Genomic DNA, 55,410 nt, shown 5'->3' on the forward strand with positions numbered 1-55,410 from the left:
TGCGATTGCCGGAGTCATTACGCACATTCCCGCCGGGCTCGGCGTACTCGAAGCGGTGTTTGTTGCGCTGCTGCAGCACGAGGCATCCCGCGGCAGCCTGGTGGCAGGACTGCTGGCGTACCGGGCGATCTACTTTCTCCTGCCGCTGCTGATCACGCTGCTGATGTACCTGGTGGTGGAAGCCAAGGCCAAGGCGTTGCGCATCGAGAAAAAACCCACGTCCTGATCAGCGCGACTGGATGATGCTCAACCGCTCGCCCACCACCATCTCGGTGATCCAGTCGACGAGGATCGAGGTGTAGGCCTGCTGTGAGACGGGATCACTGAGGGCATGGTCGGCGCCGTCGATGATGCGGTGGGTCAGCGAATGCGTCTGCTGACACGCCGCGCGGTAGCTCATGATGGTCGCGTGGGGCACGAAGGCATCGGTTTCCGATTCCACCAGCAGCACATCGCCGGTGAATTGCGAGCAGGCGTGCAACGCGCGGTTGCTGTCGGCGCGCACCAGGGTGGCGCGGTAATCGCGCAGATCGGCCTTGTCCAGATCGCGCTTGGGCGTGTGCCATTGCTCGTCGCGGTACAGCGCCGGCACCCGCAGGGCCAGCCAGCGCACCGGCCGTAGCGAGGTGAGGATCGAGGCCAGATAGCCGCCGTAACTGGTGCCGACCACGGCGATCGCCGACGTGTCGAGCGCCGGGTGCGCCAGCAGGCGGTCGTACGCGGCGAGCAAGTCACGCAGGTTGTCTTCGCGGGTCACGCGGGTCAGGGGAATGCCGGTGCCGCCGGTGTGGCCGCGCAGGTCGAAGGTCAGGCATACGCAACCCAACCCGGCGATGCCCTTGGCCCGTTCCAGGTCACGTTCCTGGCTGCCGCCCCAGCCGTGCACGAACAGCACGCCGGGGACTTTCGATTTCGGACTGAGAAACGTCCCGCTCATCTGCTCGTCGTCAATGTCGATCTGAATGCTTTCGCTTCTAGCCGTCATAGGATTTGACCGTCACGTATTTGAGGAGGAAGTCGCTGTTCTCGGCCGGGCCGCGGTACACCTCGATGGCATCCGCCGGCAAGGCCTGATCGATGTAGGTTTCCACCGACGACACGCGAATCGCGCGCATCGAGGGATCGTTGACGAAACTCTGCAGCGCCGCCACTTCGGCGCTGCTGGCGCCACCCATACGCCAGGATTGCTCGAGCACGCCGCTGCGCGACTTGCCCTGGCTGTCGAGCCCCTGGGCGATGTCGTAATTGCGCCGCGAGGCGAAGAAGCGTGGATAGGCCTCATTGGCGGCGCGGTCGAAAATCTGCGCCTGCTCGATGGCCAGGCGTACCGCGTCGGGCAGCTCCAGCGCCAGCAGCGTGTCGTAGTCGCCCGGCACCACCAGCAGGTTCGAGCCACCGTAGACCTCTTCGCCATGGGCGTCCTTGGTCAAGTATTGATCACCGCAGTAACTCAGCACCTTGTCGCCGATGAATGACTGACCGACGCTGTGGGTGATCACCTGACTCAAGTCCTGCTCCAGCACCACACCATCGCTGAACAGCTTGCCGGCGTCGGGTCGAGCGAGGATTTCGTCGAACGCATCAAGGCTCTTGATCACTTCCTGACCACGTCCGGCACAGGCATGGATCGGCTTGATTCGGATCGGCCCGCTGTACAAAAGATGCTCGGCGGCGGGACGCGCATCCTCCAGGGCAAACACGCTGAACCCGTCGAGGACGACGTTGCGCACGCGTTCGGAAAACAGCGGCGACCAGCCCACCGGTGCCTGCGCCAGGTGACTGCGCAAGCCGTGGCTGATGGCTTTGGTGCAGATGAAATCGTGCTCGACGTAACCGCCCCAGAGGTCGTCCGGGCCTTGCACGCCGAGTTCACGGGCGACGGCTGCGCCGACCAGGGTCTGGGTCGGCAACAGGTAGAGATCACGACCGCGATGCTTCTGCGCGTCGTAACTGCCGGCGAACTTGAGCCCGAGAATCTGCGCCAGCCAGCGCGCCAGCGCTTTGTTGGTCTGCACCTCATGCTGTGGCGCGCCGGGGCGGAGCGAATGGGCGACGACCACTTTCCTACGGGATGTCGAGGTCATGCATCCTCCGTGCAGCAACTTGATACCTTTAGGGAAAAGCGGTGCAGAGATCGGGCCAACCGGAAGATCTTTGTGAATTTGTACCCAATCAGACGCTTGCCTGACACCCTGCGGCAACCAGCCTGCCTCAATCTGCATGAATGGCTATATTCGTCCGGCATTTTGCACGATGGTCACCACTGAAATGATTGCATCGCCGTCATCGGATACAACCCTATAGAGTTAGCTCGCACAGGTGTACAACTCCCCCACCGGCGGGTGAGCATCTGCTTGATTCAAGCGTCTTCGCAATCTGCAATAGCTCGCGCACAATCGAGGACTTGAACGGCTTTGGGAACGTCCGCGCCCCACAACTCGGCCCGCTCGAAAATTTTTTGGAAGAGCAGCCCCGGGTGCTTTCGCATCATTTGAGCTAACCACGACGGAACATCTGGATTATCTACATGAACTGAAAGAAGCTTTGCCAGCAAAAGTTCAATGTTATCTACATCCAGCTCACGCTCGATAATGACTTGAACAATCTGAGTACGCAGATACAGACCCTCGGTGGTCACGGCTTTACGGTCGGTTCCAGTGCAGGCATACACCATATATCTACGGGCGCGCTCATCTTCTGAAGCCATTACCTTTTCGGCCAGTTCAAACAGGCCTGGCCACTTTTGAGGATCGTAAACCGCGAAGCGAACATAACCTTCAATCAATGAACATACATAAAGCGTTGCCTCAGGCATTCGCTCAAAAATCTTTATTAGCAGCGGCTGCAATGCAAAAAAACGAGCAGGAGCATCAGTCCTTGTTCCCTGTCTCGCCTCAAAACCACTCAATGCTCGAGCATCGATCTCCTGCTGCATAACGCGTTCAAAGACTCGACTTGCAAACGTTTGAAATTGCTGGCCCGAATAGCTCATGCAGACAGCCACATCAACCGCAGTCAAGTTCGGTAAGTTGATCAACTCCAGCACTAATGCCGTGTCTCCGCCACGGCCCAGTATTCGCAGACAAATAACCCGAAGTTCAGGATCATGAGCATCCACTGACAAGGCCCTTATGGACTGCAGAATCAAAGGTGTAGGATTGTTTTCCTGTAGGCCGTTGGCCAGAGCAATCTTGTCTGTCAAGCTGAAAAGGCTTGAGTTCAGGACATCGCCCATCAACGAGGCCACTTGCTCACTATAATCTCTGGCTAACAACTCCAGCATTCGGACCGAGCTCTTGCTCGACGCCATCGCCAGTGCTTGCAAGGCCGGCCACATTTGCGCTTCGGCGCTGAGGAAGAATAAACCTTGAGCGAGGATACCCAGATCGGCCTCGTTGGAACCTTGCAATGCCTCTTTGGAGTCGAACCTCTCTATCAGGAAACGCCAGGATCCTACCTGCGCCTCCTGCAAAGCGATCAGCATCTGTACGCGCCATGGCGACACGTCAAATCCACTGACGCGCTTGTACTTCTCCCAATGTTTATTGCGCCAGTCACAATCCCACTCTCTTGTAGCAAGTGTCCAAAGCAACCGCACTCGCTGCTCGGCCGACCAGCGTCTAGATATCATCAATTCAAGCAACGATCGGCCCGACTCGAATAACAAACCGAGATTCGTGCCACGATAACTTTGGCCCATGGCCGCTACCAGAGGTTCCAGCAAACGCCAGTCAGGCAATGCCTGAGCAATTGAGCACGACAGACTCAAGGTAATGTCTATCGGGGAGTTTTGATGGCTCTCAACCAGTCTTCGCAGTAGATCAAGCGCCAGGTCTTCGTCCTGCTTCGCCAAATCAACCAGTGCGAAACGCAGTGCCCCCACTTTCAGCGGATAGACTCTTATCTGCTCTAGTTCGGCGATAACTTTGGGCGCATCCAGAAATCGTCCATGCAAACGTTCAGAGATTTTGTCCGGTTCCACACGCAGAACGCCTTGCGACTCGACAATAAAATTGACTCGCCTCAGTGCTTCATAAGCCGGCTTGTCGAAACCGGACATCTCAAGCACTTCATTTCGGATCAACACCCCTTGTTCAGACTTCGCCAACATTCGCGACAATCGCTCGATGAACAACGCCAGGTGTTCGTCAAGAATGTCGTATTCATTGATCACCTGGCTGATGCGACGCTCGATGAATAGATCGACGATTTGCGCCTCTTCCAGCGCAAAGTCTCCGTGTTCCTCAAGTTGCGCACAGAATGACATCATGCTGGGGTGGCGATAACGCGCCAGCCTGGCATCTCCCAAACGATTGGCGGCCGTACGAGCTTCCTCTTTGGTGAAGTCACTGACCTGAACTTGCCAGACGCGTTCTTGCGGACAATAGACCTGTGGAGAAAGCTCCAGCGAGGCCCTAAGACGCCCAATGGTTTCAGGGCGTCCGGTCAGTATTAGTTGCAGGCTCGATTGCGTCAGTTGTGCAAGGGTTGCATTCATCCATTGACTCAGGTGCCGGCTGAACGACGGCGTCCGATCCAGACCGTCAATGATGACCAGAAGCTTCGTTTGATGCAGCCACTGGGACAGCTCGACTGCTGGTAGCGGATATCCACCATGCTCCCGGATATAACGTTCGACAAGTCGAACCAGACTAGCACCGAGGCTGGCATCGCTGATTTCGAGATTTTCTGCTGCAATCAAAAGTATCGGTCGATCTGGCGGCGATTTTCCGAGCTGCGCGCACCAGCACGTTTTACCCTGTCCCGAACCACCACTGATCACCATCAGACTTTTCGACGAAGCAAAGAACTTCTCCAAGTGCAAATCCAGATCCGAACGCATTACGTAGAAATCGGGCACGAACTGCCCTAGCGCCATCAATTGATCAACTCGCTGCTCGGTCATGCCTCTTAATACATCTTCAAGTTGTACCTGCAGGCCTCCCACCGATAAACGACGATGAGACACCTCTATCTCGTGTCGTCTGAGAATGTTCCAGAATGCGGTACGATCAAGTGACTTCCTGAGAGTCGCAGCGTCGAGACAAGTTATATTAAACAGCTCCCACGCTTGCAGAGCCTGTTCGGGCTTAACGACTTGACGGAGTCTTTCTATCGATTGATGTTCATCTCGTCCCTCGATAGTGTCGAAGACGCTCAGATGAGTGCATCCCAGGAACTCACGAAAACCTTGCGTGATTTCCTTTGGCGTTTTATTCAGGCGTTTGGATTCTGCTTCGAAACGTTCCTTCAGTCTTTCAAACGCCCCTTTCGTTGACTGACTGTTGGCTGCGATGCTTAACGACGCATGGTGGGACAAGTCATGACAAATCATCAGCACATTCCTGACGTCAATACGTACTGTGCCGGAAGCCGATGAATCAGTTGCAATGACAAGTCGGTCATTGATGCAGGAAAAGCCAGGTGCCCAGAACTGAAGAATCAACTGAGCCAACGCCTTGTTGAACTCTGCGTTGAGCTTCAAACCATGTTTGATCTGAATGTACACAGTACCTTCGGGCAAAAGACGCAACACCAGGTCATCCACAATCGTCGAACTTTCACACGCCACTGACTCAATGCTGTGCCGGTCACTCAGCTTCCATTGAAGTGATGCTCCCTGCCCCATCAGCATTTGGGCCACGCAAAAGGCGCCGACAGAGCCGGCATAACGGGCACCTAGAGTGCTCGCGGCGCCCCCTGCTGAGCCCCGGGCGTTGGAATTGTCGTCGTGATCGTTCATGCACATCCTTGTTGACATTGAAATGACGAAGCGAAGGGGATTTCACGTGTTGATCAACACTAGACTGACACCTTATCGCGACAGGCTTTTTGCTGGCGACATGCTACCAAATCGCGCGCGGTAATCGCTCGGCGTCAGGCCGGTGATTTTCCTGAAGGTGGCACGAAACGCCCCCGGGTCCTGATAGCCGACCGTCCAGGCAATGTGATCGATGGTGCCATTGGTGAACTCGAGCAATTCGCGCGCCTTGCCGACCCGCAGATGCTGGCAGTATTCGGTCGGCTTCAAACCGGTCGCGGCGCGGAAACGCCGCAGCAGGGTGCGCTCCTCCAGCCCCGCCCGTTCGGCCATCGCCCCGAGCGAAACATCGGTCGCCCCGGTGCTTTGCAACCAGTGCTGGACCTTGAGAATCGCCGCGTCGCCATGGCTGAGGATCGGCGCAAAATTACTCCCGCAGGCACTCGCACTGTCGCTGTGCTCGACCACCAGGAAGCGCGCGGTCGCGCTGGCAATGCTGGGCCCGAGCAGGCGATCGACCAGGCGCAAGCCCAGTTCCGCCCAGGCCATCAAACCGGCCGTGGTGATCAGATCGCCATCATCGACAATCGGCGTGTCGGCCTTGAGCCTGATCTGCGGGTAGCGCTCGGCGAAGGCTTTGGCCGAGGTCCAGTGCGTCGTGGCACTGCGACCGTCGAGCAGACCGCTTTCGGCCAGCAGCAGCGAACCGACGCACACCCCGCCGAGGGTGGCACCGCGGGCGTGTTGCGCGCGCAACCAGTGAATCAGCCCGGCGGGCGCCTGGGCTGCCGAAAAACCGCCGATGGACGGCGGAATCACCACCGCCACCAGACCGGCTTCGGTACCCGGATCACTGGCATGCACCCGCACCGGCGGCTGATCGCCCTCAGCTTGCCAATGGCTGACCCGCAAGCGCGGCAACAGCGCACTCTGGTGCTCGGCAGCGACCCGGTCGGCCACCGCGAACAGGTCGGTCAACCCATGCACCGCCGCCATCTGCGCGCCGGAATAGATCAGCACACCCAGTTCGACGACCGCCGGTTTCGCGTCCATTGTCAGTTTTCCCCTGTGTATTGTCGGTGCGGCCAATCCTCGAAAACGTGGCCAGCGCCAATACTCAATCCACACCCAACCACACTTCGAGGACACACCCATGGCCAAGCAAGCGCTCATCGTAGTCGATATCCAGAACGACTACTTCCCCCAAGGCAAGTGGCCGCTGGCCGGTGCCGACGCCGCGGCCGACAACGCCGCCCGGCTGATCGCGGCATTCCGCGAGGCCGGTGATTCGGTGGTGCACATCCGCCACGAATTCACCTCGCCCGACGCACCGTTTTTCACCCCGGGCTCCGAAGGGGCGCAGCTGCATCCGAAAGTGCTCAACCGCGCCAACGAGCCGGTGGTGCTCAAGCACTTCGTCAATTCGTTCCGCGAAACCGAGCTGCAATCGATCCTCGACGAACAGGGCATCAGGGAACTGGTGGTGGTCGGCAGCATGAGCCACATGTGCGTCGACGGCATCACCCGGGCGGCGGCAGACCTGGGCTACAGCGTCACGGTGATCCACGATGCCTGCGCCAGCCGTGACCTGGAATTCAACGGCCTGACCGTGCCCGCCGCCCACGTGCATGCGGCGTTCATGTCGGCGCTGGGGTTTGCCTACGCCAGCGTGGTTGCCACCGACGAGTTCCTCGCCGCCAGCCGCTGAACACTGCTCGCCCCCCGGTGAAAACCTGCGCCCGCCTCGTTGCGGGCGTTTTTTCAGGTGTCATGAAAATCTCACGCGTGAGTCATTGATGGCGTTTTGGATTGGTTGTAGTGTGGCTCACGCGTGAGATGTTCATAACGGAGTCATCGCCATGAAAAGCCGCTCCCCCGCAACAAAAGCAGACGACCCGAAGGGAGTGCGCTCGACACCGTCCGCGAAAAAACCGTCGAGCTTCTACATGAAGCAGATGCGCGCGGGCCTGGCAGCCGCCGGTTATGTGAAACACGAAACTTGGGTGCTTCCCGAAAACCGAAGCTTGCTCAAGCAAATGGAGCAACAGCTACGCCAACCGATTCTGGCTGGCTCATTCATGTCGGAGAATTACATGAGCGCAGGCAACAACTGGAACATCGATAGTCTCTACAACGCATTCAAGGCGCTGGACGAGGTGGCTTCGCAAGAGATCACGCTGTCCCTGATCCAGAGCGCCGAACCCAGCCTCAAGCTGGAAATGAACGAATTCGGCGGCCTGCCGATTCACATCGCCATCGCCGGCCAGCAGATCATCGTCGACACCGTGCTGGTCGACGCCGATTCGATCAGCGACGTGAGCGCCTTCAACGACGCCGTGCTGCGCAGCCGGGAGATGTTCCCGCTGTCGTCGATCGGCATCGAGTCGATGCCCAACGGCCAGACCGTCTACAACATGTTCGGTGCACTGAGCGCCGACTCGAGCCTGACCAACGTCGTCACCGAGGTGAAAACCCTGGTCGACAACGTGCAGCGCGCCAGCGAAGCCTTCGAACACTTCTTCAAGTAATCAACAGGGAATATCCAATGACTCAGTCCATCTGGAGCAAGTTGTTCACCGCACTGCGCGGCGGCGCCAACGAAGTCGGCGAAGCGATCGCCGACCAGCAGGCCCTGCGCATTCTCGACCAGGAAATCCGTGAGGCCGACAGCGCGCTGTCCAACGCCCGCCGCGAACTGGTCACCATCATGGCCAAGCACAAGCTGTCCGCCGACCGGGTCAGCGAGTACGACGCGAAGATCAAGGATCTCGAAGCCAAGGCAGTCTCGGCACTCAACGCCGGTCGTGAAGACCTCGCGCTGGAAGTGGCCGAGGCGATCTCGACCCTGACCAACGACCTCGATGTCGAGAAAAAGCAGAGCGACGAATTCGGCGCCTACGCCGACAACATGCGCAAGGACATCAACAAGGCCGAAGCGCGGATCAAGAGCCTGCGCCAGCAGGTGGACATGGCCAAGGCCCGTGAAAGCGTGCAGAAGGCCCAGGTCAGCGCGTCCATTGCCAGCGGCGGCGCCAACGGCAAACTGGAAACCGCGGTCGGTACCCTCAATCGCCTGCAGGCCAAGCAGCAGCAACGTGCGGCCGAGCTGAACGCCCAGGACCAACTGGCCGAAGCCTCCAGCGGCAATGACCTGGAGCGCAAGCTGCGCGAAGCCGGCATCACGCCGAACGAAGGCAGCGCGAACGCGATCCTCGAGCGTCTGAAGCAGAAGTCCGCTCAGTAAGCCAATACGCAGCCATCCGTGGGAGCGAATCCGCTCGCGATGCGGCCGCCACATTCAACCGTAACGTTGACTGGCCGGCCGCTATCGCCGGCAGGCTCGCTCCCTCATGCTTTGCGCGCTGCAAATCCTTCTGCTCGTTCACCCCGCGGCCCGGTACACTAGCCGCGTTTTTTTTGCCGCCGCACACCTCCACCCGCCTCAAGGAACGTAACCATGGGATGGTTTAAAGATCTGCTGGGAACCACCGTCGCGCCGACGCCCGAGGCCGCCGCCGGCCCGCTCGGCCTGGCCCAGGGCAAGGCGCTGAGGTTCGATTCGACCCTGGGCCTGTTGCTCGATGGCAGCACTTCGGTACGGGTCCCCGACGCCCAGGCCATCTGGAGCGCCGGCTGGATCGACCTCGGCCAGTCGAACAAACTGTACCGCTACTACCTGGACAACGAAGATTTCTGGGTGCAGATCCACGTCACCGGGGCCGACCAGGTCGAGTCGGTGATCCTGTTCAACTACCTCAGTTATGTGACCGTCAACAGCGATGCCGAACTGCAGCGCCTGGCCGGCCCCGACAGCCAGATCGGCCTGCCGCAGTACCGCCATGACGGCGTGGCCTTCAGCCGCGAATGGGGCACCGAACAGGGCCAGACCGAACTCGTGCCGCTGACCGAACAGGTGGTCAACCCCGACGAGTCCTACACCATCGAGCACCACTCGATGCTCTACGCCCGCGACACCGGTCTGACCGACCGCCGCGAACTGCTGCTGTTCTCCGTCGAACAGGACGAGGAAGGCACCGTCAGCCTCAGCACTTCGCTGGGCATTTCCCTGTACACCACCGATCTGAGCACTGTTTAAAAAGGAAGTTAGTCATGCTGGAAGTGCTGTCCGTTTCCCTCAACAAAACCGCATTGGTCGGCTTCATCGTCTATCTGATCGGCGCCGTGCTGCTGTTCATGCTGTTTCAGTTCGTCTACACCCGCCTCACCCCGCACAAGGAATTCGAGCTGATCCGCTCCGGCAACAGCGCCGCCGCCATCGCCCTGGCCGGCGCGATCATCGGTTTCGCGATTCCGGCGAGTAACGTGATCGCCTACTCGATCAACGTCCTCGACTTCGTCCTCTGGGCAGTCATCGCCGCCGTCGTGCAACTGCTGGCATTCCTCGCCACCAGCCTGGTGCTCAAGGGCACGTCCGAGCGTATCGCCAACGGCGAAATCGCTTCCGGCATTTACGTGGCGGCCGTGGCGATCAGCGTCGGCATGCTCAATGCTGCGTGCATGACACCGTCCCACTGACCGGCAGGAAGCCTGTGATGAAACGAAGCAAGTACGTTCAACTGTCCCTGGCCGCCTCCGTGGCCCTGGCGATTTCCGGCGAAGCCAGCGCGCTGGAGCAACAACGTTTCCAGAGCGTGGAACAGTGCGTGGATGCCGACGTGGCGGCCGAAGCCTGCACCAATGCCTATGTCGCCGCGTTGACCGAGCACCGGCGCATCGCCCCGGCCTACGATGACAAAGCCGCCTGTGATGCGGATTTCGCCGTCGACTGGTGTCAGAAAAATTCCGCCGGCCGTTTCGTGCCGAAACTCGGCGGGTTCAAGGTGCCGCCGAACGGCGAGCAGCAGGACCTCAATGCGCTGGCCAATGCCCAACTGCCCGCCGGCGACGCCGCGGCCACGCAAACCTCTCACTCGGCGCCGAGCACTGTGCACTCGTCCGGCGGCTCCGGCAACGGCTGGCTCAGCGGCTGGCTGATCGGCAATTCCATGAGCAACAACAGCCGCTCCGACTACGACTCGAACGCGGTCTATCGTGAGCGCAACAGCCGCCAGAGCTACGACACTTCGACGCTCAACCGGCGCATCGAATCGGCGCCGACCAGCCGCAGCCAATCGGTTGACGTCGCGTCCTCGACCTCCCGTGGCGGCTTCGGCAGCCAGTCCAGCGCACGCAGCGGTTGGGGCGGCTGGGGCAGTTCGAGCAGCTGACCATGAAGAAGATCCACTGCGCCGAGCGCCCCGACTGGAAGCAGACCGCCGAACGCCTCGGCTTCATGTTCCACACCATCGACGACGAGCCGTACTGGGACGAGCGCGCCTACTATCAGTTCACGCTGGCGCAGATCGAAAACGATCTCGAGGACCCGACCACCGAGCTGCACGAGATGTGCATGGACCTGGTCGACCGCGTGGTGCACAGCGAAGCGTTGCTCGATCGTCTGAGCATTCCCCCGGCGTACTACGACCTGATCCGTACTTCCTGGCTGGAAGGTCATCCGCATCTGTACGGGCGCATGGACTTTTCCTACGACGGCAACGGTCCGGCGAAGCTGCTGGAGCTCAACTACGACACGCCGACCAGCCTCTACGAAGCGGCGGCGTTCCAGTGGGGCTGGCTGGAACAGTGCATCGAGCGCGGTACGCTGCCGGCCCATGCCGACCAGTTCAACAGCATCGACACCCGCCTGCACCAGGCCTTCGCCCAGTTGCAGCTCGAGCGCCCGTTCTATTTCGCCTCGATGAAAGGCTCGGTCGAAGACAAGGGCACCACCGACTATCTGCGCCTGATTGCGGAAAAGGTCGGCATTGAATCGCGGCACATCGATATCGAGGATATCGGCCTGAGCGCCGACGGCCGTTTCGTCGACCTCGAGGATCGCTGGATCCCGCACCTGTTCAAGCTGCACGCCTGGGAGTTCATCTTTCACGAACCGTTCGGCGCGGCGATTGCCCAGTGCGACACGCAGTTCTTCGAGCCGGCATGGAAAGCCATTCTGTCCAACAAAGGCGTGCTGCCGCTGCTCTGGGAGATGCACGAGGGCCATCCGAACCTGCTCGCGGCGCACCTGGATCCCGATCCTTCGCGCAGCGTGCCCAAGGGCTGGGTACGCAAGCCGTACTTCTCCCGCGAGGGCGCCAACATCGAGCTGCAGACCCGCGAAGGCCTGACACTGAAAGAGGACGGCCCCTACACCGACGCGCCGTTCATCCTGCAGGCGTTCGCCCCGCTGCCGAAATTCGATGACAGCTACACGCTGATCGGCTCCTGGGTGATCGGCGATCAGGCCGCCGGTATCGGCGTGCGCGAGGACAACAGCCTGATCACCAAGGACTCCAGTCGCTTCCTGCCGCACCTGATTCTGGACTGATTACCCGCACGCATTGCGTCCATGAAAAAACCCGTAGCGTTGCCGCGCTACGGGTTTTTCTTGGCGGAGGCCTTACGACAGTTCGGTGCTGCGGGCCGGGACAGCGGTAGGTTGATCCTTGGCGGCTTCGTTGCTGCCGAGGCCGGCCATTCGGCGCCGGGCGATCTCTGCACCGCGACGGCGCAGCGGCGTTTCGACAAAGCGGTAGTTCAGCTCGCTGCACACCAGCATGATCGCGAACGAGGTGAGCAGCATCTGCACGGTGAATTCCGGCCCCAGTTCGACGCCCCTCTCGCTGGCCACCCGGCTCCAGATCTCGGTGCTCAAGTGGTAGGCGAACATGTGCACGACGTACAACGCGTACGAGCGAGAACCCAGCCATTGGCCGATCCCGCTCAGGAAGGCCGGGCAATAGATGTAGCCCTTCTGGTAACTGGAGAGCCAGACCAGGATCAGCGCATTGATGGCAATCAACCCCACCGCGATCGGCATGGCGATCATCTGGCCGGCAATCGCACCGAGCATGTACAGCAGAAACAGTGTGACACCCAGCCGTTTCAGCAGGCTGCTCCCCAGCGCCACGGGCTCGATGTCCTTGTAAAGCGACGTGCGGGTGAACAGGCAGAGCAGAATGCCCCACATCATCGCGTCTAGGCGGAACGAGAAGAGCATGCCGGCCAGCGGTCCGCCAAACGCATAACGATTGAACGGGAACTGCACGGCAATCAGCGCGATCAGGGTGATTACCCGCCAGCGCGTGGACGTGATCAACAGCAGGAACAGCGGGAAGATGAAGTAGAACTGCTCCTCCAGCGCCAGGCTCCAGTACACCGAGTTCGGTCCCAGCAGCACGCCGTACTGGTTTGCCAGGTTACCGGTGAACGTGGCGACGGCGGTGAAGCTGCGCAGATTGTCGAACCAGGACTGGAACGCGTTCGACTGGTTGAAGAAGATCGAGAACGCCAGGGGAATCAGTACCCACAGCCAGGCCGTGGGCAACAGCCGATAGGCGCGGCGGATCCAGAACGACGTGGCGGCGAGGCCGAAGCGGTTCTGTTCGCGGTTTTTATCGAAGTAGTCGAGGTAGGCCTTGCTGACCACGTAACCGGAAATACAGAAAAACAGATCCACACCCGACCATGGCGAGTACACGTTGAATATCTTCTGCGTGAACTCGGCGTGGAACGGCAATAACAACGAACTGTGAGCCAACACCGTCATCAGGATGGCCACGCCGCGCAGGTACTCGATTTCCTTGTTCTTGCTACTGCTCATCGGTTTCTCTTGTTCTTGTGATGGAACAGCCCCCATACCGCCGGAGATGCTCGGGTAGAAATCGACCGTTTCAGCGGTCGCCGGGACGGATCATGGATCGGCCGGGCGCAGCCTTCAAGGCTCAGCGCGAAACTTTAGGGTACGCGGTACCGGGACTGTTTGGTCAGGTCCTGGACAACTCGGCACATTCCGCCCCGCCAAAACGACAAAACCCCCGCAATGCGGGGGTTTCGAGTGCTAAATCAACAGCGCGCCGATCAGAACGGGATATCGTCATCGAAGCTGTCGAAATCCGGAGCCGGTTGCGGTGCGGCCTGCTGTGGTGCCGGAGCCGAACGCTGCTGCGGAGCCGATTGCTGCGGGCGCGGAGCCTGCTGACGTGGCGCCTGCTGCTGGTAGTTGTTGCCACCGCCTTGTTGGTCGCCCTGTTGCGGACGGCCGCCGAGCAGCTGCATGGTGCCTTGCATGTCGACCACGATTTCAGTGGTGTAACGCTTGATACCGTCTTTTTCCCACTCGCGGGTCTGCAGCTTGCCTTCGATGTACACCTGCGAACCTTTGCGCAGGTATTCGCCGGCGATTTCCGCGACTTTGCCGAACATCGACACACGGTGCCACTCGGTCTTCTCGACCTTCTGACCGGTCTGCTTGTCGGTCCACTGTTCGCTGGTCGCCAGACTCAGGTTGGTCACGGCGTTACCGTTAGGCAGGTAGCGAACTTCGGGATCCTGGCCGCAAGTGCCGACCAATATGACTTTGTTAACCCCACGGGCCATAACGTTCTCCTAGGCTTCGCAAGCAGCCTCGGCCGGGTTGTTCACCAGGCGTTCGAGGGTGTCGCGATCCACTAATTCTTTGTCCAGTTTGATGTAAACAGCCGCTTCATCCGCGACTATCACTGCATCTGTTACCCCTACAAGGGCCTTGAGGCGCTCGACCAGGCCCGCTTCGCGGATCGCCTCGGGCGACAACGGCAGGCGCAGGCTCGTCACGTAGGGAGGTTCGCGCATGGTAACAGCAAAGGCCAGCCAGATGGCAGCCAGACCGGCACATCCCAGGAACACAACCGACAGACCGCCATGCTGGAACAACCAGCCGCCGAGAATCCCGCCGAGTGCCGAACCGAGGAATTGACTGGTGGAGTACACGCCCATCGCCGTGCCCTTGCCACCCGCCGGTGAAACCTTGCTGATCAGCGACGGCAGAGAGGCCTCCAGCAGATTGAATGCGGTGAAGAACACCACTGTTCCGATCACCAGAGCCCGCAGGCCGTCACCGAACTGCCAGAAGAATAGCTCAGTGAGCATCAGCGTCAGCACGGCGCCGAGCAAAACTCGTTTCATTTTGCGTTTCTTCTCGCCATAGATGATGAACGGAATCATGGCGAAGAAAGAGATCAGCAGCGCATTCAGGTAGACCCACCAGTGCTGCTCCTTGGGCAACCCGGCTTTTGTCACCAGGGCCAGCGGCAAGGCGACGAAGCTCGACATCAACATCGCGTGCAACACAAAAATCCCCAGATCGAGGCGCAGCAGGTCCGGATGCCGGAGCGTGGGCATCAACGCCTGCCGCGCCACCCCGGACTCGCGATGACTCAACGGCCCGGTGGATTTCGGCACCATGAACATCACGATCACGATCCCAACCAGGGCCATGCCGCCGGTGGCCAGGAACAGTCCGGACAGGCCGAACGCCCGGGTCAGCAGCGGCCCGACCACCATGGCCACGGCGAACGACAGGCCGATGGTCATGCCGATCATGGCCATGGCCTTGGTGCGGTGCTGTTCGCGGGTCAGGTCGGAGAGCAAGGCCATCACAGCTGCGGAAATCGCCCCGGCGCCTTGCAGGATGCGTCCGGCGATCACGCCCCAGATCGAGTCGGCCTGAGCCGCCAGCACGCTGCCGAGCGCGAACACCACCAGGCCGAGAAAAATCACCGGACGCCGGCCGATGCGATCGGAAATGATCCCGAACGGAATCTGGAAAATCGCTTGGGTCAGGCCGTAAGCGCCAATCGCCAGCCCGATCAGGGCCGGGGTCGCTCCCGCCAGGTCCATGCCGTAGGTCGCCAGGACCGGCAACACCATGAACATGCCAAGCATACGGAAGGCGAACACCAGGGCCAGACCGCTCGCCGCGCGGGTCTCGCTGCCACTCATGCGTTCGCTGTGGGGATCGTGCATGGAAAAACCTCATGTGAACCGGCGGCGATTCTACCAGTCCCATCGAAAGACGGGGTATATCGCGACGCTTTGCCACGTATAGATGAAACTCTCTTCATGTAAGGCCAGCAACGCTTCGCCTGATAGTGTGCATCCATCCAGTATTTGCCCGTATACTCCTACGTTTTCGACGCCCGCCGAGCGAGGCCACTTTGGACAAGATCCTGATACGTGGGGCCCGTACCCACAACCTGAAGAACATCGACCTGACCCTGCCACGGGACAAACTGATCGTCATCACCGGCCTGTCCGGATCCGGCAAGTCGTCCCTGGCCTTCGACACACTGTATGCCGAAGGTCAGCGCCGCTATGTCGAATCCCTGTCGGCCTATGCCCGGCAGTTCCTGTCGATGATGGAAAAACCCGACGTCGACACCATCGAAGGCCTGTCGCCGGCGATCTCCATCGAACAGAAGTCGACCTCGCACAACCCGCGCTCCACGGTCGGCACCATCACCGAAATCTACGACTACCTGCGCCTGCTCTATGCGCGCGTCGGTACGCCGCGCTGCCCGGACCACGACATTCCGCTGGAAGCGCAGACCGTCAGCCAGATGGTCGACCTGGTGCTGGCGCAACCGGAAGGCAGCAAGCTGATGTTGCTGGCGCCGGTGATCCGCGAGCGCAAGGGCGAGCACCTGTCGGTGTTCGAAGAACTGCGCGCCCAGGGCTTCGTCCGTGCACGCGTCAACGGTCGCATCTGCGAGCTCGACGAACTGCCGAAACTGGACAAGCAGAAGAAGCACTCGATCGATGTGATCGTCGACCGTTTCAAGGTCCGTGCCGACCTCCAGCAACGCCTGGCCGAATCCTTCGAAACCGCACTGAAGCTGGCGGACGGCATCGCCCTGGTGGCGCCAATGGACGACGAACCGGGCGAGGAGATGATTTTCTCCGCGCGCTTCGCCTGCCCGATCTGCGGTCACGCGATCAGCGAGCTGGAACCCAAGCTGTTCTCCTTCAACAACCCGGCTGGCGCCTGCCCGACCTGCGACGGCCTGGGGGTGAAGCAGTTCTTCGACATCAAGCGCCTGGTCAACGGTGAACTGACCCTTGCCGAGGGTGCGATTCGCGGCTGGGACCGGCGTAACGTCTATTACTTCCAGATGCTCGGTTCACTCGCCGCGCACTTTGGTTTCAGCCTGGAACAGCCGTTCAACGAACTGCCGGCCGATCAGCAGAAATACATCCTGCACGGCAGCGGCTCGCAGAACGTCGACTTCAAGTACCTCAACGACCGCGGCGACATCGTCAAGCGTTCGCACCCGTTCGAAGGCATCGTGCCGAACCTCGAGCGCCGCTACCGTGAAACCGAATCGGCCAGCGTGCGCGAAGAGCTGGCGAAGTTCCTCAGCACCCAGGCCTGCCCGGACTGCCGTGGCACCCGCCTGCGACGCGAGGCGCGCCACGTCTGGGTCGGCGAGAAAACCCTGCCGGCGGTGACCAACCTGCCGATCGGCGACGCCTGCGACTACTTCGGCGCGCTGAAGATGACCGGCCGCCGTGGCGAAATCGCCGACAAGATCCTCAAGGAAATCCGCGAGCGCCTGCAGTTCCTGGTCAACGTCGGCCTCGACTACCTGTCGCTCGATCGCAGCGCCGACACCCTGTCCGGTGGCGAGGCGCAGCGCATTCGTCTGGCCAGCCAGATCGGCGCCGGCCTGGTGGGCGTCCTGTACATCCTCGACGAACCGTCCATCGGCCTGCACCAGCGCGACAACGACCGCCTGCTCGGCACCCTCAAGCACCTGCGCGACATCGGTAACACGGTGATCGTCGTCGAGCACGACGAGGACGCGATCCGCCTCGCCGACTACGTGGTCGACATCGGCCCGGGTGCCGGCGTGCATGGCGGGCAGATCGTCGCCGAAGGCACGCCGGACGAAGTCATGGCGCATCCGGATTCCCTGACCGGCAAGTACCTGTCGGGCCGGGTCAAGATCGAAGTGCCGGCCAAGCGCACGCCGCGCAACAAGAAGCAGGTGCTCACCCTCAAGGGCGCGCGCGGCAACAACCTGCGCAACGTCGATCTGGAGATCCCGATCGGTTTGCTGACCTGCGTCACCGGCGTGTCCGGCTCGGGCAAGTCGACGCTGATCAACAACACCCTGTTCCCGCTGAGTGCCACCGCACTCAACGGCGCAACCACCCTCGAAGCGGCCGCGCACGACAGCATCAAGGGCCTCGAGCACCTCGACAAGGTGGTCGACATCGACCAGAGCCCGATCGGCCGTACACCGCGTTCCAACCCGGCGACCTACACCGGGCTGTTCACGCCGATCCGCGAACTGTTTGCCGGCGTGCCGGAGTCACGCTCGCGTGGTTACGGGCCGGGGCGCTTCTCGTTCAACGTCAAGGGCGGCCGCTGCGAAGCCTGCCAGGGCGATGGCCTGATCAAGGTGGAAATGCACTTCCTGCCGGACATCTACGTGCCCTGCGACGTGTGCAAGAGCAAGCGTTACAACCGCGAAACCCTCGAGATCAAATACAAGGGCAAGAGCATCCACGAAACCCTGGAGATGACCATCGAGGAGGCCCGCGAGTTCTTCGACGCGGTGCCGGCGCTGGCGCGCAAGCTGCAGACGCTGATGGATGTCGGCCTGTCCTACATCAAGCTCGGGCAGTCGGCGACCACGCTGTCCGGCGGTGAGGCACAGCGGGTCAAGTTGTCCCGCGAACTGTCCAAGCGCGATACCGGCAAGACCCTGTATATCCTCGATGAGCCGACCACCGGCCTGCACTTTGCGGATATCCAGCAACTGCTAGACGTACTGCATCGCTTGCGTGACCACGGCAACACCGTGGTGGTGATCGAGCACAACCTCGATGTGATCAAGACCGCCGACTGGCTGGTGGATCTCGGCCCCGAGGGTGGCTCCAAGGGTGGGCAGATCATCGCCACCGGCACGCCGGAGGAAGTGGCCGAGATGAAGCAATCGCACACCGGGCACTACCTCAAGCCGTTGCTGATTCGCGACCGGGCCTGATCTGCGGGCATGAAAAAGCCCCTGGCACGTGTTCAGTGCCAGGGGCTTTTTTGTATCGACGCAATCAGGTGTGGGATTGCAGGTAGTTCTCGAGACCGATCAGCTTGATCAGGCCCAACTGCTTTTCCAGCCAGTAGGTGTGATCTTCTTCGGTATCGTTGAGCTGCACCCGCAGGATCTCGCGACTGACATAGTCATTGTGCTGCTCGCAAAGCTCGATGCCTTTGCACAGCGCGGCGCGAACCTTGTACTCGAGACGCAGATCCGCTTCGAGCATCGAAGGCACCGTGGTGCCGACATCCAGATCATCCGGACGCATGCGCGGCGTGCCTTCGAGCATCAGGATGCGGCGCATCAAGGCGTCGGCATGACCGGCCTCTTCTTCCATCTCGTGGTTGATTCGTTCGTAGAGCTTGGTGAATCCCCAGTCCTCATACATCCGCGAGTGAACGAAATATTGGTCACGCGCGGCCAGTTCGCCGGTCAGCAACGTGTTGAGGTAATCGATTACGTCTGGGTGGCCTTGCATCGCCCTACATCTCCCTGCCTGAAAGTCTGTAGTTTGAACCAAGCTGACTGGAAGGTCACCCGCTTAGCGCAATAAAAGCGCAGATATTCTGAGAAAAGCAGGCGAAATAACGCAAAAACCGCCCTCAATGAGGGCGGTTCTGCTTCTCGTTTAGACTTCGTTAAGCTGTACGTTCAACAGCTTTGCGATTGCTTCTCCATACGCCGGATCGGCCTTGTAGAAATGCTGCAGCTGACGGTCGACAACATCGCTCGAAACACCCGCCATCGCGCCGGCAATGTTGCTCACCAGCAAGGCTTTCTGCTCGTCGCTCATCAGGCGGAACAATGCACCGGCATGGCTGTAGTAATCGCTGTCCTCGCGGTGGTCGTAGCGATCGGCGGCGCCGCTCAATGCCAACGCCGGCTCAGCATAGCGTGGCGCCTGTTTAGGCGATTCCACGTAGCTGTTCGGCTCGTAGTTGGGCGCTGCGCCTCCGTTGCTGCCGAATGCCATCGAGCCATCCCGCTGGTAGGTATTGACCGGGCTGCGTGGGGCGTTCACCGGCAGCTGCTGGTGATTGGTGCCCACGCGGTAGCGGTGCGCATCCGCGTAAGCGAATACGCGGCCCTGCAGCATGCGATCCGGCGACAGACCAACACCGGGCACCATGTTGCTTGGACCGAAAGCCGCCTGCTCAACTTCAGCGAAGTAATTCAGCGGATTGCGATTGAGCTCCAGCTCGCCCACTTCGATCAGCGGGAACTCCTTCTGCGACCAGGTCTTGGTCACGTCGAACGGGTTCTCGTAATGCGCGGCGGCCTGAGCCTCGGTCATGATCTGGATGCAGACGCGCCATTTCGGGAAATCACCGCGCTCGATGGCTTCGAACAGATCGCGCTGGGCGTAATCCGGATCAGTCCCCGCCAGGCGTGCAGCATCCGCCGGCGCCAGGTTCTTGATCCCCTGTTGGGTCTTGTAGTGCCACTTCACCCAGTGACGCTCGCCTTGGGCGTTGATCAGGCTGTACGTGTGGCTACCGAAGCCGTGCATGTGGCGATAGCCGTCGGGAATGCCGCGATCGGAGAACAGAATGGTCACCTGGTGCAGCGCTTCAGGCGAATGCGACCAGAAGTCCCACATCATCTGCGCACTTTTCAGATTGCTTTGTGGCAAGCGCTTCTGGGTGTGGATGAAGTCAGGGAATTTCAGCGGATCGCGAATGAAGAACACCGGTGTGTTGTTGCCCACGATGTCCCAGTTACCTTCCTCGGTATAGAACTTCAGGGCAAAACCACGTGGATCGCGTTCGGTGTCGGCCGAGCCACGCTCGCCACCCACAGTGGAAAAGCGCAGGAACGTCGGGGTTTGCTTGCCGACTTCCGAGAACAGTTTGGCGCTGGAATATTGCGTGATGTCGCGGGTCACGGTGAATGTGCCGTAAGCACCCGAGCCTTTGGCATGCACGCGGCGCTCTGGAATATTTTCACGGTTGAAGTGGGCGAGCTTCTCGATCAGGTGAAAATCGTCGAGCAGCAGCGGGCCGCGTGGGCCGGCGGAGCGAGAATTCTGGTTGTCTGCGACTGGCGCGCCGCTGGCGGTCGTAAGCGTCTTGTTTTGGCTCATGCGATCTTCTTCCTCTGTCAGTCTTGAACTGCCGGCTAATCGGCTTGCTGGGAAGTATCGATCATCGATGTTACACCTACAAATTCATTAACTTGCAGGCTTCGATAGAAAATTACTAATGATCTTCCCCAACACATAGTGACGACAGCACAACCCGGGAAGCTTGTATGAACAGCGCATTTTTCTGCGGACACAAAAAACCGGGCGCTAGGCCCGGTTTCTTGTTTCAGACTGACGTCTTACTCGGCGGATACAGCTTCGCCAGCAGTAGCACGATCAACCAACTCGACGTACGCCATAGGCGCGTTGTCGCCAGCGCGGAAACCGCACTTGAGGATGCGCAGGTAGCCACCCTCACGGGTAGCGTAACGCTTGCCCAGGTCGTTGAAGAGCTTACCAACGATAGCTTTCGAACGAGTACGGTCGAAAGCCAGACGGCGGTTAGCCAGGCTGTCTGTCTTGGCCAGAGTGATCAGCGGCTCGGCAACGCGGCGCAGTTCTTTGGCTTTTGGCAGAGTAGTTTTGATCAGCTCGTGCTCGAACAGCGACACCGCCATGTTTTGGAACATGGCCTTGCGGTGCGAGCTGGTGCGGCTCAGGTGACGCCCACTTTTACGATGACGCATGGTTCATTCCTTACCAAACACTACGTTCGGTGATTACGACGATCAGGCAGTCGCCTTGTCGTCCTTCTTAAGACTTGCAGGCGGCCAGTTGTCGAGGCGCATGCCGAGGGACAGACCGCGGGAGGCCAGAACGTCCTTGATTTCAGTCAAGGATTTCTTGCCCAGGTTCGGAGTCTTCAACAGCTCTACTTCGGTACGCTGAATCAGGTCGCCGATGTAGTAGATGTTTTCCGCCTTAAGGCAGTTAGCCGAACGTACAGTCAGTTCCAGATCGTCAACCGGGCGAAGCAGGATCGGATCGATCTCGTCTTCCTGCTCGACAACCACTGGCTCACTGTCACCCTTGAGGTCGACGAACGCAGCCAACTGCTGTTGCAGAATGGTTGCAGCGCGGCGGATAGCCTCTTCAGGATCCAGAGTACCGTTGGTTTCCAGATCAATAACCAGCTTGTCCAGGTTGGTACGCTGCTCGACACGGGCGTTTTCCACCACGTATGCGATACGGCGAACCGGGCTGAACGAAGAGTCGAGCTGCAAGCGACCGATGCTGCGGCTTTCGTCTTCATCGCTCTGACGCGAGTCTGCTGGTTCATAACCACGACCACGAGCTACGGTGAGCTTCATGTTCAGGGCGCCGTTAGACGCCAGGTTAGCGATTACGTGATCGGGATTAACGATCTCGACATCATGATCCAGCTGAATATCGGCAGCGGTAACCACCCCCGAACCCTTCTTCGACAAGGTCAGCGTAACTTCGTCACGACCGTGCAGCTTGATGGCCAGACCTTTAAGGTTCAACAGGATTTCAATTACGTCTTCCTGTACACCTTCGATGGCGCTGTACTCGTGGAGCACACCGTCAATCTCGGCCTCGACTACTGCGCAGCCGGGCATTGAGGACAACAGGATGCGGCGCAGCGCGTTGCCCAGGGTGTGGCCAAAACCACGCTCGAGAGGCTCGAGAGTGATCTTGGCGCGGGTTGGACTGACAACCTGCACATCAATGTGGCGGGGTGTCAGGAACTCATTTACCGAAATCTGCATGGATGCACCTATTTTCTAGCCCTTACTTGGAGTAGAGCTCGACAATCAGGCTTTCGTTGATGTCGGCGGACAGATCACTGCGAGCAGGAACGTTCTTGAAAACGCCCGACTTCTTCTCAGTGTCTACTTCTACCCATTCTACGCGGCCACGTTGGGCACACAGATCGAGAGCTTGGACAATGCGAAGTTGGTTTTTAGCTTTCTCGCGAACAGCGACCACGTCACCAGCACGAACCTGGTAGGACGGAACGTTTACGGTCTGACCGTTAACGCTGATCGACTTGTGCGATACCAGCTGACGGGATTCGGCACGAGTCGAACCAAAGCCCATACGGTATACGACGTTGTCCAGACGGCATTCGAGCAGTTGCAGCAGGTTTTCACCGGTTGCACCTTTCTTGCCAGCAGCTTCTTTGTAGTAGCCGCTGAACTGACGCTCGAGAACGCCGTAGATACGACGGACCTTCTGCTTTTCACGCAGTTGGGTGCCGTAGTCGGACTGGCGACCGCGGCGTTGGCCGTGGATACCAGGTGCTGCTTCAATGTTGCACTTCGATTCGATCGCGCGCACGCCGCTCTTCAGGAAGAGATCGGTGCCTTCGCGACGAGCGAGTTTGCATTTTGGACCAATGTAACGAGCCATTCTTTACAATCTCCTGGATTACACGCGGCGCTTCTTCGGCGGACGGCACCCGTTGTGCGGGATTGGCGTCACGTCGGTGATGCTGGCGATCTTGTAGCCACAGCCGTTCAAAGCGCGGACTGCGGATTCACGACCTGGACCTGGACCCTTGACGTTAACGTCGAGGTTTTTCAGGCCGTATTCCAGCGCAGCTTGACCAGCACGTTCAGCAGCTACTTGAGCAGCGAACGGGGTGGACTTGCGGGAACCGCGGAAACCCGAACCACCGGAGGTAGCCCAGGAAAGAGCGTTACCTTGACGGTCGGTAATGGTCACGATGGTGTTGTTAAAAGAAGCATGGATGTGGGCGATGCCATCAACCACTGTCTTTTTAACTTTTTTACGAGGACGAGCAGCAGGTTTTGCCATGATTAAATTCCTGTCGATTCGCTGGGGCGATTACTTGCGGATCGGCTTACGCGGACCTTTACGGGTACGCGCGTTGGTCTTGGTACGCTGACCGCGTACTGGCAGACCACGACGATGACGCAGACCGCGATAGCAACCGAGGTCCATCAAGCGCTTGATTTTCATGTTGATTTCGCGACGCAGGTCACCTTCAGTGGTGAACTTCGCCACTTCGCCACGCAGCTGTTCAATTTGCTCGTCGCTCAGATCCTTGATCTTTGCTGCTGGGTTTACCCCAGTGTCTGCACAGATCTTCTGTGCAGTAGTGCGACCGACACCATAGATGTAGGTCAGCGAGATAACAGTATGCTTGTTATCTGGAATGTTAACGCCTGCAATACGGGCCATTCAGTGGGACTCCAATTGACAGCTACCTACGCCCCGGAAGCCAAGAAATAGGGCGCGAGATAATATCGCTGTAATAACAAATAATCAACCCGGCAGCACACTAGCTGCCGGGCTTGAAGCACAATCACACTCAGCCTTGGCGCTGTTTGTGACGCGGTTCCGCGCTGCAAATTACTCGAACAACACCTTCGCGGCGAATAATCTTGCAGTTACGGCACAGCTTTTTCACCGATGCACGAACTTTCATCACCAACTCCTCGAACCTTATGGGTACTCAGCGCAACATGCCGCTGCCGTAACCCTTCAGGTTGGCTTTCTTCATCAGGGATTCGTACTGGTGCGAAACGAGGTGCGATTGTACTTGGGACATGAAGTCCATCACAACCACGACCACGATCAGCAACGAGGTCCCGCCAAGGTAGAACGGAACGTTCGCTGCAACCACCAGGAACTGGGGCAACAGGCACACGGCCGTCATGTAAAGAGCACCGAACATGGTCAAGCGGGTCAGAACGCCATCAATGTAGCGCGCGGACTGCTCACCTGGACGGATGCCCGGAATAAAGGCACCGGACTTCTTCAGGTTTTCCGCTACGTCTTTCGGATTGAACATCAACGCCGTATAGAAGAAGCAGAAGAAAATAATCCCTGCACTAAACAGCAGAATATTCAACGGCTGACCAGGAGCGATCGACTGCGAGATGTCCTGCAACCAGCCCATACCTTCAGACTGACCAAACCAGGCACCCAGCGAAGCCGGGAACAGCAAAATGCTGCTCGCGAAGATAGCCGGAATAACGCCGGCCATGTTCACCTTCAGCGGCAAGTGGCTAGTCTGCGCAGCAAAAACCTTGCGGCCCTGCTGACGCTTGGCGTAGTGAACGGCGATACGACGCTGACCACGCTCAATGAACACCACGAAACCGATAATCGCTACTGCCAGCAAACCGATGGCAACCAGGGCGAAGATGTTGATATCACCCTGACGCGCAGACTCGAAAGACTGCCCGATTGCTCTCGGAAGACCGGCGACGATACCCGAAAAAATCAACATCGAGATACCGTTACCTACACCACGCTCAGTAATCTGCTCACCCAGCCACATCATGAACATCGCGCCAGCCACAAACGTGGACACCGCAACGAAATGGAAGCCAAAGTCACCAGTGAACGCAACGCCCTGCCCTGCCAGACCAATGGACATGCCAATGGCCTGAACGAGAGCGAGGACGACGGTGCCGTAGCGGGTGTACTGGCTGATCTTGCGACGGCCAGCTTCACCTTCCTTCTTCAACTGCTCCAGCTGCGGGCTGACGGCGGTCATCAGTTGCATGATGATCGATGCCGAAATGTACGGCATGATCCCCAGTGCAAAGATGCTCATCCGTTCCAGCGCGCCGCCGGAAAACATGTTGAACAAGCTAAGAATGGTCCCCTCATTCTGTCGAAACAGGTCTGCGAGTCGGTCCGGGTTGATACCTGGAACCGGGATGTGTGCGCCTATTCGGTAGACGATAATCGCCAGGAACAGAAAACGCAGACGAGCCCAGAGTTCAGACATACCGCCTTTGCCGAGCGCAGAGAGAGCACCTTGCTTAGCCATTTATTCCTCGAACTTGCCGCCAGCTGCTTCGATAGCCGCACGCGCACCTTTGGTGGCGCCGATTCCCTTGCCGATAGTGACAGCGCGAGTCACTTCACCGGACAGCATGATTTTCACACGCTGTACGTTGACGTTGATCACGTTGGCATCTTTCAGGGACTGCACGGAGACGATGTCGCCTTCCACTTTGGCCAGCTCGGACAGACGCACTTCTGCGCGGTCCATGGCTTTCAGGGAAACGAAACCGAACTTCGGCAGGCGACGGTGCAGCGGCTGTTGACCGCCTTCAAAGCCTGGAGCAATGGTGCCACCGGAGCGGGAAGTCTGACCTTTGTGACCACGGCCACCAGTCTTACCCAAACCACTACCGATACCACGGCCCGGACGATGCTTTTCGCGACGGGAACCCGGCGCTGGACTCAGATCATTGAGTTTCATCGATTAACCCTCGACACGCAGCATGTAGTAAGCCTTGTTGATCATCCCGCGATTCTCGGGAGTATCCTGGACTTCTACAGTGTGACCGATGCGACGCAGACCCAGACCCTTAACGCACAGTTTGTGGTTAGGGATGCGGCCGGTCATGCTTTTGATCAGCGTAACTTTAACGGTAGCCATAATCAGAAGATCTCCTGGACGCTTTTGCCACGCTTGGCGGCAATGGATTCAGGGGACTGCATAGCCTTCAAACCTTTGAAAGTGGCGTGAACCACGTTTACCGGGTTAGTCGAGCCGTAGCACTTGGCCAGAACGTTCTGAACGCCAGCAACTTCGAGGACAGCACGCATAGCGCCGCCAGCGATGATACCGGTACCTTCAGAAGCAGGCTGCATGTACACCTTCGAAGCGCCATGGGCGGACTTCATTGCGTACTGCAGAGTGGTGCCGTTCAGATCAACCTGGATCATGTTGCGGCGAGCAGCTTCCATTGCCTTCTGGATCGCAGCAGGCACTTCACGCGACTTGCCACGGCCGAAGCCAACACGCCCTTTACCATCACCAACCACGGTCAACGCGGTGAAAGTGAAGATACGGCCGCCTTTAACGGTTTTGGCTACGCGGTTAACTTGAACCAGCTTCTCGATGTAGCCTTCGTCGCGCTTTTGGTCGTTATTTGACATAACTTAGAACTCCAGCCCAGCTTCACGAGCAGCATCAGCCAGCGCTTTAACGCGGCCGTGGTACTTGAAGCCAGAGCGGTCGAAAGCCACCTGCGAGACGCCAGCGGCCTTAGCACGCGTAGCGACCAGCTGGCCAACCTTAGTGGCCGCGTCGATGTTGCCAGTGGCGCCATCACGCAGTTCTTTATCCAAAGTCGAGGCGCTTGCCAGGACTTTGTTGCCGTCGGCCGAAATGACCTGGGCGTAGATGTGCTGCGAAGAGCGGAACACGCAGAGACGCACGACTTCGAGTTCGTGCATTTTCAGGCGTGCTTTGCGAGCGCGACGCAGTCGAGTAACTTTTTTGTCGGTCATTTGCTATGCCCTACTTCTTCTTGGCTTCTTTACGACGGACGACTTCGTCCGCGTAGCGCACACCTTTGCCTTTGTACGGCTCTGGTGGACGGAAGTCGCGGATCTCGGCGGCCACTTGACCTACCAGCTGCTTGTCGATGCCCTTGATCAGGATATCGGTCTGGCTAGGAGTCTCAGCGGTGATGCCTTCCGGCAGTTCGTAATCCACTGGGTGCGAGAAGCCAAGAGCCAGGTTCAGCACCTGACCTTTTGCTTGCGCTTTGTAACCAACACCGACCAGCTGGAGCTTGCGCTCGAAGCCTTGGCTTACGCCTTGGACCATGTTGTTTACCAACGCACGAGTGGTACCGGCCATTGCGCGAGTCTGTTGATCGCCATTGCGAGCAGCAAAACGCAGCTCACCGGCTTCTTCAACGATCTCAACGGACGAATGGACGTTCAGTTCAAGAGTACCCTTGGCACCCTTCACCGAAAGCTGTTGGCCTGCGAATTTTACTTCGACACCGGCTGGCAGCTTAACGGGGTTCTTAGCGACGCGAGACATGCTTATCCCCCCTTAGAACACAGTGCAAAGAACTTCGCCGCCGACACCGGCAGCGCGCGCAGCACGATCAGTCATCACACCCTTGTTGGTGGAGACGATAGACACACCGAGACCGCCACGTACTTTTGGCAGATCTTCGACGGACTTGTACTGACGCAGGCCTGGACGGCTAACGCGCTTGACTTCTTCGATAACCGGACGGCCTTCGAAATATTTCAGCTCGATAGACAGCAGTGGTTTGGTTTCGCTGCTGATCTGATAACCCGCGATGTAACCTTCGTCCTTCAGGACTTTAGCTACAGCCACCTTCAACGTGGAAGAAGGCATGCTTACGACGGACTTTTCAGCCATCTGGGCATTACGGATTCGAGTTAGCATGTCCGCTAACGGGTCCTGCATACTCATGGGCTAGACGCTCCTAATACAGAAAAATTAGCCTTGCGGCTACTACTTGTCGCCGAGAAATTCCGGGCGTAAAAAACACGGGCTCAGGCGAGCCGGTCATTCTAGACACACCCCAGAAATGAATCAAGCCCCAAAAGGGGCTTGATTCATGTTCAAGGCCACCGGTGGTCAGGTTCTTGCAAACCCGAACACCGAGACTTTGACAGCAATTACCAGCTGGCTTTAACCAGACCTGGAACGTCACCACGCATTGCAGCTTCACGCAGTTTGTTACGGCCCAGGCCGAACTTGCGGTAAACGCCGTGCGGACGACCAGTCAGGCGGCAACGGTTACGCATGCGCGAAGCGCTTGCGTCACGTGGTTGCTTCTGCAGAGCTACGGTAGCTTCCCAACGCGCTTCTGGACTTGCGTTCAGATCGACGATGATAGCTTTCAGCGCTGCACGCTTGGTGGCGTACTTGGCAACGGTGAGCTGACGCTTCAGCTCACGGTTTTTCATGCTCTTCTTGGCCATTTTCCTACTCCAATCAGTTGCGGAACGGGAATTTGAAAGCACGCAGCAGAGCGCGGCCTTCGTCATCGTTCTTGGCAGTGGTGGTCAGGGTAATGTCCAGACCGCGGAGAGCATCGATCTTGTCGTAGTCGATTTCCGGGAAAATGATCTGCTCTTTCACGCCCATGCTGTAGTTGCCACGACCATCGAAGGACTTGGCATTCAGGCCGCGGAAGTCGCGAACCCGAGGCAGGGAGATCGACAGCAGACGATCCAGGAACTCGTACATACGCTCACGGCGCAGGGTCACTTTGACGCCGATCGGCCAACCTTCGCGGACTTTGAAGCCTGCGATGGATTTGCGAGCGTAGGTCACAACGACTTTCTGGCCGGTGATCTTTTCCAGGTCAGCAACAGCGTGCTCGATGACTTTTTTGTCGCCGATCGCTTCGCCCAGACCCATGTTCAGGGTGATTTTGGTAACGCGCGGAACTTCCATCACGTTCGAAAGCTTAAGTTCTTCCTTAAGTTTCGGAGCGATTTCCTTCCGGTAAATCTCTTTTAGTCGTGCCATGGTCTTCTACCTAGCAGTGTTCAAGCATCAACCGCTTTTTGGGTCGACTTGAAGACACGAATTTTCTTACCGTCTTCTACTTTGAAACCAACGCGGTCAGCCTTGTTGGTTTCGCCGTTGAAGATGGCGACGTTGGAAGCGTGCAGTGGCGCTTCTTTCTCGACGATACCGCCCTGTACGCCCGACATCGGGTTAGGCTTGGTATGACGCTTGACCAGGTTCAGACCACCAACAACCAGACGGTTGTCAGCAAGAACCTTCAGCACCTTACCGCGCTTACCTTTGTCTTTGCCGGCGATCACGATGATCTCGTCGTCACGACGAATCTTTTGCATGTCGGATCTCCTTACAGCACTTCTGGGGCGAGCGAGACGATCTTCATGAACTTCTCAGTACGAAGTTCACGGGTCACTGGCCCAAAGATACGGGTGCCGATCGGCTCTTGCTTGTTGTTCAGAAGAACAGCAGCGTTGCCATCAAAGCGGATAATGGAGCCATCAGCACGACGTACGCCGTGACGAGTGCGGACCACAACAGCAGTCATCACTTGGCCTTTTTTCACTTTACCGCGAGGAATTGCTTCCTTCACGGTAACTTTGATGATGTCACCGATACCAGCGTAACGACGATGGGAGCCACCCAGCACCTTGATGCACATAACGCGGCGAGCGCCGCTGTTATCGGCCACATCGAGCATGGATTGAGTCTGAATCATATAATTTCTCCGACCCCTAGCCCTTAGACTTCCACAGCGCGTTCGAGAACATCAACCAGCGCCCAAGACTTGGTCTTGGCCATCGGACGAGTTTCACGAATAGTGACTTTGTCGCCGATGTGGCACTGATTGGTTTCGTCGTGCGCGTGCAGCTTAGTCGAACGCTTAACGTATTTACCGTAGATCGGGTGCTTAACGCGACGCTCGATCAGAACGGTGATGGTTTTGTCCATCTTGTCGCTGACAACACGGCCAGTCAGCGTACGGACAGTTTTTTCGGCTTCAGCCATGATCACTTACCTGCCTGCTGGTTGAGCACAGTTTTCACGCGAGCGATGTCACGCTTAACTTGCGAGAGCAGATGAGACTGCCCCAACTGGCCAGTTGCTTTCTGCATGCGCAGATTGAACTGGTCGCGCAGCAGGCCGAGCAGTTGCTCGTTCAGCTGCTGTGCGGATTTTTCACGAAGTTCATTCGCTTTCATCACATCACCGTCCGTTTAACAAAGGAGGTGGCGAGCGGCAGCTTTGCAGCAGCCAGGGCGAAAGCCTCACGCGCCAGCTCTTCAGAAACACCCTCGATTTCATACAGGACTTTGCCTGGCTGAATCTGGGCAACCCAGTATTCGACGTTACCCTTACCTTTACCCATCCGAACTTCGAGTGGCTTCTTGGAAATAGGCTTGTCCGGGAATACACGGATCCAGATCTTGCCGCCACGTTTTACGTGACGGGTCAGAGCACGACGCGCTGACTCGATCTGACGAGCGGTGAGACGACCACGAGCAACAGACTTCAGCGCGAACTCGCCGAAGCTGACTTTGCTACCGCGCAGTGCCAGACCACGGTTGTGGCCGGTCATCTGCTTGCGGAACTTCGTACGCTTAGGTTGCAACATTTGGCGTACCCCTTACTTAGCAGCTTTTTTACGAGGCGCTGGTGCTTGTGGCTTCAGCTCTTCTTGGCGACCACCGATTACTTCGCCTTTGAAGATCCAAACCTTTACACCGATCACACCGTAGGTGGTGTGAGCTTCGTAGTTGGCATAGTCGATGTCGGCACGCAGGGTGTGCAGTGGCACACGACCTTCGCGATACCATTCAGTACGTGCGATTTCAGCACCGCCGAGACGACCGCTCACTTGGATTTTGATGCCTTTGGCACCAATGCGCATGGCGTTCTGTACAGCGCGCTTCATAGCGCGGCGGAACATTACACGACGCTCCAGCTGCTGAGCTACGCTCTGCGCAACCAGCATACCGTCGAGCTCCGGCTTGCGGATCTCTTCGATATTGATGTGCACAGGCACACCCATTTGCTTGGTCAGGTCCTGACGCAGTTTCTCAACATCTTCACCTTTCTTCCCGATAACGATACCTGGACGAGCGGTGTGGATGGTGATGCGTGCAGTTTGAGCCGGACGATGGATATCGATACGGCTTACGGACGCGCTTTTTAGTTTGTCTTGGAGGTATTCACGCACCTTCAGATCAGCGAACAAGTAGTCCGCATAAGTCCGACCGTCTGCGTACCAGACGGAGGTGTGCTCCTTGACGATTCCCAGGCGAATGCCAATGGGATGTACTTTCTGACCCATCTCTTCGACTCCGTTACTTGTCAGCAACCTTGACAGTGATATGGCAAGACCGCTTGACGATGCGATCAGCACGGCCTTTGGCACGTGGCATGATGCGCTTCAGCGAACGCCCTTCGTTGACGAATACGGTGCTGACCTTCAGGTCATCAACGTCTGCGCCTTCGTTATGCTCGGCGTTGGCTACGGCCGACTCCAGCACTTTCTTCATGATCTCGGCGGCTTTCTTACTGCTGAAAGCCAACAGGTTGAGCGCTTCGCCCACCTTCTTCCCGCGGATCTGGTCGGCGACCAAGCGGGCTTTCTGGGCGGAGATTCGAGCGCCCGACAACTTAGCGGCTACTTCCATTTCCTTACCCCTTAACGCTTGGCTTTCTTGTCTGCCACGTGCCCGCGATAAGTGCGGGTACCGGCGAACTCGCCCAGTTTGTGGCCGACCATGTCTTCGTTAACGAGAACTGGGACGTGCTGACGACCGTTGTGTACTGCGATGGTCAGACCGACCATTTGTGGCAGGATCATGGAACGACGCGACCAAGTCTTAATTGGTTTGCGATCGTTCTTCTCCGCCGCCACTTCGATCTTCTTCAGTAGGTGAAGATCAATAAAAGGACCTTTTTTCAGAGAACGTGGCACTGTCGTATCCCTCTATTTACTTGCGACGACGGACGATCATTTTGTCGGTACGCTTATTACCACGAGTCTTCGCGCCCTTAGTCGGGAAGCCCCATGGCGATACCGGATGACGACCACCAGAGGTACGACCTTCACCACCACCATGTGGGTGGTCAACCGGGTTCATGGCAACACCACGAACGGTTGGGCGAACGCCACGCCAGCGTTTGGCACCAGCTTTACCCAGCGAACGCAGGCTGTGCTCGGAGTTCGAGACTTCGCCCAGGGTCGCACGGCACTCGGCCAGTACTTTACGCATTTCACCGGAACGCAGACGCAGGGTAACGTACACGCCTTCACGAGCGATCAACTGAGCCGAGGCACCAGCGGAACGAGCGATCTGTGCGCCTTTACCTGGCTTCAGTTCGATGCCGTGTACGGTAGAACCGACTGGAATGTTGCGCAGTTGCAGAGCGTTGCCTGGCTTGATTGGAGCCAGAGCGCCTGCGATCAGCTGGTCGCCAGCACTCACGCCTTTAGGGGCGATGATGTAGCGGCGCTCGCCGTCTGCGTAGCACAGCAGTGCGATGTGAGCAGTACGGTTTGGATCGTATTCGATACGCTCGACAGTGGCGACGATGCCATCTTTGTCGTTGCGACGGAAATCGACCATACGATAATGCTGCTTATGACCACCACCGATGTGACGAGTGGTAATACGGCCATTGTTGTTACGACCACCAGACTTCGATTTTTTCTCGAGCAGCGGTGCGTGAGGAGCGCCTTTATGCAGCTCCTGGTTGACCACCTTGACCACAAAACGGCGGCCAGGGGAAGTCGGTTTGCATTTAACGATTGCCATGATGCACCCCTTCCTTACTCAGCACTGCTGCTGAAATCGAGATCTTGGCCTGGCTGAAGGGAGATAACTGCCTTCTTCCAGTCATTACGCTTGCCCAGACCGCGAGCGGTGCGCTTGCTCTTACCCAGAACGTTCAGGGTAGTAACACGCTCAACTTTCACGCTGAACAGGCTTTCGACGGCCTTCTTGATTTCCAGCTTGGTTGCGTCAGTAGCAACCTTGAAAACGAACTGGCCTTTCTTGTCTGCCAGAACCGTAGCCTTCTCGGAAACGTGCGGGCCAAGCAGAACTTTAAATACGCGTTCCTGGTTCATCCCAGCAGCTCCTCGAATTTCTTCACGGCCGACACGGTGATCAACACCTTGTCGTATGCGATCAGACTAACTGGATCGGAACCTTGCACGTCACGTACATCTACGTGCGGCAGGTTGCGAGCAGCCAGGTACAGGTTCTGATCAACAGCGTCCGACACGATCAGAACGTCGGTCAGGCTCATGTTGTTCAGTTTGCCCAGCAGATCTTTGGTTTTCGGAGTTTCAACTGCGAAATCCTGAACCACGACCAGACGATCAGTACGCACCAGCTCAGCAAGGATGGAACGCATTGCTGCGCGATACATCTTCTTGTTCAGCTTCTGGGAGTGATCCTGTGGACGAGCTGCAAAAGTGGTACCGCCGCCGCGCCAGATTGGGCTACGGATAGTACCGGCACGAGCACGGCCAGTACCTTTCTGACGCCATGGGCGCTTGCCGCCACCACGAACGTCGGAACGGGTCTTCTGCTGCTTGCTACCCTGACGGCCGCCAGCCATGTAGGCCACGACTGCTTGGTGAACCAGCGTCTCGTTGAATTCGCCGCCAAATGTCAGTTCGGAAACTTCGATCGCTTGAGCGTCATTTACATTTAATTGCATGTCAGCTTCCCCTTAACCGCGAGCCTTGGCTGCTGGACGTACAACCAGGTTGCCGCCAGTAGCGCCAGGAACAGCGCCCTTGACCAACAACAGATTGCGTTCAGCGTCCACGCGCACTACTTCCAGGGACTGCACGGTCACGCGCTCAGCGCCCATATGACCGGACATTTTTTTGCCCTTGAATACACGACCAGGAGTCTGGCACTGGCCGATAGAGCCTGGGACGCGGTGGGATACGGAGTTACCGTGGGTGTTATCTTGCCCGCGGAAATTCCAACGCTTGATCGTACCCTGGAAGCCTTTACCCTTGGACTGACCGGTTACATCAACCAGTTGACCAGCGGCGAAGATTTCAGCGTTGATCAGATCGCCAGCCTGGTACTCGCCTTCTTCAAGACGGAATTCCATGGTGGTGCGACCAGCGGCAACGTTCGCCTTGGCGAAGTGGCCAGCCTGAGCTGCTGTTACACGCGAAGCACGACGCTCGCCGACAGTGACTTGCACTGCACGATAGCCATCGGTCTCTTCAGTTTTGAACTGGGTGACGCGATTCGGCTCGATCTCAATGACCGTGACCGGAATGGAGACACCTTCTTCGGTGAAAATACGGGTCATACCGCATTTACGACCGACTACACCAATAGTCATGTTGTAAACCTCATGAGTGTACGGGGCTTTCACCCGCTATGGCCGCCCATTTCAGAGCGTTACACGACCAAGACCGAGTCTTAGCCGAGGCTGATCTGCACTTCCACACCGGCCGCAAGATCAAGCTTCATAAGAGCATCAACGGTTTTATCCGTTGGCTGGACGATGTCCAGAACGCGCTTATGAGTGCGGATTTCGTACTGGTCACGCGCGTCTTTGTTGACGTGCGGGGAAACCAGAACGGTGAACCGCTCTTTACGGGTAGGCAGTGGAATTGGACCACGCACTTGAGCACCAGTACGTTTCGCGGTTTCCACGATTTCCTGGGTTGATTGGTCGATCAGGCGATGGTCGAAAGCCTTCAACCTGATACGGATTTGCTGATTTTGCATTGGATTTCAGACTCCGGCTGCTATTCCCACCGGGCGCAATACGCCCGTTAAAAGGAGGCGCAATTCTATAGACGCCCCTGATAGGTGTCAACCCAATAAAAAAGCCCCCGCTGAGCGGGGGCTTTTTCAATTCATCAAGCAGACTCTATAAAAGAGATTACTCGATGATTTTGGCTACGACGCCAGCGCCGACGGTACGACCGCCTTCACGGATAGCGAAACGCAGACCGTCTTCCATTGCGATGGTTTTGATCAGGGTAACAGTCATCTGAATGTTGTCACCTGGCATTACCATTTCAACGCCTTCTGGCAGCTCGCAGTTACCAGTCACGTCAGTAGTACGGAAGTAGAACTGTGGACGGTAGCCTTTGAAGAACGGAGTGTGACGGCCGCCTTCTTCCTTGCTCAGAACGTAAACTTCTGCGGTGAACTTGGTGTGCGGCTTAACCGAACCTGGCTTAACCAGAACCTGGCCACGCTCAACGTCGTCACGCTTGGTACCACGCAGCAGAACGCCGCAGTTCTCGCCAGCACGACCTTCGTCGAGCAGCTTGCGGAACATTTCAACACCGGTGCAGGTGGTGGTGGTGGTGTCACGCAGACCAACGATTTCCAGTGCATCTTGAACGCGAACGATACCGCGCTCGATACGACCAGTCACAACAGTACCGCGACCCGAGATCGAGAATACGTCTTCGATTGGCATCAGGAATGGCTTGTCGACCATACGAACTGGTTCTGGGATGTAGGTATCCAGAGTTTCAACCAGTTTACGAACGGCAGTGGTGCCCATTTCGTTGTCGTCTTTGCCTTCCAGAGCCATACGAGCCGAACCGATGATGATCGGAGTGTCGTCGCCTGGGAAGTCATAGGTGGACAGCAGGTCGCGAACTTCCATCTCAACCAGTTCCAGCAGCTCAGCGTCGTCTACCAGGTCAGCCTTGTTCAGGAAAACCACGATGTACGGAACGCCTACCTGACGGGACAGCAGGATGTGCTCACGGGTTTGTGGCATCGGACCATCAGCGGCCGAGCAAACCAGGATCGCGCCGTCCATCTGGGCAGCACCGGTGATCATGTTCTTCACGTAGTCAGCGTGACCCGGGCAGTCAACGTGAGCGTAGTGACGAATAGTCGAGTTGTACTCAACGTGAGCGGTGTTGATGGTGATACCGCGAGCTTTTTCTTCTGGAGCGCTGTCGATCTTGTCGAATTCAACTACGGCCGAACCGAAAACTTCGGAGCAAACGCGAGTCAGAGCAGCGGTCAGAGTGGTTTTACCGTGGTCAACGTGACCAATGGTGCCAACGTTGACGTGCGGTAGGGAACGATCAAATTTTTCTTTAGCCACGACAATTAACTCCTAGCCTAAAGGGGCTGAATCAGCCTTGTTTTTTGGTTACGGATTCGACGATGTGCGACGGAGCCGTATCGTATTTTTTGAATTCCATAGAGTAGCTTGCGCGACCCTGAGACATGGAACGGACGTCGGTCGCATAACCGAACATCTCACCCAGTGGAACCTCGGCACGGATAACCTTGCCGGACACTGTGTCTTCCATACCCTGGATCATGCCGCGACGACGGTTAAGGTCGCCCATCACATCACCCATATAGTCTTCAGGCGTAACAACCTCTACCGCCATGATCGGCTCGAGCAACTCACCACCGCCCTTCTGGGCCAGTTGCTTGGTCGCCATGGAAGCAGCCACCTTGAACGCCATCTCGTTGGAGTCGACGTCGTGGTAAGAACCATCGAACACGGTAGCCTTCAGGCCGATCAGCGGATAGCCGGCAACAACACCGTTCTTCATCTGCTCTTCGATACCCTTCTGGATAGCCGGGATGTATTCCTTAGGAACCACACCACCTACTACTTCGTTCAGGAATTGCAGACCTTCCTGACCTTCGTCAGCAGGAGCAAAACGGATCCAGCAGTGACCGAACTGGCCACGACCGCCGGACTGACGAACGAACTTGCCTTCGATTTCGCAGCTCTTCGTGATGCGCTCACGGTACGAAACTTGAGGCTTGCCGATGTTGGCTTCGACGTTGAACTCACGGCGCATCCGGTCAACCAGGATGTCCAGGTGCAGCTCGCCCATGCCGGAGATGATCGTCTGACCAGTCTCTTCATCAGTTTTAACGCGGAAAGACGGGTCTTCCTGAGCGAGTTTGCCCAGTGCGATACCCATTTTTTCCTGGTCATCCTTGGTCTTAGGCTCTACGGCAACCGAGATAACCGGCTCCGGGAAGTCCATGCGAACCAGGATGATTGGCTTGTCAGCGTTGCAGAGGGTTTCACCAGTGGTGACGTCCTTCATGCCGATCAGGGCCGCGATGTCGCCAGCGCGCACTTCCTTGATCTCTTCACGGGCGTTTGCGTGCATTTGCACCATACGACCCACGCGCTCTTTCTTGCCTTTAACCGAGTTGATCACGCCGTCGCCGGAGTTCAACACGCCCGAGTAAACACGGACGAAGGTCAAGGTACCCACGAATGGGTCGGTAGCGATCTTGAACGCCAGAGCCGCGAAAGGCTCGTCGTCGCTTGCATGACGCTCCATTTCCTCTTCCTCGTTATCAGGGTTGGAACCCTTGATAGCAGGAATGTCGGTCGGAGCAGGCAGGAAGTCGATAACGGCGTCGAGAACCAGGGGAACACCCTTGTTCTTGAACGAAGAACCGCAAACGGCCAGAACGATTTCGCCGGCGATAGTACGCTGACGCAGAGCAGCCTTGATCTCTTCGATCGACAGCTCTTCGCCTTCCAGGTACTTGTTCATCAGCTCTTCGCTGGCTTCGGCCGCAGCCTCGACCATGTTGCTGCGCCACTCTTCAGCCAGCTCTTGGAGCTCGGCAGGGATGTCCTTGCGAACAGGGACCATACCCTTGTCGGAGTCGTTCCAGTAAACGGCCTGCATGTTGATCAGGTCGATCTGGCCCTGGAAGTTGTCTTCCGAACCGATAGCCAGCTGGATCGGCACCGGAGTGTGACCCAGACGCTGTTTGATCTGACCGATCACGCGCAGGAAGTTGGCACCGGCACGGTCCATCTTGTTTACGTAAACAAGACGTGGAACGCCGTATTTGTTGGCCTGACGCCATACGGTTTCCGACTGCGGCTCAACACCCGAAGTACCACAGAACACAACGACAGCGCCGTCGAGTACGCGCAGGGAACGTTCAACTTCAATGGTGAAGTCTACGTGGCCTGGGGTATCGATGACGTTGAAGCGGTGCTCGTGCGGGTACTGCTTCTCGGAACCTTTCCAGAAGGCGGTAATGGCAGCAGAAGTAATGGTAATACCACGCTCCTGCTCCTGAACCATCCAGTCTGTGGTCGCGGCGCCGTCATGCACCTCGCCCATTTTGTGACTTTTGCCAGTGTAAAAAAGGACGCGCTCGGTGGTGGTGGTTTTACCAGCATCCACGTGAGCCACGATACCGATGTTACGGTAGCGACTAATCGGAGTAGTACGAGCCATAAAGCCCTCGCAAAATTAGTGAAGCTAAAATTAGAAGCGGTAGTGCGAGAAAGCTTTGTTAGCTTCGGCCATACGGTGCACGTCTTCACGCTTCTTAACAGCAGCACCTTTACCTTCAGCAGCATCCAGCAGCTCGCCAGCCAAGCGCAGAGCCATAGACTTCTCACCGCGCTTGCGCGCGAAGTCTACCAACCAGCGCATTGCCAGAGCGTTACGACGGGACGGACGAACTTCGACCGGAACCTGGTAAGTAGCACCACCAACGCGGCGCGACTTCACTTCGACCAGCGGAGCGATGGCGTCGAGTGCTTTTTCGAAGAGTTCCAGGGGATCGGTGCCAGCCTTACGAGCCGCAACGGTTTCCAGGGCACCATAAACGATACGCTCGGCAACGGCTTTCTTGCCGCTTTCCATTACGTGGTTCATGAATTTGGCGAGGATTTGGCTTCCGTATTTCGGATCGTCCAGAATCTCACGCTTTGCTGCTACGCGACGTCTTGGCATTGATAAGCCCTCAAGCGGTCTTCAGGTTAGCTCGGGACAGATCCTGTGGATGCGTGCCCGACCTTACTCTTATCGACTCAATAAAATGAAAATCTGCAAAACGGCCGATTACTTCGGACGCTTGGTACCGTACTTCGAACGACCCTGGTTACGGCCTTTAACGCCGGAAGTATCCAAGGAGCCGCGAACGGTGTGGTAACGAACACCTGGCAAGTCTTTTACACGACCGCCGCGGATCAGTACCACGCTGTGCTCTTGCAGGTTGTGGCCTTCACCACCGATGTACGAGGAAACCTCGAAACCGTTGGTCAGACGCACACGGCATACTTTACGCAGTGCCGAGTTAGGTTTTTTCGGCGTAGTGGTGTACACACGGGTGCACACGCCACGACGTTGCGGGCAGTTCTGCAGCGCAGGTACGTCGGATTTCTCGACGATACGCTTACGCGGCTGACGTACCAGCTGGTTGATAGTTGCCATCTACTAGCTCCACTGTTGTCTTGCGACGCTATTGTCTTGCAAGAAAAGCAAAATGGCAGGAACGAATTCCCGCCAAATTTAGGGGATCAAGAGTCTAAAGAGGATCTTGTCCCCAGTCAAGGCAAGGCCCCGACCTCCCCGCCCACCGAACCTCGACAAATTGTCTCGATTCGATGAACGGCGCGATCAGGGCCCTACGCTCATTTATCGCAGAACTCAGTTACCGCTCGAGTTCAGCGCTTCGGTCAGTGCAGCTTCCACTTCACTGGCGCTTACGCGCAACGGTTTGTCTGCATCACGACGACGCTTGCGCTCGCTGTGATAAGCCAGACCGGTACCGGCCGGGATCAGACGACCCACGACCACGTTTTCTTTCAGGCCGCGCAGGTAATCGCGCTTGCCGGTGACTGCCGCTTCGGTCAGTACGCGGGTGGTTTCCTGGAAGGAAGCCGCCGAGATGAACGATTCGGTTGACAACGACGCCTTGGTGATACCCAACAGAACGCGGGTGAACTTGGAGACGAACTTGTCTTCCGCGTTCAGACGCTCGTTCTCTACCAGAACGTGAGTCAGTTCCATCTGGTCGCCCTTGATGAAGCTGGAGTCGCCGGACTCGGAGATCTCAACTTTACGCAGCATCTGACGCAGGATGGTCTCGATGTGCTTGTCGTTGATCTTCACGCCCTGCAGACGGTAAACGTCCTGAATCTCGTTGACGATGTACTTGGCCAGCGCGCTCACACCCAGCAGACGCAGGATGTCGTGCGGATCGCTCGGGCCGTCGGAGATAACTTCGCCGCGGTTTACCTGCTCGCCTTCGAACACGTTCAGGTGACGCCACTTAGGAATCAGCTCTTCGTACGGATCGCTACCGTCGTTCGGGGTGATAACCAGACGGCGCTTGCCTTTGGTCTCTTTACCGAACGCGATGGTGCCGCTGACTTCAGCCAGAATCGACGCTTCTTTCGGACGACGGGCTTCGAACAGGTCGGCAACACGCGGCAGACCACCGGTGATGTCACGTGTCTTCGAAGTTTCTTGCGGGATACGCGCGATAACGTCACCGATCGCGATCTTCGCACCGTCCGCAACACCGACCAGGGCGTTGGCTGGCAGGAAGTACTGAGCGATAACGTCAGTGCCTGGCAGCAACAGATCCTTGCCGTTGTCGTCGACCATCTTCACCGCAGGACGGATGTCCTTGCCGGCAGCCGGACGGTCTTTGACGTCGAGTACTTCAATGTTGGTCATACCGGTCAATTCGTCAGTCTGACGCTTGATCGTGATGCCTTCTTCCATGCCAACGTAGGTCACGGTACCTTTCATTTCGGTAACAATCGGGTGAGTGTGCGGATCCCACTTGGCCACGATTGCGCCAGCGTCGACCTTGTCACCTTCTTTAACCGAAATCACGGCACCGTACGGCAGCTTGTAGCGCTCGCGCTCACGACCGAAGTCGTCAGCGATTGCCAGCTCACCGGAACGGGACACTGCAACCAGGTGGCCGTCCACACGCTCAACGTGTTTCAGGTTGTGCAGACGGACGGTACCGCCATTCTTCACCTGAACGCTGTCGGCGGCGGAAGTACGGCTTGCCGCACCACCGATGTGGAACGTACGCATCGTCAGCTGGGTACCCGGCTCACCGATGGACTGGGCAGCGATAACGCCGACCGCTTCACCGATGTTGACCTGGTGACCACGCGCCAGATCACGGCCGTAGCACTTGGCGCAAATGCCATAGCGGGTTTCGCAGCTGATCGGCGAACGCACGATCACTTCGTCGATGCTGTTCAGCTCGATGAACTCGACCCACTTCTCGTCTACCAGGGTACCGGCAGGAACGATGACGTCCTCGGTGCCTGGCTTGAATACGTCACGGGCGATAACACGACCCAATACGCGCTCACCCAACGGCTCTACAACGTCACCGCCTTCAATGTGCGGAGTCATCAGCAGACCGTGTTCGGTGCCGCAATCGATCTCGGTTACAACCAGATCCTGCGCCACGTCTACCAGACGACGAGTCAGGTAACCGGAGTTCGCAGTTTTCAACGCGGTATCCGCCAGACCTTTACGAGCACCGTGAGTCGAGATGAAGTACTGGAGTACGCTCAGACCTTCACGGAAGTTCGCAGTAATCGGCGTTTCAATGATGGAACCGTCCGGCTTGGCCATCAGACCACGCATACCGGCCAGCTGACGAATCTGTGCTGCGGAACCCCGCGCACCCGAGTCGGCCATCATGTACATCGAGTTGAAGGACTCTTGGTCGACTTCGTCGCCATGACGGTCGATGACTTTCTCTTTCGAGAGGTTGGCCATCATCGCCTTGGAGACTTCGTCGTTCGCTTTCGACCAAAGGTCGATCACTTTGTTGTACTTCTCGCCCTGGGTTACCAGGCCGGAGGCGTACTGGCTCTCGATCTCTTTCACTTCGTCGGTGGCAGCACCGATGATGCGGGCTTTTTCGTCCGGGATAACGAAGTCGTTAACGCCGATGGAAACGCCGGAGATGGTCGAGTAAGCGAAACCGGTGTACATCAACTGGTCAGCGAAGATCACGGTCTCTTTCAGACCAACCACGCGATAGCACTGGTTGATCAGCTTGGAGATCGCCTTCTTCTTCATCGGCAGGTTGACGACGTCGAACGACAGACCTTTTGGCACAACCTGGAACAGCAGCGCACGGCCGACGGTGGTGTCGACGATACGGGTACCGCTCACGCTGTTGCCGTCACGGTCATTGACGGTTTCGTTGATACGTACTTTTACCTTGGCGTGCAGTGCGGCTTCGCCGGCACGGAACACACGGTCAACTTCCTGCAGATCCGCGAATACACGACCTTCGCCCTTGGCGTTGATCGCTTCACGAGTCATGTAGTACAGACCCAATACAACGTCCTGCGACGGCACGATGATCGGCTCACCGTTGGCTGGCGACAGAATGTTGTTGGTCGACATCATCAACGCACGCGCTTCGAGCTGGGCTTCCAGCGTCAGCGGTACGTGCACGGCCATTTGGTCGCCGTCGAAGTCGGCGTTGTACGCGGCGCAGACCAGCGGGTGCAGCTGGATAGCCTTACCTTCGATCAGTACCGGTTCAAACGCCTGGATGCCCAGACGGTGAAGGGTCGGTGCACGGTTGAGCAGAACCGGGTGTTCGCGAATCACTTCAGCGAGAACGTCCCAGACCTCTGGCAGTTCGCGCTCGACCATTTTCTTGGCGGCCTTGATGGTGGTCGCCAGACCACGCATTTCCAGCTTGCCGAAAATGAACGGCTTGAACAGCTCGAGAGCCATCTTCTTCGGCAGACCGCACTGATGCAGACGCAGGGTCGGGCCTACGGTAATTACCGAACGACCGGAGTAGTCAACACGCTTACCGAGCAAGTTCTGACGGAAACGACCTTGCTTACCCTTGATCATGTCAGCCAGGGATTTCAGAGGACGCTTGTTCGAACCGGTGATAGCGCGGCCACGACGACCGTTGTCGAGCAGCGCATCGACAGCTTCCTGCAACATACGCTTTTCGTTGCGCACGATGATGTCCGGAGCGGACAGATCCAGCAGGCGCTTCAAACGGTTGTTACGGTTGATCACTCGACGATACAGATCGTTGAGGTCGGAAGTCGCGAAGCGACCGCCATCCAGCGGGACCAGTGGACGCAGATCTGGCGGCAGAACCGGCAGAACGGTCAGCACCATCCACTCTGGCAGATTGCCGGAACCCTGGAAGGCTTCCATCAACTTCAGACGCTTGGACAGCTTCTTGATCTTGGTTTCCGAGTTGGTTTGCGGAATTTCTTCGCGCAGACGGCCAATCTCGTGTTCCAGGTCGATAGCGTGCAGCAGTTCACGGACCGCTTCAGCACCCATGCGGGCGTCGAAGTCGTCACCGAACTCTTCCAGCGCTTCGAAGTACTGCTCGTCGTTCAGCAGCTGACCCTTTTCAAGGGTGGTCATGCCCGGGTCGATAACGACATAGCTCTCGAAATAGAGAACGCGCTCGATATCACGCAGGGTCATGTCCATCAGCAGGCCGATACGCGACGGCAGCGATTTCAGGAACCAGATGTGGGCAACCGGCGAAGCCAGTTCGATGTGCGCCATGCGCTCACGACGAACCTTGGCCAGTGCAACTTCAACGCCGCACTTCTCGCAGATCACACCACGGTGCTTCAAGCGCTTGTACTTACCGCACAGGCACTCGTAATCCTTTACCGGGCCAAAGATCTTGGCGCAGAACAGACCGTCACGCTCTGGTTTGAACGTACGGTAGTTGATGGTTTCCGGCTTTTTAACTTCACCGAACGACCACGAGCGGATCATCTCAGGCGAGGCCAATCCGATACGGATGGCGTCGAACTCTTCGACTTGACCCTGGTTTTTCAGCAAATTCAGTAGGTCTTTCAAGGCCTTTCCTCCTGGCGGAGCAGAGAGCGGGCAATCCTGCCCCGCTCTCGATCGCGTCACGTGTTATTCGGTTTCCAGATCGATATCGATGCCGAGGGAACGAATTTCCTTGATCAACACGTTGAAGGACTCGGGCATGCCCGGCTCCATACGGTGATCGCCGTCCACGATGTTTTTGTACATCTTGGTCCGGCCGTTCACATCGTCCGACTTCACTGTGAGCATTTCTTGCAGAGTGTAAGCAGCACCGTATGCTTCCAGTGCCCAGACCTCCATCTCCCCGAAACGCTGACCACCGAACTGCGCCTTACCACCCAGCGGCTGCTGGGTAACCAGGCTGTACGAACCGGTAGAACGCGCGTGCATCTTGTCGTCTACCAAGTGGTTCAGCTTCAGCATGTACATGTAGCCAACGGTAACTGGACGCTCGAACTTGTTGCCGGTACGGCCGTCGGTCAGCTGCATCTGGCCGCTTTCTGGCAGGTCAGCCAGTTTCAGCATGGCCTTGATTTCGCTTTCCTTGGCACCGTCGAACACTGGAGTGGCCATTGGAACGCCGCCACGCAGGTTCTTCGCCAGATCCAGGATTTCCTGATCGGAGAAGCTGTCCAGATCTTCGTTACGACCGCCGATCTGGTTGTAGATCTCGTCCAGGAAGGTACGCAGTTCAGCGACTTTACGCTGCTCTTCGACCATCCGGTTGATCTTCTCGCCCAGGCCCTTGGCCGCGAGGCCCAGGTGGGTTTCAAGGATCTGACCAACGTTCATACGCGAAGGTACGCCCAGTGGGTTGAGGACGACGTCGACCGGGGTGCCATTGGCATCGTGCGGCATGTCTTCAACCGGCATGATCACGGAGACCACACCCTTGTTACCGTGACGACCGGCCATCTTGTCGCCCGGCTGGATGCGGCGACGGATTGCCAGGTAAACCTTGACGATTTTCAGCACGCCTGGAGCCAGGTCATCGCCCTGCTGCAGTTTGCGCTTCTTGTCTTCGAACTTGTCGTCCAGCAGACGGCGACGATCAACGATGTAGGCCTGAGCCTTCTCGAGCTGCTCGTTCAGCGCATCTTCAGCCATGCGCAGTTTGAACCACTGGCCATGCTCGAGACCGTCGAGTACTTCGTCGGTGATGTCCTGACCTTTCTTCAGGCCGGCGCCGCCTTCAGCCTTGTGGCCTACCAGAGCGGAACGCAGACGTTCGAAAGTCGCGCCTTCAACGATGCGGAACTCTTCGTTCAGATCCTTGCGGATCTCGTCCAGCTGGGACTTCTCGATCGACAGTGCACGAGCATCACGCTCAACGCCGTCACGGGTGAAGACCTGTACGTCGATGACCGTACCTTTGGTGCCGGTTGGCACGCGCAGGGAGGTGTCTTTAACGTCGCTGGCTTTTTCACCGAAGATCGCACGCAGCAGTTTTTCTTCCGGAGTCAGTTGGGTCTCGCCTTTCGGAGTGACCTTACCTACCAGGATGTCGCCTGCGCCTACTTCAGCACCTACGTAAACGATACCGGCTTCGTCCAGCTTGTTCAGTGCGGCTTCACCCACGTTCGGGATGTCCGCAGTGATTTCCTCTGGGCCAAGCTTGGTGTCACGGGCCACACAGGTCAGTTCCTGGATGTGGATCGTGGTGAAGCGGTCTTCCTGAACCACACGCTCGGACAGGCAGATGGAGTCTTCGAAGTTGAAGCCGTTCCATGCCATGAACGCGATGCGCATGTTCTGACCCAGTGCCAGTTCACCCATGTCGGTGGACGGGCCGTCGGCCATGATGTCGCTACGCTGAACGCGATCACCCTTGCTCACCAGCGGACGCTGGTTGATGCAGGTGTTCTGGTTCGAGCGGGTGTATTTGGTCAGGTTGTAGATGTCGACACCGGCTTCACCGGTTTCAACTTCGTCATCGGCAACACGAACCACGATACGGCTGGCGTCGACGGAATCGATCACGCCGCCACGACGAGCCACGACGCAAACGCCGGAGTCGCGAGCCACGTTACGCTCCATGCCGGTACCTACCAGCGGCTTGTCAGCGCGCAGAGTCGGTACAGCTTGACGCTGCATGTTCGAACCCATCAACGCACGGTTGGCGTCGTCGTGCTCGAGGAACGGAATCAGCGACGCAGCCACCGAAACTACCTGCTTCGGCGAAACGTCCATCAGGGTGACGTCTTCCGGCGCCTTGACGGTGAATTCGTTCAGGTGACGTACGGCTACCAGTTCGTCGATCAGGACTTTCTGCTCGTTCATGGTCGCCGAAGCCTGCGCGATCACGTGATCGGCTTCTTCGATAGCGGACAGGAACACGATCTCGTCGGTGACCACACCCTCTTTCACCACACGGTACGGGCTTTCCAGGAAGCCGTACTGGTTGGTGCGAGCGTACGCAGCCAGGGAGTTGATCAGACCGATGTTCGGACCTTCCGGCGTTTCAATCGGGCAGACACGACCGTAGTGAGTCGGGTGTACGTCACGGACTTCGAAGCCCGCGCGCTCACGAGTCAGACCGCCAGGGCCGAGTGCGGAGACACGACGCTTGTGGGTAATCTCGGACAGCGGGTTGTTCTGGTCCATGAACTGCGACAGCTGGCTGGAACCGAAGAACTCTTTCACCGCCGCAGCCACTGGCTTGGCGTTGATCAGGTCTTGCGGCATCAGGCCTTCGCTTTCTGCCATCGACAGACGCTCTTTGACCGCACGCTCAACACGTACCAGGCCAACGCGGAACTGGTTCTCGGCCATTTCGCCTACGCAGCGAACACGACGGTTACCCAGGTGGTCGATGTCATCGACGATGCCTTTACCGTTACGGATGTCGACCAGAGTCTTCAGTACCGCGACGATGTCTTCCTTGCACAGCACGCCCGAACCTTCGATCTCGGTACGACCGATACGACGGTTGAACTTCATCCGGCCGACCGCAGACAGGTCGTAGCGCTCAGGGCTGAAGAACAGGTTGTTGAACAGGGTCTCGGCAGCGTCTTTGGTTGGCGGCTCGCCAGGACGCATCATGCGATAGATCTCGACCAGCGCTTCCAGTTGGTTGCTGGTGGAGTCGATCTTCAGCGTGTCGGAGACGAACGGACCGCAGTCGATGTCGTTGGTGTACAGAGTTTCGATGCGAACGACACCGGCCTTGGCGATTTTCGCCAGGACTTCGGTGGTCAGCTCGGTGTTGCACTCTGCCAGGATTTCGCCGGTGGCCGGATGCACGATGACCTTGGCGGTGGTGCGACCCAGGACGTAGTCCAGAGGCACGTCCAGCTCTTTGATCCCGGCTTTTTCCAGCTGGTTGATGTGGCGGGCAGTAATACGACGGCCCTGCTCGACAATCACCTTGCCCTTGTCGTCCTGGATATCGAGGACAGCCACTTCACCGCGCAGGCGCTGAGGCACCAGCTCCAGGCTCAGGCCTTCGCCTTTAACGTGGAATACGTTGGTGGTGTAGAACGCGTCCAGCACTTCCTCGGTGGTATAACCGAGCGCGCGCAGCAGTACCGAGGCCGGCAGCTTGCGACGACGGTCGATACGCACGAATACGCAGTCTTTCGGGTCGAACTCGAAGTCCAGCCACGAACCGCGGTAAGGGATGATGCGCGCGGAGTACAGCAGTTTGCCGGAGCTGTGCGTCTTGCCACGGTCGTGGTCGAAGAACACGCCCGGGGAACGGTGCAGCTGGGAAACGATCACACGCTCGGTACCGTTGATTACGAAGGTACCGTTCTCAGTCATCAGGGGGATTTCACCCATGTAGACTTCTTGCTCTTTGATGTCCTTGATCGCTTTGTTCGACGATTCTTTGTCGAAAATGATCAGGCGCACTTTTACCCGTAAAGGTACGGCGAAAGTTACACCGCGCAATACGCATTCTTTGACATCAAATGCCGGTTCGCCCAGGCGATAACCGACGTACTCCAGCGCAGCATTGCCGGAGTAGCTGATGATCGGGAAAACGGATTTGAAGGCCGCATGCAGGCCCACGTCGCGGAACTGATCTTTAGTCGCTCCCGCTTGCAAGAATTCACGATACGAATCCAGCTGGATGGCCAGGAGGTACGGCACATCCATGACGTCCGGCAACTTGCTAAAGTCCTTGCGGATACGTTTTTTCTCAGTATATGAGTAAGCCATCAGCGTTCCCCAGCTTGGTCACCTGCTTGTTTGGCCCCTCCCGACGGGAGCAGCCAGAAAATCGTGCAAACCCCATGGTTTGCGCCACCGCATCGGGTGGTTACAGCGCCTTTATCAGCACCGACCCAGTCGGCTGCCAATAACGGAAAAAGGCCGGTGGCAAGAGCCACCAGCCATCAGCCTGTCGCTTGACGCTCGGGCTGGAGGAGCAAAGTCGATACTTATTTCAGCTCGACTTTAGCGCCTGCTTCTTCCAGCTTCTTCTTAGCGTCTTCAGCAGCTTCTTTCGAAACGCCTTCAGCTACAACCTGAGGAGCGCCGTCTACTTTCTCTTTGGCTTCTTTCAGGCCCAGACCGGTCAGTTCACGAACTGCCTTGATCACGTTAACCTTCTTCTCGCCAGCTTCCAGCAGAACAACGTTGAACTCGGTTTGCTCTTCAACAACAGCGGCAGCAGCAGCTGGGCCAGCCGAAGCGGCAGCAGCGGTAACGCCGAAGGTTTCTTCCATCGCTTTGATCAGCTCAACGATTTCCACTACGGATTTCTGGCCGATTGCTTCGATGATTTGTTCGTTAGTCAGAGACATGACTCAATTCCTGAATTGGGGGACGGCCTACGCGACCATCGAAATAAACAAAAAACGCGAGAAGTTGACGAGCCTTAGGCTGCAGCAGCTTCTTTCTGGTCGCGAATTGCCGCCAGAGTACGAGCCAATTTGCTGGTAGCGCCTTGAATCACGCTCATCAGCTGAGAAATTGCTTCGTCACGGGTCGGCAGAGTTGCCAGTACGTCGATCTGATTAGCTGCGAGGAACTTGCCCTCGAACGCAGCTGCCTTGATCTCGAACTTGTCCTGACCCTTGGCAAACTCTTTGAAGATACGGGCAGCAGCGCCCGGATGTTCGTTCGAGAATGCAATCAGGGTCGGGCCGGTGAACGCGTCGTTGAGGACACTGTATTGAGTGTCAGCAACAGCGCGCTTGAGCAGGGTGTTACGTACAACACGTACGTAAACGCCAGCTTCACGAGCCTCTTTACGGAGTCCGGTCATTGCGCCTACTGTTACGCCACGGGCATCAACCACGACAGCGGACAGAGCGACTTTGGCAGCCTCGTTGACTTCAGCGACGATGGCCTTCTTGTCTTCGAGATTAATTGCCACGGGTTTAACTCCTGCTTGTTACCGTTTCATTCGGTCAGACCGAATGTCGTTTTGGTGTCTGATTCGGTAAGGAACCGGGAGCACCATCTGCGTAGGCTTGTGGTTTAAGGCTTGCGCCGCCTACGGTCTTGGATAGCCCCCGCCAGGCAGGGACCCCAATCTTTCAATTGGCGCGAACAATCGCGCCAACTTTTGTCTTACGCGTCCAGCGAGCTCTGGTCGATGACCAGACCTGGGCCCATGGTGGTGCTCAGGGTAACGCGCTTGACGTAGATGCCTTTCGAAGAAGCTGGCTTGATACGCTTCAGGTCAGCGATCAGGGCTTCAACGTTTTCCTTCAGCTTGACGGCGTCGAAACCGATCTTGCCAACGGAGGTGTGGATGATGCCGTTTTTGTCGGTGCGATAACGAACCTGACCAGCCTTCGCGTTCTTCACAGCGGTAGCTACGTCTGGAGTTACGGTGCCGACTTTCGGGTTAGGCATCAGGCCACGTGGACCGAGGATCTGACCCAGTTGACCAACAACGCGCATGGCATCCGGGGATGCGATCACTACGTCGTAGTTCAGGTCGCCGCCTTTCATTTCGGCAGCCAGGTCGTCCATGCCTACACGGTCAGCGCCGGCAGCCAGAGCGGCCTCGGCAGCTGGACCTTGGGTGAACACAGCAACGCGAACGGTCTTGCCAGTGCCGTGTGGCAGCACAGTAGCGCTACGTACGACCTGGTCGGATTTACGCGGGTCTACGCCCAGGTTTACAGCAACGTCAAACGACTCGCTGAACTTGACAGTCGACAGCTCGGCCAGCAGTGCAGCGGCGTCTACAATGTTGTAGGCCTTGCCTGCTTCGATTTTGCCGGCGATAGCCTTTTGACGCTTGGTCAGCTTAGCCATTACACACCCTCCACGTTAAGGCCCATGCTACGAGCAGAACCGGCGATAGTACGCACGGCTGCATCCATATCAGCTGCAGTCAGATCCGCGTTTTTGGTTTTCGCGATTTCTTCCAGCTGAGCACGGGTAACGGTGCCAACCTTAACGGTGTTCGGACGAGCGGAACCGCTGGTCAGACCGGCCGCTTTCTTCAGCAGAACCGAAGCAGGGGTGGATTTGGTTTCGAAAGTGAAGCTGCGGTCGCTGTAGACAGTGATGATCACTGGAGTCGGCAGACCTGCTTCCAGACCCTGGGTACGGGCGTTGAAAGCTTTGCAGAATTCCATGATGTTCACGCCGTGCTGACCCAGAGCAGGACCAACCGGTGGACTTGGGTTAGCCTGAGCGGCCTTCACTTGCAGCTTGATGTAAGCGGTAATCTTCTTGGCCATGAGGCACTCCAATTACGGGTTCGAACGCCTCGAAAGGCTCCCCGGTTACTTGCGCGTTTATCCCAGTGACGACAAAACCCCACAGCCTAGGGCTGCGGGGTTGGGATGCTTGCTCAGTTAGACCTTTTCGACCTGACTGAACTCCAGCTCTACCGGAGTAGAGCGACCGAAAATGAGCACCGCCACTTGGATCCGGCTCTTTTCGTAGTTAACTTCTTCAACGACGCCATTGAAATCGGCGAATGGACCGTCATTGACACGTACCGTCTCACCTGGCTCGAACAGTGTCTTCGGCTTCGGCTTGTCGCTACCGTCAGCAACGCGACGCAGAATCGCTTCTGCCTCTTTGTCCGTAATCGGTGCTGGTTTATCAGCGGTTCCGCCGATGAAACCCATCACCCGAGGAGTATCCTTGACCAAGTGCCAAGTACCCTCATTCATATCCATCTGAACCAGCACGTAGCCTGGGAAGAACTTCCGCTCGCTTTTGCGCTTCTGGCCATTACGCATTTCAACCACTTCTTCAGTGGGAACCAGAATTTCGCCGAAGCCATCTTCCATGCCAGCCAGCTTCACGCGCTCGATGAGCGAGCGCATCACATGCTTCTCGTAACCCGAGTAAGCATGCACAACATACCAACGCTTAGCCACGGGACACCCTTAGCCGACAATCAAGGAAACAAGCCAGCCGAGCAGGGAATCAAGCCCCCACAACAGCAACGCCATAACCAGGACAACAGCCACCACAATCAGCGTGGTCTGCGTGGTTTCTTGACGAGTTGGCCAAACGACTTTACGAATCTCGGTGCGCGCTTCCTTAACCAGTACAAAGAAAGACTTGCCCTTGGCCGTCTGCAAGCCTACAAAGGCAGCTACGGCAGCAATCACAAGCAATGCGAGTACACGGTACAGGATCGGCGAAGCAGAATAATACTGATTGCCAACAACGCCAACAACTACCAAAGCGACTACTACAAGCCACTTGAGCAGATCGAAGCGAGAGCCTTGAGCTTCAGCTTTAGGAGTCATCTATGAAGATCCTGTGAAAAGAAAGCCAGACACACCGAGTGAATCTGGCAGGTCAGGAGGGAATCGAACCCCCAACCTACGGTTTTGGAGACCGTCGCTCTGCCAATTGAGCTACTGACCTAAAACAAAATCAGGCCGACCATTATGCCGGCCTGAAAAAGACATTACAACAGCTTATTCGATAACTTTGGCTACGACGCCAGCGCCGACGGTACGACCGCCTTCACGGATAGCGAAACGCAGACCGTCTTCCATTGCGATGGTTTTGATCAGGGTAACAGTCATCTGAATGTTGTCACCTGGCATTACCATTTCAACGCCTTCTGGCAGCTCGCAGTTACCAGTCACGTCAGTAGTACGGAAGTAGAACTGTGGACGGTAGCCTTTGAAGAACGGAGTGTGACGACCGCCCTCTTCCTTGCTCAGAACGTAAACCTCTGCGGTGAACTTGGTGTGCGGCTTAACCGAACCTGGCTTAACCAGAACCTGGCCACGCTCAACGTCGTCACGCTTGGTACCACGCAGCAGAACGCCGCAGTTCTCGCCAGCACGACCTTCGTCGAGCAGCTTGCGGAACATTTCAACACCGGTGCAGGTAGTTTTCTGAGTATCGCGCAGACCAACGATCTCTACTTCTTCCTGGATGCGCACGATGCCACGCTCAACACGACCAGTCACAACGGTACCACGACCCGAGATCGAGAATACGTCTTCGATTGGCATCAGGAACGGCTTATCGATAGCACGCTCCGGCTCTGGAATGTAGGTATCCAGAGTTTCCACCAGCTTCTTGACAGCGGTGGTGCCCATCTCGTTGTCGTCTTTGCCTTCCAGCGCCATACGAGCCGAACCGATGATGATCGGAGTGTCGTCGCCTGGGAAGTCATAGGTGGACAGCAGATCGCGAACTTCCATCTCAACCAGTTCCAGCAGCTCAGCGTCGTCTACCAGGTCAGCCTTGTTCAGGAAAACCACGATGTACGGAACGCCTACCTGACGGGACAGCAGGATGTGCTCACGGGTTTGTGGCATCGGACCATCAGCGGCCGAGCAAACCAGGATTGCGCCGTCCATCTGGGCAGCACCGGTGATCATGTTCTTCACGTAGTCAGCGTGACCCGGGCAATCAACGTGCGCGTAGTGACGAATGTTCGAATCGTACTCTACGTGCGCAGTATTGATGGTGATACCACGAGCCTTCTCTTCCGGGGCGCTGTCGATCTTGTCGAAGTCAACAACTGCGGAACCGAAAACTTCGGAGCAAACGCGAGTCAGAGCAGCGGTCAAAGTGGTTTTACCGTGGTCGACGTGACCAATGGTACCGACGTTGACGTGCGGCTTGTTACGTTCGAATTTTTCCTTAGCCATCGAAATCACCCCTTAAGAGTAGAATTAAGCGAACTACGTTGACCATTAAAACAAAGGCAGATATTTTCATATCTGCCTTGTTATATGGAGCTCTTGAGCGGATTTGAACCGCTGACCTCACCCTTACCAAGGGTGTGCTCTACCAACTGAGCTACAAGAGCGTAACACTTTGCACAACCTGCAAACTTGGAGCGGGTAGCGGGAATCGAACCCGCATCATCAGCTTGGAAGGCTGAGGTTCTACCACTAAACTATACCCGCGGAGCCTGCAGCTCACGCTAAAATCTGGTGGAGGGAGAAGGATTCGAACCTTCGAAGTCGTAGACGTCAGATTTACAGTCTGATCCCTTTGGCCGCTCGGGAACCCCTCCTAATCAGGCCGGCATTCTATACTATGCCAAACCCCTGTCAAGCATTTTCTCATTAAAAAACCTGAGGTTAGCTGCGTTGACATCGCCTCACTTTGAATACCTGTTTAGGTCTTCGCTGTGGAGCGGGCGCCATTCTATGCAAACTATTCGGCAGGTGCAACCCCCTCACACTGCATTATTTTATGTTTTAACTCATTGAATTCCTTGGAAAGGTTTTGCAGTTGAACATCACCCAGCAATCGCTGGCTTTCAGGAGCAACTTTCAACCAGTAGCCCGTCGCTTGCTGATCTTCCGGCACCATCTGAGCCTTTACACCCAGGTCATTCAAGCGCCGCAGCAGCCCCTGGATAGCCTCCTGACGAGACAACCCACCCACATATAGACACCGATCATCGACCGCTGAGCCACTCGGCTTGGCTCGAGAGCCGTCGCCCGCCTCGCTCAGAAGCCGAATATCCTGCTGTGAACCGCGATAAAGATTAAGCGGTGTCACATCCTTGGCACGTAGGGGAGCCTCCTGCTGATGCCAAACGTAATAAAACACATTGAGAACCAGCAACAACAGAAACAACCAACGCATACAAACCTCAGGACAAAGGACATGCCATAGCCAAACCCACGAAAACCAGATCAGGTACCACCCTGGCTTGTGGCGCAACATCGGAAACCAGGCTCGCATCACCACCGGTGATGAAGACTGTAAAGTCCGCCCCCCAGTAAGCTCGTGCCATCTGCAGTTGCGTCAACACGAATCCCTGCAGCATCAATGAACAACCACGCTCGACCGCCTCTACCGTGCTTCGCCCCGGCGCCTGACTGGTCAAAGCTCGCTCAGCCGCCACATCTCCATAGCGAATCTTTCGGGTGTGAGTGCGCAACTGATTGCGCATCAGCGGCATGCCGGGGCAAATGAATCCGCCCAGGTGCTCGCCATCTGCAGCAATGAAATCTGCGGTCACCGCGGTGCCAAAATCGAGCACCAGGCAAGCACCTGAGGCCAGATGAAACCCGCCGAGCATAGCCAACCAGCGGTCGAGCCCTAATCGCTCGAACTCATCATATCCATTCCTGACCCCGGACATTTCGCGGGCAGGCGCCGCGCAAACCACAGCAATGCCAAACGCCCGCTCAATAGCCTGGATTAACGTCTCCGTCTCCTCGATCGTTCTTACACTGACCAGGCGACACTTGCGCAGCGACAAACCTGCAAGCGCTTGCAACCCATCAAGCAAACCTTGATCAGAGTCCACGATCCCTTCAGCAAATACCGGACCGGCCGTACAAACCAGCACACGCCACTTGATAAAGCTGTTGCCGCAGTCGAGCTCAAGAATCATCACGCAACCTCAGGCTGAGCTCACCACCGCTAAAGACTTTTTCCACGCCATTCACCTTCAAGCGCAAAGCACCCTGATTATCGATGCCTTGCACCACGCCCTCTATTTGGTTGACACCTGCAATCAACGAAACAGGACGCCCCTGCCATAGGTGATTGGCCTCCCATTCTGCCTGGAGCCCTGAGAAGCCTTCGGACTCATGGCGCTGCAGGTATGCCCGCAACTGACTATTTAATTCAGCCGCCAAGACGTTGCGATCACAAATTCTGCCTGACTCAAGCCTCACGGAGGTCCACCGTTGATCAACTTCATCAGTGGCCTGCATGTTCACGTTGATACCAATGCCCAGGACCACGTGACAGACGTCCGCCGGGTCCCCAACAAGCTCCAGCAGAATGCCGGCAATCTTTTTGTCACCGACCAACACATCATTTGGCCACTTCAATCCGGCATCCGGTACACCTGCCTTGCGCAAGGCCTGCATGACCGCCAAGCCAACGACCAGGCTCAGCCCCTCCAGACGACGCATGCCGCCATCGATTCGCAGGACAAGGCTGTAATAGAGGTTTTCCGCAAACGGACTGGCCCACTTGCGCCCTCTTCGCCCGCGCCCCGAAACCTGGCGCTCGGCCAGCACCAGGAATGGTGCAGTTTGCCCACGATCGACGGCACGCAACGCTTCAGCATTGGTGGAATCAATTGAGTCAAAAATGGAGATCGGCCAGCCAGGAGTGCTCACTGCTATTTTTTCAGCGTCGAGCAACGTCAATGGATCCGCGAGTTGATAGCCTCTTCCACGGACTTTGTGGATAGTCAGCCCAAGTTCAGCCTCGAGATGCTGCAACTGTTTCCACACCGCACTTCGACTGATGCCCAGGGCAACACCCAAAGCCTGCCCAGAATGAAAACGGCCATCCTTCAAAAGATTCAACAACGTCAGCATGCAGGTTTCGCCTCACAATGAGGCCCGAATAATAGCCATGCACCGGGCCGTTGCATAGAAATCAAGTTGAGCGACTTTCCTGCGGGTAAAACAAAACCCCAACTGCTTTCGCAATTGGGGTTTCGGAATTTAATCTTGACGA

At 57.3% G+C, this 55,410-nt stretch carries 62 protein-coding genes and 4 tRNA genes (1 of these 66 only partly in view); 9 read left to right on the plus strand and 57 right to left on the minus strand.

Translation table 11 applies throughout. The features are described from left to right. A protein-coding gene (locus tag QRN70_RS13510; protein WP_285418520.1) for a lysylphosphatidylglycerol synthase domain-containing protein crosses the window boundary here: on the plus strand, positions 1 to 226 show its 3' portion. The gene continues 764 nt to the left of window position 1, outside the view; 226 of the gene's 990 nt are visible here — the last part of the coding sequence; its start codon lies beyond the left edge, outside the window; it ends in the stop codon at positions 224 to 226. Here the strand turns inward: QRN70_RS13510 and QRN70_RS13515 are convergent, their stop codons facing one another. From QRN70_RS13515 to QRN70_RS13530, 4 genes are all read right to left on the minus strand, one after another. Beyond that, the gene (locus QRN70_RS13515; protein WP_285418522.1) at positions 227 to 985 is read right to left on the minus strand and encodes an alpha/beta hydrolase family protein; all 759 of its coding nucleotides are present in this window, start codon (positions 983 to 985) and stop codon (positions 227 to 229) included. Continuing rightward, positions 975 to 2,084 carry a DUF3182 family protein gene (locus tag QRN70_RS13520; protein ID WP_285418524.1) on the minus strand — a complete coding sequence of 370 codons (1,110 nt, stop codon included), beginning with the start codon at positions 2,082 to 2,084 and terminating at the stop codon, positions 975 to 977. Before QRN70_RS13520 ends, QRN70_RS13515 begins: the two co-directional genes overlap by 11 nt. Positions 2,085 to 2,359: 275 nt before the next feature. Continuing rightward, positions 2,360 to 5,743, minus strand: a complete 3,384-nt coding sequence (locus QRN70_RS13525; RefSeq protein WP_285418537.1) for an AAA family ATPase — start codon at positions 5,741 to 5,743, stop codon at positions 2,360 to 2,362. Between the two features lie 72 nt (positions 5,744 to 5,815). After that, positions 5,816 to 6,814, minus strand: coding sequence for a GlxA family transcriptional regulator (locus QRN70_RS13530; RefSeq protein WP_285418538.1), 999 nt, complete (start codon positions 6,812 to 6,814; stop codon positions 5,816 to 5,818). 100 nt (positions 6,815 to 6,914) lie between these two features. Here QRN70_RS13530 and QRN70_RS13535 point away from each other — a divergent pair, with 100 nt between their 5' ends. From QRN70_RS13535 to QRN70_RS13565, 7 genes are all read left to right on the plus strand, one after another. Continuing rightward, positions 6,915 to 7,469, plus strand: coding sequence for a cysteine hydrolase family protein (locus tag QRN70_RS13535; RefSeq protein WP_285418539.1), 555 nt, complete (start codon positions 6,915 to 6,917; stop codon positions 7,467 to 7,469). A gap of 151 nt (positions 7,470 to 7,620) precedes the next feature. After that, positions 7,621 to 8,289, plus strand: coding sequence for a YjfI family protein (locus tag QRN70_RS13540; protein WP_285418540.1), 669 nt, complete (start codon positions 7,621 to 7,623; stop codon positions 8,287 to 8,289). A gap of 17 nt (positions 8,290 to 8,306) precedes the next feature. Next, complete coding sequence (locus QRN70_RS13545) at positions 8,307 to 9,005, plus strand: PspA/IM30 family protein (protein ID WP_285418541.1); 699 nt, start codon at positions 8,307 to 8,309, stop codon at positions 9,003 to 9,005. Between the two features lie 213 nt (positions 9,006 to 9,218). Beyond that, entirely contained in the window at positions 9,219 to 9,857 is a 639-nt protein-coding gene (locus QRN70_RS13550; RefSeq protein WP_285418542.1) for a DUF2491 family protein, read from the plus strand. 14 nt (positions 9,858 to 9,871) lie between these two features. Beyond that, positions 9,872 to 10,297: a DUF350 domain-containing protein gene (locus QRN70_RS13555; protein WP_285418543.1), complete on the plus strand. Its 426-nt coding sequence runs from the start codon at positions 9,872 to 9,874 to the stop codon at positions 10,295 to 10,297. Between the two features lie 17 nt (positions 10,298 to 10,314). Beyond that, positions 10,315 to 10,989 (plus strand): DUF1190 domain-containing protein, encoded by a 675-nt coding sequence (locus QRN70_RS13560; protein ID WP_285418544.1) that lies wholly within the window; start codon positions 10,315 to 10,317, stop codon positions 10,987 to 10,989. A gap of 2 nt (positions 10,990 to 10,991) precedes the next feature. Beyond that, a complete protein-coding gene (locus QRN70_RS13565; RefSeq protein ID WP_285418545.1) occupies positions 10,992 to 12,149 on the plus strand; it encodes a glutathionylspermidine synthase family protein in 1,158 nt (385 codons plus the stop codon). Positions 12,150 to 12,221: 72 nt separating this feature from the next. Here the strand turns inward: QRN70_RS13565 and QRN70_RS13570 are convergent, their stop codons facing one another. The 3 genes from QRN70_RS13570 to QRN70_RS13580 all read right to left on the minus strand — a co-directional run bounded on the left by QRN70_RS13570 (position 12,222) and on the right by QRN70_RS13580 (position 15,607). Next, a complete protein-coding gene (locus QRN70_RS13570; protein ID WP_285418546.1) occupies positions 12,222 to 13,424 on the minus strand; it encodes an acyltransferase family protein in 1,203 nt (400 codons plus the stop codon). A gap of 257 nt (positions 13,425 to 13,681) precedes the next feature. Continuing rightward, positions 13,682 to 14,200 carry a single-stranded DNA-binding protein gene (locus tag QRN70_RS13575; RefSeq protein ID WP_003228709.1) on the minus strand — a complete coding sequence of 173 codons (519 nt, stop codon included), beginning with the start codon at positions 14,198 to 14,200 and terminating at the stop codon, positions 13,682 to 13,684. Positions 14,201 to 14,209: 9 nt separating this feature from the next. Beyond that, complete coding sequence (locus QRN70_RS13580; protein WP_285418547.1) at positions 14,210 to 15,607, minus strand: MFS transporter; 1,398 nt, start codon at positions 15,605 to 15,607, stop codon at positions 14,210 to 14,212. Positions 15,608 to 15,798: 191 nt separating this feature from the next. Here QRN70_RS13580 and uvrA point away from each other — a divergent pair, with 191 nt between their 5' ends. Next, positions 15,799 to 18,633, plus strand: a complete 2,835-nt coding sequence (gene uvrA, locus QRN70_RS13585) for an excinuclease ABC subunit UvrA (RefSeq protein ID WP_285418548.1) — start codon at positions 15,799 to 15,801, stop codon at positions 18,631 to 18,633. Positions 18,634 to 18,697: 64 nt separating this feature from the next. On the opposite strand, the gene bfr is transcribed toward uvrA, so the two are convergent. From bfr to birA, 50 genes are all read right to left on the minus strand, one after another. Continuing rightward, the gene (gene bfr, locus QRN70_RS13590) at positions 18,698 to 19,162 is read right to left on the minus strand and encodes a bacterioferritin (RefSeq protein WP_285418549.1); all 465 of its coding nucleotides are present in this window, start codon (positions 19,160 to 19,162) and stop codon (positions 18,698 to 18,700) included. Positions 19,163 to 19,312: 150 nt separating this feature from the next. Next, positions 19,313 to 20,767 (minus strand): catalase, encoded by a 1,455-nt coding sequence (locus QRN70_RS13595; protein WP_285418550.1) that lies wholly within the window; start codon positions 20,765 to 20,767, stop codon positions 19,313 to 19,315. Between the two features lie 239 nt (positions 20,768 to 21,006). Continuing rightward, positions 21,007 to 21,393 carry a 50S ribosomal protein L17 gene (gene rplQ, locus QRN70_RS13600; RefSeq protein WP_003176402.1) on the minus strand — a complete coding sequence of 129 codons (387 nt, stop codon included), beginning with the start codon at positions 21,391 to 21,393 and terminating at the stop codon, positions 21,007 to 21,009. Positions 21,394 to 21,435: 42 nt separating this feature from the next. After that, a complete protein-coding gene (locus QRN70_RS13605) occupies positions 21,436 to 22,437 on the minus strand; it encodes a DNA-directed RNA polymerase subunit alpha (RefSeq protein ID WP_003186012.1) in 1,002 nt (333 codons plus the stop codon). Positions 22,438 to 22,459: 22 nt separating this feature from the next. Then, complete coding sequence (rpsD, locus tag QRN70_RS13610; protein WP_003176404.1) at positions 22,460 to 23,080, minus strand: 30S ribosomal protein S4; 621 nt, start codon at positions 23,078 to 23,080, stop codon at positions 22,460 to 22,462. Positions 23,081 to 23,098: 18 nt separating this feature from the next. Further along, the gene (gene rpsK / locus QRN70_RS13615; protein WP_002555466.1) at positions 23,099 to 23,488 is read right to left on the minus strand and encodes a 30S ribosomal protein S11; all 390 of its coding nucleotides are present in this window, start codon (positions 23,486 to 23,488) and stop codon (positions 23,099 to 23,101) included. Positions 23,489 to 23,518: 30 nt separating this feature from the next. After that, complete coding sequence (rpsM, locus tag QRN70_RS13620; RefSeq protein WP_008374135.1) at positions 23,519 to 23,875, minus strand: 30S ribosomal protein S13; 357 nt, start codon at positions 23,873 to 23,875, stop codon at positions 23,519 to 23,521. Positions 23,876 to 24,005: 130 nt separating this feature from the next. Continuing rightward, positions 24,006 to 24,122 carry a 50S ribosomal protein L36 gene (gene rpmJ, locus QRN70_RS13625; protein ID WP_002555468.1) on the minus strand — a complete coding sequence of 39 codons (117 nt, stop codon included), beginning with the start codon at positions 24,120 to 24,122 and terminating at the stop codon, positions 24,006 to 24,008. A 27-nt stretch (positions 24,123 to 24,149) separates the two neighbouring features. Then, positions 24,150 to 25,478, minus strand: coding sequence for a preprotein translocase subunit SecY (gene secY / locus QRN70_RS13630; RefSeq protein WP_003228718.1), 1,329 nt, complete (start codon positions 25,476 to 25,478; stop codon positions 24,150 to 24,152). Then, entirely contained in the window at positions 25,479 to 25,916 is a 438-nt protein-coding gene (gene rplO / locus QRN70_RS13635; RefSeq protein ID WP_123334534.1) for a 50S ribosomal protein L15, read from the minus strand. Between the two features lie 3 nt (positions 25,917 to 25,919). Then, the gene (rpmD, locus tag QRN70_RS13640) at positions 25,920 to 26,096 is read right to left on the minus strand and encodes a 50S ribosomal protein L30 (protein ID WP_003176408.1); all 177 of its coding nucleotides are present in this window, start codon (positions 26,094 to 26,096) and stop codon (positions 25,920 to 25,922) included. Between the two features lie 2 nt (positions 26,097 to 26,098). After that, a complete protein-coding gene (rpsE, locus tag QRN70_RS13645) occupies positions 26,099 to 26,599 on the minus strand; it encodes a 30S ribosomal protein S5 (protein ID WP_010566852.1) in 501 nt (166 codons plus the stop codon). A gap of 3 nt (positions 26,600 to 26,602) precedes the next feature. Beyond that, complete coding sequence (rplR, locus tag QRN70_RS13650) at positions 26,603 to 26,953, minus strand: 50S ribosomal protein L18 (RefSeq protein ID WP_003186037.1); 351 nt, start codon at positions 26,951 to 26,953, stop codon at positions 26,603 to 26,605. Between the two features lie 10 nt (positions 26,954 to 26,963). Continuing rightward, positions 26,964 to 27,497, minus strand: a complete 534-nt coding sequence (rplF, locus tag QRN70_RS13655) for a 50S ribosomal protein L6 (protein WP_065259511.1) — start codon at positions 27,495 to 27,497, stop codon at positions 26,964 to 26,966. A gap of 12 nt (positions 27,498 to 27,509) precedes the next feature. After that, complete coding sequence (gene rpsH, locus QRN70_RS13660; protein ID WP_003228724.1) at positions 27,510 to 27,902, minus strand: 30S ribosomal protein S8; 393 nt, start codon at positions 27,900 to 27,902, stop codon at positions 27,510 to 27,512. A gap of 209 nt (positions 27,903 to 28,111) precedes the next feature. Further along, complete coding sequence (rpsN, locus tag QRN70_RS13665) at positions 28,112 to 28,417, minus strand: 30S ribosomal protein S14 (protein WP_003228726.1); 306 nt, start codon at positions 28,415 to 28,417, stop codon at positions 28,112 to 28,114. Positions 28,418 to 28,430: 13 nt separating this feature from the next. Continuing rightward, positions 28,431 to 28,970, minus strand: a complete 540-nt coding sequence (gene rplE / locus QRN70_RS13670) for a 50S ribosomal protein L5 (RefSeq protein ID WP_003210069.1) — start codon at positions 28,968 to 28,970, stop codon at positions 28,431 to 28,433. Positions 28,971 to 28,990: 20 nt separating this feature from the next. Beyond that, on the minus strand, positions 28,991 to 29,305 hold the full coding sequence (gene rplX / locus QRN70_RS13675) for a 50S ribosomal protein L24 (RefSeq protein ID WP_003186046.1): 315 nt from the start codon (positions 29,303 to 29,305) through the stop codon (positions 28,991 to 28,993). A gap of 11 nt (positions 29,306 to 29,316) precedes the next feature. Next, positions 29,317 to 29,685 (minus strand): 50S ribosomal protein L14, encoded by a 369-nt coding sequence (gene rplN / locus QRN70_RS13680; protein WP_002555479.1) that lies wholly within the window; start codon positions 29,683 to 29,685, stop codon positions 29,317 to 29,319. Positions 29,686 to 29,708: 23 nt separating this feature from the next. After that, a complete protein-coding gene (gene rpsQ, locus QRN70_RS13685) occupies positions 29,709 to 29,975 on the minus strand; it encodes a 30S ribosomal protein S17 (protein WP_003194644.1) in 267 nt (88 codons plus the stop codon). Positions 29,976 to 29,977: 2 nt separating this feature from the next. Then, on the minus strand, positions 29,978 to 30,169 hold the full coding sequence (gene rpmC, locus QRN70_RS13690) for a 50S ribosomal protein L29 (protein ID WP_002555481.1): 192 nt from the start codon (positions 30,167 to 30,169) through the stop codon (positions 29,978 to 29,980). Next, complete coding sequence (rplP, locus tag QRN70_RS13695; protein ID WP_003228729.1) at positions 30,169 to 30,582, minus strand: 50S ribosomal protein L16; 414 nt, start codon at positions 30,580 to 30,582, stop codon at positions 30,169 to 30,171. The genes rpmC and rplP overlap by 1 nt, the downstream gene beginning before the upstream one ends. A gap of 12 nt (positions 30,583 to 30,594) precedes the next feature. Continuing rightward, positions 30,595 to 31,281, minus strand: a complete 687-nt coding sequence (gene rpsC / locus QRN70_RS13700; protein ID WP_003176422.1) for a 30S ribosomal protein S3 — start codon at positions 31,279 to 31,281, stop codon at positions 30,595 to 30,597. A gap of 13 nt (positions 31,282 to 31,294) precedes the next feature. Continuing rightward, the gene (gene rplV, locus QRN70_RS13705) at positions 31,295 to 31,627 is read right to left on the minus strand and encodes a 50S ribosomal protein L22 (RefSeq protein WP_003103908.1); all 333 of its coding nucleotides are present in this window, start codon (positions 31,625 to 31,627) and stop codon (positions 31,295 to 31,297) included. Positions 31,628 to 31,638: 11 nt separating this feature from the next. Beyond that, a complete protein-coding gene (rpsS, locus tag QRN70_RS13710) occupies positions 31,639 to 31,914 on the minus strand; it encodes a 30S ribosomal protein S19 (protein ID WP_003228731.1) in 276 nt (91 codons plus the stop codon). A 16-nt stretch (positions 31,915 to 31,930) separates the two neighbouring features. Beyond that, on the minus strand, positions 31,931 to 32,755 hold the full coding sequence (gene rplB / locus QRN70_RS13715; RefSeq protein ID WP_016772943.1) for a 50S ribosomal protein L2: 825 nt from the start codon (positions 32,753 to 32,755) through the stop codon (positions 31,931 to 31,933). Between the two features lie 14 nt (positions 32,756 to 32,769). After that, complete coding sequence (gene rplW / locus QRN70_RS13720; RefSeq protein ID WP_002555488.1) at positions 32,770 to 33,069, minus strand: 50S ribosomal protein L23; 300 nt, start codon at positions 33,067 to 33,069, stop codon at positions 32,770 to 32,772. Further along, positions 33,066 to 33,668, minus strand: coding sequence for a 50S ribosomal protein L4 (gene rplD / locus QRN70_RS13725; RefSeq protein ID WP_003228735.1), 603 nt, complete (start codon positions 33,666 to 33,668; stop codon positions 33,066 to 33,068). The genes rplW and rplD overlap by 4 nt, the downstream gene beginning before the upstream one ends. Before the next feature lie 12 nt (positions 33,669 to 33,680). Continuing rightward, positions 33,681 to 34,316, minus strand: a complete 636-nt coding sequence (gene rplC / locus QRN70_RS13730; RefSeq protein ID WP_003228738.1) for a 50S ribosomal protein L3 — start codon at positions 34,314 to 34,316, stop codon at positions 33,681 to 33,683. An 80-nt stretch (positions 34,317 to 34,396) separates the two neighbouring features. Further along, entirely contained in the window at positions 34,397 to 34,708 is a 312-nt protein-coding gene (rpsJ, locus tag QRN70_RS13735; protein ID WP_003186070.1) for a 30S ribosomal protein S10, read from the minus strand. A 157-nt stretch (positions 34,709 to 34,865) separates the two neighbouring features. Further along, on the minus strand, positions 34,866 to 36,059 hold the full coding sequence (gene tuf, locus QRN70_RS13740) for an elongation factor Tu (RefSeq protein ID WP_252875195.1): 1,194 nt from the start codon (positions 36,057 to 36,059) through the stop codon (positions 34,866 to 34,868). A gap of 31 nt (positions 36,060 to 36,090) precedes the next feature. Continuing rightward, entirely contained in the window at positions 36,091 to 38,196 is a 2,106-nt protein-coding gene (gene fusA, locus QRN70_RS13745; RefSeq protein ID WP_285418551.1) for an elongation factor G, read from the minus strand. A gap of 30 nt (positions 38,197 to 38,226) precedes the next feature. Next, entirely contained in the window at positions 38,227 to 38,700 is a 474-nt protein-coding gene (rpsG, locus tag QRN70_RS13750) for a 30S ribosomal protein S7 (RefSeq protein ID WP_016772941.1), read from the minus strand. A gap of 108 nt (positions 38,701 to 38,808) precedes the next feature. After that, entirely contained in the window at positions 38,809 to 39,180 is a 372-nt protein-coding gene (gene rpsL, locus QRN70_RS13755) for a 30S ribosomal protein S12 (protein WP_003186084.1), read from the minus strand. A 216-nt stretch (positions 39,181 to 39,396) separates the two neighbouring features. Beyond that, positions 39,397 to 43,596 carry a DNA-directed RNA polymerase subunit beta' gene (rpoC, locus tag QRN70_RS13760; protein WP_285418552.1) on the minus strand — a complete coding sequence of 1,400 codons (4,200 nt, stop codon included), beginning with the start codon at positions 43,594 to 43,596 and terminating at the stop codon, positions 39,397 to 39,399. Positions 43,597 to 43,659: 63 nt separating this feature from the next. Further along, positions 43,660 to 47,733 carry a DNA-directed RNA polymerase subunit beta gene (gene rpoB / locus QRN70_RS13765; RefSeq protein WP_285418553.1) on the minus strand — a complete coding sequence of 1,358 codons (4,074 nt, stop codon included), beginning with the start codon at positions 47,731 to 47,733 and terminating at the stop codon, positions 43,660 to 43,662. A gap of 221 nt (positions 47,734 to 47,954) precedes the next feature. Beyond that, positions 47,955 to 48,320: a 50S ribosomal protein L7/L12 gene (gene rplL / locus QRN70_RS13770; protein ID WP_003228750.1), complete on the minus strand. Its 366-nt coding sequence runs from the start codon at positions 48,318 to 48,320 to the stop codon at positions 47,955 to 47,957. Between the two features lie 74 nt (positions 48,321 to 48,394). Then, positions 48,395 to 48,895, minus strand: a complete 501-nt coding sequence (rplJ, locus tag QRN70_RS13775; RefSeq protein ID WP_285418554.1) for a 50S ribosomal protein L10 — start codon at positions 48,893 to 48,895, stop codon at positions 48,395 to 48,397. Between the two features lie 197 nt (positions 48,896 to 49,092). After that, positions 49,093 to 49,788: a 50S ribosomal protein L1 gene (gene rplA / locus QRN70_RS13780; protein WP_003228754.1), complete on the minus strand. Its 696-nt coding sequence runs from the start codon at positions 49,786 to 49,788 to the stop codon at positions 49,093 to 49,095. Continuing rightward, positions 49,788 to 50,219: a 50S ribosomal protein L11 gene (gene rplK, locus QRN70_RS13785; RefSeq protein WP_003228756.1), complete on the minus strand. Its 432-nt coding sequence runs from the start codon at positions 50,217 to 50,219 to the stop codon at positions 49,788 to 49,790. Before rplK ends, rplA begins: the two co-directional genes overlap by 1 nt. A gap of 117 nt (positions 50,220 to 50,336) precedes the next feature. After that, positions 50,337 to 50,870, minus strand: coding sequence for a transcription termination/antitermination protein NusG (nusG, locus tag QRN70_RS13790; protein ID WP_007957598.1), 534 nt, complete (start codon positions 50,868 to 50,870; stop codon positions 50,337 to 50,339). A 9-nt stretch (positions 50,871 to 50,879) separates the two neighbouring features. After that, entirely contained in the window at positions 50,880 to 51,248 is a 369-nt protein-coding gene (secE, locus tag QRN70_RS13795; protein ID WP_007916493.1) for a preprotein translocase subunit SecE, read from the minus strand. 45 nt (positions 51,249 to 51,293) lie between these two features. Beyond that, positions 51,294 to 51,369 (minus strand) — tRNA-Trp (locus QRN70_RS13800). A 53-nt stretch (positions 51,370 to 51,422) separates the two neighbouring features. Beyond that, a complete protein-coding gene (gene tuf, locus QRN70_RS13805) occupies positions 51,423 to 52,616 on the minus strand; it encodes an elongation factor Tu (RefSeq protein WP_044465331.1) in 1,194 nt (397 codons plus the stop codon). 85 nt (positions 52,617 to 52,701) lie between these two features. Further along, a tRNA-Thr gene (locus tag QRN70_RS13810) sits at positions 52,702 to 52,777 on the minus strand. A gap of 26 nt (positions 52,778 to 52,803) precedes the next feature. After that, positions 52,804 to 52,877: transfer RNA gene (locus QRN70_RS13815), tRNA-Gly, on the minus strand. Positions 52,878 to 52,902: 25 nt separating this feature from the next. Next, positions 52,903 to 52,987, minus strand: a tRNA-Tyr gene (locus QRN70_RS13820). Between the two features lie 143 nt (positions 52,988 to 53,130). Continuing rightward, the gene (locus QRN70_RS13825; protein ID WP_285418555.1) at positions 53,131 to 53,568 is read right to left on the minus strand and encodes a hypothetical protein; all 438 of its coding nucleotides are present in this window, start codon (positions 53,566 to 53,568) and stop codon (positions 53,131 to 53,133) included. Positions 53,569 to 53,575: 7 nt separating this feature from the next. Then, a complete protein-coding gene (locus tag QRN70_RS13830; RefSeq protein WP_285418556.1) occupies positions 53,576 to 54,325 on the minus strand; it encodes a pantothenate kinase in 750 nt (249 codons plus the stop codon). Then, a complete protein-coding gene (gene birA, locus QRN70_RS13835) occupies positions 54,315 to 55,268 on the minus strand; it encodes a bifunctional biotin--[acetyl-CoA-carboxylase] ligase/biotin operon repressor BirA (protein ID WP_285418557.1) in 954 nt (317 codons plus the stop codon). Before birA ends, QRN70_RS13830 begins: the two co-directional genes overlap by 11 nt. Positions 55,269 to 55,410: the final 142 nt, after the last annotated feature.

It is taken from the genome of Pseudomonas sp. efr-133-TYG-5, from assembly GCF_030209175.1.
In the GTDB taxonomy this organism is placed as follows: domain Bacteria; phylum Pseudomonadota; class Gammaproteobacteria; order Pseudomonadales; family Pseudomonadaceae; genus Aquipseudomonas.

Bases quoted from the DNA above. Each gene is read 5' to 3' on its own strand.
- QRN70_RS13515 (WP_285418522.1), bottom strand. From the start codon at position 985: ATGACGGCTAGAAGCGAAAGCATTCAGATCGACATTGACGACGAGCAG.
- QRN70_RS13520 (WP_285418524.1), bottom strand. From the start codon at position 2,084: ATGACCTCGACATCCCGTAGGAAAGTGGTCGTCGCCCATTCGCTCCGC.
- QRN70_RS13525 (WP_285418537.1), bottom strand. From the start codon at position 5,743: ATGAACGATCACGACGACAATTCCAACGCCCGGGGCTCAGCAGGGGGC.
- QRN70_RS13530 (WP_285418538.1), bottom strand. From the start codon at position 6,814: ATGGACGCGAAACCGGCGGTCGTCGAACTGGGTGTGCTGATCTATTCC.
- QRN70_RS13535 (WP_285418539.1), top strand. From the start codon at position 6,915: ATGGCCAAGCAAGCGCTCATCGTAGTCGATATCCAGAACGACTACTTC.
- QRN70_RS13540 (WP_285418540.1), top strand. From the start codon at position 7,621: ATGAAAAGCCGCTCCCCCGCAACAAAAGCAGACGACCCGAAGGGAGTG.
- QRN70_RS13545 (WP_285418541.1), top strand. From the start codon at position 8,307: ATGACTCAGTCCATCTGGAGCAAGTTGTTCACCGCACTGCGCGGCGGC.
- QRN70_RS13550 (WP_285418542.1), top strand. From the start codon at position 9,219: ATGGGATGGTTTAAAGATCTGCTGGGAACCACCGTCGCGCCGACGCCC.
- QRN70_RS13555 (WP_285418543.1), top strand. From the start codon at position 9,872: ATGCTGGAAGTGCTGTCCGTTTCCCTCAACAAAACCGCATTGGTCGGC.
- QRN70_RS13560 (WP_285418544.1), top strand. From the start codon at position 10,315: ATGAAACGAAGCAAGTACGTTCAACTGTCCCTGGCCGCCTCCGTGGCC.
- QRN70_RS13565 (WP_285418545.1), top strand. From the start codon at position 10,992: ATGAAGAAGATCCACTGCGCCGAGCGCCCCGACTGGAAGCAGACCGCC.
- QRN70_RS13570 (WP_285418546.1), bottom strand. From the start codon at position 13,424: ATGAGCAGTAGCAAGAACAAGGAAATCGAGTACCTGCGCGGCGTGGCC.
- QRN70_RS13575 (WP_003228709.1), bottom strand. From the start codon at position 14,200: ATGGCCCGTGGGGTTAACAAAGTCATATTGGTCGGCACTTGCGGCCAG.
- QRN70_RS13580 (WP_285418547.1), bottom strand. From the start codon at position 15,607: ATGCACGATCCCCACAGCGAACGCATGAGTGGCAGCGAGACCCGCGCG.
- bfr (WP_285418549.1), bottom strand. From the start codon at position 19,162: ATGCAAGGCCACCCAGACGTAATCGATTACCTCAACACGTTGCTGACC.
- QRN70_RS13595 (WP_285418550.1), bottom strand. From the start codon at position 20,767: ATGAGCCAAAACAAGACGCTTACGACCGCCAGCGGCGCGCCAGTCGCA.
- rplQ (WP_003176402.1), bottom strand. From the start codon at position 21,393: ATGCGTCATCGTAAAAGTGGGCGTCACCTGAGCCGCACCAGCTCGCAC.
- QRN70_RS13605 (WP_003186012.1), bottom strand. From the start codon at position 22,437: ATGCAGATTTCGGTAAATGAGTTCCTGACACCCCGCCACATTGATGTG.
- rpsD (WP_003176404.1), bottom strand. From the start codon at position 23,080: ATGGCTCGTTACATTGGTCCAAAATGCAAACTCGCTCGTCGCGAAGGC.
- rpsK (WP_002555466.1), bottom strand. From the start codon at position 23,488: ATGGCAAAACCTGCTGCTCGTCCTCGTAAAAAAGTTAAAAAGACAGTG.
- rpsM (WP_008374135.1), bottom strand. From the start codon at position 23,875: ATGGCCCGTATTGCAGGCGTTAACATTCCAGATAACAAGCATACTGTT.
- rpmJ (WP_002555468.1), bottom strand. From the start codon at position 24,122: ATGAAAGTTCGTGCATCGGTGAAAAAGCTGTGCCGTAACTGCAAGATT.
- secY (WP_003228718.1), bottom strand. From the start codon at position 25,478: ATGGCTAAGCAAGGTGCTCTCTCTGCGCTCGGCAAAGGCGGTATGTCT.
- rplO (WP_123334534.1), bottom strand. From the start codon at position 25,916: ATGAAACTCAATGATCTGAGTCCAGCGCCGGGTTCCCGTCGCGAAAAG.
- rpmD (WP_003176408.1), bottom strand. From the start codon at position 26,096: ATGGCTACCGTTAAAGTTACGCTGATCAAAAGCATGACCGGCCGCATC.
- rpsE (WP_010566852.1), bottom strand. From the start codon at position 26,599: ATGTCAAATAACGACCAAAAGCGCGACGAAGGCTACATCGAGAAGCTG.
- rplR (WP_003186037.1), bottom strand. From the start codon at position 26,953: ATGACCGACAAAAAAGTTACTCGACTGCGTCGCGCTCGCAAAGCACGC.
- rplF (WP_065259511.1), bottom strand. From the start codon at position 27,497: ATGTCTCGCGTCGCTAAGAACCCCGTTAAGCTGCCAGCCGGTGTCGAA.
- rpsH (WP_003228724.1), bottom strand. From the start codon at position 27,902: ATGAGTATGCAGGACCCGTTAGCGGACATGCTAACTCGAATCCGTAAT.
- rpsN (WP_003228726.1), bottom strand. From the start codon at position 28,417: ATGGCCAAGAAGAGCATGAAAAACCGTGAGCTGAAGCGTCAGCTCACC.
- rplE (WP_003210069.1), bottom strand. From the start codon at position 28,970: ATGGCACGACTAAAAGAGATTTACCGGAAGGAAATCGCTCCGAAACTT.
- rplX (WP_003186046.1), bottom strand. From the start codon at position 29,305: ATGCAAAAGATTCGTCGTGACGACGAGATCATCGTGATCGCCGGCAAA.
- rplN (WP_002555479.1), bottom strand. From the start codon at position 29,685: ATGATTCAGACTCAATCCATGCTCGATGTGGCCGATAACAGCGGCGCT.
- rpsQ (WP_003194644.1), bottom strand. From the start codon at position 29,975: ATGGCTGAAGCCGAAAAAACTGTCCGTACGCTGACTGGCCGTGTTGTC.
- rpmC (WP_002555481.1), bottom strand. From the start codon at position 30,169: ATGAAAGCGAATGAACTTCGTGAAAAATCCGCACAGCAGCTGAACGAG.
- rplP (WP_003228729.1), bottom strand. From the start codon at position 30,582: ATGTTGCAACCTAAGCGTACGAAGTTCCGCAAGCAGATGACCGGCCAC.
- rpsC (WP_003176422.1), bottom strand. From the start codon at position 31,281: ATGGGTCAGAAAGTACATCCCATTGGCATTCGCCTGGGAATCGTCAAG.
- rplV (WP_003103908.1), bottom strand. From the start codon at position 31,627: ATGGAAGTAGCCGCTAAGTTGTCGGGCGCTCGAATCTCCGCCCAGAAA.
- rplB (WP_016772943.1), bottom strand. From the start codon at position 32,755: ATGGCAATCGTTAAATGCAAACCGACTTCCCCTGGCCGCCGTTTTGTG.
- rplW (WP_002555488.1), bottom strand. From the start codon at position 33,069: ATGAACCAGGAACGCGTATTTAAAGTTCTGCTTGGCCCGCACGTTTCC.
- rplD (WP_003228735.1), bottom strand. From the start codon at position 33,668: ATGCAATTAAATGTAAATGACGCTCAAGCGATCGAAGTTTCCGAACTG.
- rplC (WP_003228738.1), bottom strand. From the start codon at position 34,316: ATGACTATTGGTGTAGTCGGTCGTAAATGCGGTATGACCCGTATTTTC.
- rpsJ (WP_003186070.1), bottom strand. From the start codon at position 34,708: ATGCAAAATCAGCAAATCCGTATCAGGTTGAAGGCTTTCGACCATCGC.
- fusA (WP_285418551.1), bottom strand. From the start codon at position 38,196: ATGGCTCGTACTACTCCGATTAGTCGCTACCGTAACATCGGTATCGTG.
- rpsG (WP_016772941.1), bottom strand. From the start codon at position 38,700: ATGCCAAGACGTCGCGTAGCAGCAAAGCGTGAGATTCTGGACGATCCG.
- rpsL (WP_003186084.1), bottom strand. From the start codon at position 39,180: ATGGCAACTATCAACCAGCTGGTACGTCAGCCGCGTAAGCGTATCGTC.
- rpoB (WP_285418553.1), bottom strand. From the start codon at position 47,733: ATGGCTTACTCATATACTGAGAAAAAACGTATCCGCAAGGACTTTAGC.
- rplL (WP_003228750.1), bottom strand. From the start codon at position 48,320: ATGTCTCTGACTAACGAACAAATCATCGAAGCAATCGGCCAGAAATCC.
- rplA (WP_003228754.1), bottom strand. From the start codon at position 49,788: ATGGCTAAGCTGACCAAGCGTCAAAAGGCTATCGCCGGCAAAATCGAA.
- rplK (WP_003228756.1), bottom strand. From the start codon at position 50,219: ATGGCCAAGAAGATTACCGCTTACATCAAGCTGCAAGTGAAGGCCGCT.
- secE (WP_007916493.1), bottom strand. From the start codon at position 51,248: ATGACTCCTAAAGCTGAAGCTCAAGGCTCTCGCTTCGATCTGCTCAAG.
- tuf (WP_044465331.1), bottom strand. From the start codon at position 52,616: ATGGCTAAGGAAAAATTCGAACGTAACAAGCCGCACGTCAACGTCGGT.
- QRN70_RS13825 (WP_285418555.1), bottom strand. From the start codon at position 53,568: ATGCGTTGGTTGTTTCTGTTGTTGCTGGTTCTCAATGTGTTTTATTAC.
- QRN70_RS13830 (WP_285418556.1), bottom strand. From the start codon at position 54,325: ATGATTCTTGAGCTCGACTGCGGCAACAGCTTTATCAAGTGGCGTGTG.
- birA (WP_285418557.1), bottom strand. From the start codon at position 55,268: ATGCTGACGTTGTTGAATCTTTTGAAGGATGGCCGTTTTCATTCTGGG.